This is a genomic window from Aliihoeflea sp. PC F10.4 (genome assembly GCF_054612275.1).
Genome location: NZ_JBTSWH010000001.1, coordinates 2,203,782 through 2,255,625, shown reverse-complemented (window position 1 = coordinate 2,255,625; position 51,844 = coordinate 2,203,782). Strand labels below are relative to the sequence as shown.

The following is a 51,844-nucleotide window of genomic DNA, read 5'->3' as shown; positions in this document are numbered from 1 at the left end:
CTCTTGTTGCTGTGTGATGCTTCGAGAATGCCGGGGAGGCTTGAATCTGCCGTAAAAAGGCGTGCTTAACGAGCTTCAAACAAAGCTCAAATTTTCCGTAAACGCCACGTTTCGTTAAGCATGGAAACCCCGCGATCGCGCGGTCGTTCAGACAATTTCAAGACAATTGCCACATTTCATTTTTACCCCGCGCTAACCACGCGAAACGGTCGCAAATGAACTGCGCGCCAAAAATCGTCCCTGAAAGCAAATTTTCGTCGGATCACGCGAACGCGATGACCCCACTTTCCACCGCCTGAAAACTCCATTACGTTTACGTCTGCGTAAGCTTTTGGGCACGACGCTTTTTGGGAGGAAGCAATGAAAGTTCAACTCTGGGCGGCGCTTGCCGCCTGTGTACTCGTCACGGCCCCTGCATTCGCGGCCGAGCCGATCGTCGGCATGTGGAAGCGCGGCAACGGCACCTTGATCGAGTTCGCGCCCTGCTCGGCCGGCTTTTGCGGCACCGTACGCTCGGGCGAATATAACGGCCAGGCGATCGGCACGATGGCTGGAGCGGGCAGCGATTATCAGGGCACGGTGAATGTGCTCGACGAAGGCAAGACCTATAAGGGCAAGGCGAGCGTCAACGGCAACACGATGAAAATGAGCGGCTGCGTCATGGGCGGCCTGATCTGCCGCGGCGAGGATCTGGCGCGCCAGTAGAGTCCCGCCGGAAGACACACTAAGGCCCGGCGATCTTGTCGGGCCTTTTGCTTTGCGGGGAGCTGGCGTCGTCTTGATGTTTCGCCGGTTGACCGCTAGTGGCTCGGCAGCCAACAGAGACGCCTTCAATGAACCGACCACACCTCACGGCGCTTGCCGAAAGCCTTCCCGCCACCGTGCCCTTCGTCGGCCCCGAGGCGCAGGAGCGCCAGCGCGGCCGCCCGTTTCGCGCGCGCCTTGGCGCAAATGAAAGCGGGTTCGGGCCGTCGCCGTCGGTAAAGGCTGCGATTGCAGCCGCGTCTGGGGACGTGTGGATGTATGGCGATCCCGAAAGCGCTGAATTGCGCGCCAAGCTGGCCGCAAAGCACGGGGTGTCGGCGACGAATATCGTGATCGGGGAGGGGATCGACGCGCTTTTGGGCCTCGTCGTGCGCCTGTGGGCGGATCGCGGCGCTGCGGTCGTCACCTCGCTGGGCGCTTATCCGACCTTCAATTACCATGTCGCCGGGTTCGGCGCGCGGCTCGTGACCGTTCCTTATGAGGACGATCGCGAAAGCCTTTTCGCACTCCTCGATGCCGTCAAACGCGAGAACGCACCGGTCGTCTATCTCGCCAATCCCGACAATCCGATGGGCACATGGTGGTCTGCCGAAAAGATCGAACGTTTCATCGAAGCGCTTCCCGAAACGACCATGCTCATCCTCGACGAGGCCTATGGCGAGACCGCGCCGGACGGCACTTTGCCGCCGATAGATATCGAGCGTGCGAATGTGCTGCGCATGCGCACCTTTTCCAAAGCCTATGGGCTGGCGGGCTTGCGTTGCGGCTATGCGATCGGCGAAGCGGCAACGATCAATGCGTTCGAGAAAGTGCGCAATCATTTCGGCATGACGCGCATGGCGCAGGCTGCCGCGCTCGCCGCCCTCGACGACGAAGCCTGGTTGCGAAAGGTGATAAGCGATGTCGCCGCCTGCCGCGACCGGCTTTACGACATAGCGGCGACGAACGGCCTGGCCGCGATCCCCTCGGCCACCAATTTTGTCGCGATCGATTGTGGTGAAGATGGTGCCTTCGCACTGAAAGTCATGCAGGAACTGATCGCTCGCGACGTGTTCGTGCGCAAGCCGATGGCTCCGGTTCTCGACCGCTGCATCCGCGTTTCGGTCGGCCCGGCCGCCGAGATCGATCTGTTCGAGGCCGAGCTTCCGAAAGCGCTTGCCGCCGCGCGCGGTTAGGCTTCGACCGTCACCGGCCCGAGCGGGCGCGAGCAGCATGCGAGGATATAGCCTTCCTCGATCTCGTGATCGAGGATGCCGCCATTGTGGCTCATCTCGACTTCGCCCGAAAGCTTCATCGTCTTGCATGTTCCGCAAAGACCGAACTCGCAAGCGGCCGGAATACGCACACCCGCCGCGCGCGCGGTTTGCAGGATGGTCTGGTCGGGCAGGCACATCGCCTCGACGTCGGACGAGGCAAAACGCACCGGCTGTGCGTCGGCCGGCGGTTCGGCGTTGACGATTTCCTCGAACGGCGCCTGAACGCGCTCGATCGTCGGCGCGCCGAAGCTTTCCTGATGATAATGCGCCATGTCGAAGCCTTCGGCTTCAAGGATCTGGCGCACTGCGCGCATGAATGGGTCCGGCCCGCAACAGAATATCTCCCGCTCGGCGAAGTCCGGCGCAAGGAGTTTCAGCCGCGTGCCGTCGATGCGCCCGACATGGCCGAAGCCGCCCTCGCGCCGCGCGCGTTCTTCCAGAAGAAAGTCGAGCGACAGGCCGTGCATGTAGTTGCCGACGAGTTCCAGTTCGCGGCGGAAGATCAAATCTTCGTAGCGACGCGAGCAGTTAATAAAGGCGACATCCGTTTGCGGCGCGAAATCGTTGAGCCACAAAAGCATCGACATCATCGGCGTGATGCCGGAACCGGCCGACAGGAAAAGATATTTGGCGGCAGGATGGTTATGCAGCGAAAAATCGCCCGACGGCCCGAAGGCCCTTACATGGTCGCCGGGCTTCAGATTGTCGAACATCCAGCGCGTGCCGATCGAATCGGCCTGCGCCTTTACCGTCACGGCGATGGAGAATGGGCGCGACGGGCTCGACGAGAGCGTATAGGTGCGCATCAGTGGTTCCGGCTCCGCCGGCAGTTCCAGCGTGATGAACTGGCCGGGCTGGTAGCGGAACCATGTCTGGCTATCCGAACGGAATGCGAAGCTCTTCACGTCCGGCGCTTCGTCCACGACGCGCAGGCATTCGAGCACCTGAAGGCGGTCGTCCCACGGCGCCATCTCGTCCAGATATTTGTAAAGGGACGTCGCGTTCATTTCGTTCTCCTCAGGCCACCGAGCGCAGCGCCGGCTTGGCGTCACCCGTCAGGCGGTCTTCGGCGAAATTGCTGTACCATTCGACGAACTGCATGACGCCGCCCTCGTGTTCCTCGGAATAGGGGCCGGGTCGATATGCGGGCGAGGTGATGCCGAACGCGTTTTCCTCGACGATCCGCCGATCCTGGTCGTTCGTCTCCGTCCACACATGGGTGAGTTCGGCAAGGTCGTAATCCACGCCCTCGACGGCATCCTTGTGAACGAGCCATTTGGTCGTCACCGCCGTTTCCGTGGCGCTGATGGGCAAGACGCGGAAGGTGACTGCATGGTCACCGAGAACATGGTTCCAGGTCGTCGGGTAGTGATAGAGAAGAAGCGCGCCGATGCGGTCCGTCGAAACGGAATCGGACAGGTTCTTCTTCACCGCGCGCTTGCCGCTCATCGTATAGCTGACCGCGTCTCGTACGAGCGGTACGCGCGTGACGCGATATTGTCCGTCTTCTGAAATCTCGAACGTGCTCGGCAATCCGGCCGCCTCGCACCGGTCCCAGTGTTCAACGATCTCAGGGTCGCTTTTCGACCCTTGAACGCCAACAGCGGTCGGCGCTTCGGGAAAGGTCTTGCATAGCTCGGGATGGTTGCCCGCGCAGTGATAGCACTCGCGATTGTTTTCCCAGACGAGCTTCCAGTTGCCCTTCTCGATGATGGTCGATTCGAACGCGACCTTCGTTTCGGTCAGACGATGCGGGGCGAGATAGGGCTCGAGCTTTGCCCGAACCGGCGCGAAGTCCGCCGGTTCGTCGGCAAGGCAGATGAAGAGGTAGCCGGCGACGCCCTCGCAGGCGATCGGCTTCAGGCCGAATTGCGAAGCGTCGAATTCCGCCCCCATCTGCCGCGCGAATACGAGACGGCCGTCAAGGTCGTACGTCCACTGATGGTAGGGGCAGACAAGCTTTGCGGCCGTTCCCTTGGCAGCAGTGCACACGCGCGAGCCGCGATGGCGGCACGTGTTGTGGAACGCGCGGATCGAACCTTTTGCGTCACGCACGACGACGACCGGATATTCACCGACCTGAACCGTCATGTAGCTGCCTGGCTTGGGCAGTTCGCAATCATGGCCGATGAACAGCCAGTCCCGATACCAGATCAGCTCCATGTCGAGCTTGAAGAAATCGGGGTCCGTATAGAAGGCGCGGTCGAGGCTATAGCCCGGCTGCCTTGCCTTTAGTCTTTCGAGCATTTCCTTGCGCGTATCCATGTCCTGTCCTGCCTTCAATGCGAAGACTGAACTGGTGGAGATGGCAAAGGAGAACGCGTGGGCGTTTCGCTGCCCACATGCATTCGCCTCTCGATCGCCCACCGCGATCAGTCGGTTTCAAACCTCTTCAGGCTGGTTTCCGGACTCTGGAGCGACCCTTCTGCAAGGCCCGCCGCAACACCTTCCCGGGCTGTTCGCCCAGTGGCTCCCGCTGCGACTTCATCTCCACCACCGTTGCGGGGGCAGCGCCGGCATCCGACCGGCTTCCCAATTCTCCTCGCCCGAAGTGATCGGACGCGGCACCTGAATGGCACGACTTAATCATCCGGCGCGTGATTCCAGTCGCATGATTGCGACATCGGATAAGCGTCCGGCGACGCAGTTCATATCAAAATGTCTCTCCGGGCGATTTGGGATGGCGGTGGCTTACGTAAAGACCGAGAGCGGGGACAGAAGCAATACGGCCCAATGCCGTCCCGATTGCCAATATTTGACCGGCAGCGGCGAGCGCTTCGCATCTGTCATTTGTGGACCATGCCCACCATGACTTGCCAGCCGGCAATCCAAATGCCATTAACATCCGGCTAAATATATGTTGGCAAATTTTATGACGCCCTAAAGAACGTCTGGATACTTGAAATGATGAAAGCACGCCTGCCTATCTACGCGCTCTTTGCGTTCATGTTAACGACTCGGGATTCTTTCGCCTATATCGATCCCGGAACGGGCAGTGTCGTCACGACTGCGATCATAGGATTCTTTGCGGCCGCGGCCTATACGCTGCGCAGATATTATTATCGGATCACGGATTTCTTCTCCGGGAAAAATGCGGACAAGGAAAAGGCGAAAAGCGCTGAAAAATCCTCAGGGTCGAGATAATGATGGGGAGCGTCGCAAAGGCACGTCCCCCGCTAGAAACCGATTTTGTTGCAGATTCCGGGTCTTTCCGAGACCGTAATAACCGCGTCTACGATAATGGAACGGCAATCGTCCGCGGAATAAGCGAGGACGCCGCCGCGAATTGGGAGTTGCTGTGTCAAGAGCCGTTTTATCAGGCTCTCGTCGACGCCGGAAAAATCATACAAACGGAGCATGCCGAGTCCGCGCTGGTGCGTCCGGGCCAATGGCCAAGGCATCTCAAGCACGCACGTATTCCATTCATCTCATATCCGTATGAATGGTCGTTCGGAATGCTGAAAGATGCTGCACTCCTTACGCTCGACATTCTTGAGAGCGCGCACGAAAGCGGATGGACGCTCAAGGACGCAACCGCCTACAACATTCAGTTTATCGCCGCGAAACCGGTCTTCATCGATATTCCGTCGTTCGTTCCTCATGCTGAAGGCGACCCGTGGGTCGGATACCGCCAGTTCTGCATGCAGTTTCTTTATCCGTTGATGTTTCAAGCTTACAAGGGCATCGATTTCCAGCCCTTCCTAAGGGGTAATATCGAAGGCATCGACCCGCTTGTCGCCAACAAGGTTATCGGCAATCTGGCGATATTCAAGAAAGGCGTTCTTTCGCACGTAAAGCTACATGCGAGCATGCAGGAACGGTCTTTTCGGGCGCAACTTTCCGAAGCGCAGCGCCTGACCGAAGATGCCAATCAGGTCCCGACAGAACATAAGAAGCTCCACCATTCGAAGGCGATGGTGGTTGGTACGCTTCAGGGTCTGCGTCGGACGATAAACGCTCTTTCATCGGGGGAAGAGCCGACCACCTGGAGTGCTTACGACACCACCCATAGCTATAGCGACTCATCCTTCGACGTGAAGCGGGATTTCGTAAGTCGGGTGTCGGCAAAAAAACACCGCCAACTGGTGTGGGATCTGGGATGCAATACTGGCACTTTTTCGAGAATTTGCTCCGACAATGCAGACTATGTCGTTGCGGTGGACGGCGACGTAAAGGCGATAGACCACCTGTACTATGGTCTTAAAAGCGCGGCCGCCGGAAACATACTCCCGCTGACGCTCAACTTGGCGAACCCGTCACCAGGACAGGGGTGGCTGAGCGGTGAAAGAAAGGCATTTGTAAATCGCGGAAAGCCGGACCTGATACTCTGTCTTGCGCTCATTCATCACATCGTCATCTCGGCGAACATTCCGCTGGCGGAGTTTCTTCAATGGCTGAGAAGCTTCAATAGCGAGATCGTGATCGAATTTGTCAGCGTCGAGGACGCCATGTCGAAGATGCTTTTGAGAGGGCGCGTCAATCAGTACGGGGAAATGACGGAAGCAGAATTCGAAACGATTGCTTCATCGATTTTCACGATTGAATCGTCCCAATCTCTAAAGGGAAGTCATCGCAAGCTGTATCATTTGACCCCGCAGTGAAATTTGCGTTCGCGGAGAGGGTAGCGGGGGCGAATGGAAATACTAGCTTTTATTTCGCAGCCTATCATCTATGGCATGCAAATTATCTTGGATGCTGTTCATCAAGCAACTGGTAGCTTCGGCCTCGCCATTATAAGCCTGAGCGTTGCGGCACGTTTGATCACGTGGCCGATCGCTCGTGCCGCAAGGAAAGCTCAAGCCAGAGAAAAACAAAAACAGGACGAAATGGCTGTCGATTTGGCGGACGCCAAATCGAGCTTGTCCGGCCGAGCGCGATTTGAAGCTATCGAGGCTATATATACCAGACACGGTTATCACCCGATACAGTCGCTCTCCGGCCTGGCCCCACTGGCGCTCCAAATTCCGTTTCTACTAAGTGCCTTTATTCTTCTCAGCAGCTATCCCGCTCTGCAAGGCGTTCCGTTTCTGGTTGTCGACAATCTTTTGGAGCCGGATCAACTCGTTCAAATTGCAGGAATTTCCATCAATCTCTTGCCGATCGGATTGACGCTATTGGGGATAGTGGACTCTTATGTAAATCCTTTAGCGACAGCATCTACACGCAGGCGGTTTCTCATAGTCGCTATTGTTTTGTTGGGGCTTATTTATTGGGCGCCTTCCGCGGTGTGCCTCTATTGGGCCTCAAGCAATTTCATTTCGCTCTTGTCTTCATTGCTTATGCGGTTTGCCGCTCGAACCAGCAGATAAAAAAAGGGGTCGGAAAATGACGCGAACCCGTCTATTTCATTTATTTGCAATTCTCAGCATTTCCATTGGGCTGATCTACTCTTCTCTGGCCGACAACCCGACGTTTTTTGTCGCTCACCAGACGCAGCCGGTAGACGTTTTTCTTATGATCGTCGCCGTGTCGATAATCGGCCCGTTGGCGCTTACGCTTCTTGTAGCTGCCATATGCTGGATCGCAGGACGCATTTCCGCTCGCCTTGGTAGTGTCATATTGGATGTAGCGCTGTTTATCGCGGCTTCGGTGTTGGCGCTCGTTGTCTGGAAAAGCGCTCTGAGTGTCGACCCTGCATGGATATGGGCTATCGCATTGGTGTCGGCAGTCATCTTCGTTGCTGCCTATATTCGATACCCTGCTGTCGGTTCGGTGGTTGGCTTCGCTTCGATCGGCATAGTCGTCCTGCCCGTCCAGTTTCTCCTGGATTCCAACATTCGCCAAATCTATTTGCCCGCTACAAATGTGGCAGATGATCAAATGCCGGTGGATGCCGCACAACCCATTGCCCCGGACACCCCTGTGATCTGGCTCACCTTCGATGAGTTTCCGCTTACGGCCATTTTGACCGAGGACCTGCAGATCGATGGCGCGCTCTTTCCAAATTTCAAAAGGCTTGCGGACACAAGTTACTGGTTTCGCAACGGAACAACCGCTTACATGTCGACGCTGGCGTCTATCCCGGCCTCTATGTCCGGCAGGAAGCCTACTGAGCTTATAAGAATAGCCGACACGAACAGCTATCCGGTCAACCTTTTCACCCTTTTCGGCCCGGGAAGGCGCGTGATTGCTCACGAGCCTTTGACGAAACTCTGCCCTGAACAGATGTGCGCTAACGAAACGCTTCCGACCATGCGACGCCTGTCAGGATTGTTCAGCGATATCCGGGTGCTGGCCAGCCACATGGTGCTCCCTGATCCCGCCGTTTTCGGTATATCTCCAATTGGCGACCAGTGGATGGGTTTTGGCGGCGAGGCTGGAAACGACACCTCCTCCGAAGGCTATTGGACTTTTGGACGGGTCGATCATTTCCGTCGGGCACTGGCTGAAATTTCCTCGAGCAAAGAGTCTCCCCTGTTCTTCCATCATCTGCTGCTTCCTCACTCGCCGTACATTTTCTTTCATAACGGAGACTACTATCTGAGCAAGAGCGTCGCGGTGCGGGGCGAGCGTGACGGGATATGGTCCGACAATGAGCTCTGGGCCCAGTTAGGTTATCTGCGTGGCATCCATCAGATCGGATTTGCCGACCGACTCCTGGGGGAGTTGTTCGACAAACTGAACGCGGAGGGGCTACTGGAACGTTCTTTGATAGTAGTGACGGCTGACCACGGAAGGGGATACAGAGCCGGTTCGGGCACCCGTGACTTTAGGGCGTCTGCTGCAGGCTCAGGTCATCACCTGGCAGACATCGCTTCGGTGCCATTATTTATTAAATTGCCTGATCAAATCGCAGGTCGAACCACAGATGTTCCTATGGAGACAATAGATCTTCTGCCTACTGTCCTACGGACATTGAACCAAACGCCGCCGGACGATATGCGCGCTGGACTGGATTTGAACATGGATTCGCTCGATTTTGATCGACCAATAGGACGTGGCCGGCAAATTCGTAATTTCGCTTTCGAGGAATTCGATATCCCAGAAGATGTCATGCCTTTTCTCCACGAGGCGGTGGATTACAGGACGTCGATCTTCGGAACCCCCTCTTCATGGGATGACGTGATGCTCACGGGAGCGGTGGATGCCGGTCTGTTGAACTCCAAAGTCGACAGTTTTGATATCGAAGCCGCCCGAGCCCTGTCGGTGCGCTTTTTGCAGACGACAATGGATTCATATCTGACCACGGCACCTGAAAAGCATGCTGACAAATTTTTTAGGTATTCATTTGCCGATGCGAGGCTTTGGCAGGGAAATAGCTATAGCGTTCGGGAGAGCGAGAAGGCTATAGCTATGAGCGTTGATGGGATAATCAGATACGTTTCTGAACTTAATAGAGTGAGTGATATGTCGTACGATTTTTCGTACCTTATACAAAGTAATTTCTTTAATGATATAGATCAGAAAGTGGAATTCTATCTTGTGGGAAATGAGGGTAACGGAAGATATTTGGTTCCGATAATCGATATTAATTATCAGTAGATGTTTGTAAATAAAAAATATTTTGGTTTATTTTTTATACTGCATGTTTCGTCGCGTCGCCACCAGCGCCGGCTACTTTGTAATCCGTACGAGACGATCATGACAGCCTTTTAGACCGGACTGGCGTTTCGGTGATTAGCCAGCCGAGGAATCTGGCGCGTCGTCGACCGATGGTGGAACCACGCGGTGATGGCGGCATTGTTGGAAGGCGCGGCTCGCGATGGAGACTGGAATTGAAAGATCGCGAGAACTGGCATCTTACCGAAGACATCGAATATGAGCATGGGCGCGGCGATCCCTTTGCAGCCGCCGTTCGCGCCACCCGTATGTCCATGATCGTTACCGATCCGGCGCAGCCCGACAATCCGATCGTCTTTGCGAACGAGGCGTTCCAGAAGCTGACCGGCTACGACCGTGATGAGATCATCGGCCGGAATTGCCGATTTCTGCAGGGACCGCAGACTGACCAGCAGTCGATCTCGAATGTGCGCGAGGCGATCAAGGCCGGAGAAGACATCGCGATCGATCTCCTGAACTACCGCAAGGATGGTTCGACCTTCTGGAACGCCCTTTATCTCAGCCCAGTCCGGTCGAAGGAAGGCGAGATCAAGTTCTTCTTCGCCTCGCAGATGAACGTAACGGACCGCGTGGACGCACAATCGCGCGTCGCCGAGCAGAAGCAGTCGGTTGAGCGTCAAGTCAAAAGACGCACGGCCGATCTCGAGGCCGCGATCGAAGCCCAGAACGTGCTCCTGCACGAAGTCGACCACCGCGTGAAGAACAATCTCACGATGATAGGTTCGATCCTGCGTCTCCAGCTTCGCGAGATCGATGACGAACGGACGGCCGGCAAGCTTCGCTCGATGATGGAGCGGATCGATGCGCTGGCCGTCGTTCACCGCAAGCTCTATCAGTCTAACGATGTGACGAAATTCGATATTGGCGCGTTCGCTGCCACCCTTGCGACCGATCTCGTCCATGCGTCCGGGCGAAAGAACATCCATTTGCGCACCGACATCCGGAAGGCCGAAGTGCCGGCCGGCTACGCGGCTGCCCTCGGGCTGGTGATCAACGAACTTCTGGCTAATGCGATCGGTCACGGCATGACCGGTAGCAACGGCACAATCGATATTTCGGCTGCCACGCACGGCGAGGACGTCATCATATCGATCAGCGATGATGGTCCAGGTTTCAACTCGCTCGATCGCGGGATCGATGGTCTTGGCCGCCGGATTGTCGAACGTCTGGCGAAACAGTCATCTGCTCATGTGGAATGGGAAAACCGTGCCCCCGGTACGAAAGTCTCCCTCATTGTATCGGTGCGTTCATGAAAAATCGTCCTACCCCTCCGTTGCGTGTCCTGATCGTCGAGGACGAGCCGCTTCTGGCCATGGATATCGAGTTCATGGTTGAAAACGAAGGGCACAAGGTCATAGCCGAAGCCGCGTCCCTTCACGATGTCGAAAGTCTGGAGGACAACGCATCGCCCAACGTGGCGTTCGTCGACATCCAGCTTGCGCAAGGCACCAGTGGTCTCGACGTCAATCAGCTCATCCAGAAGCGCTGGCCGGATACGATCATCGTGTTCGTCACCGCGAATCCGAAGAAAATACCGGATGATTTCGGCGGAGCGCATGGCGTAATGTAACGCGACACTTCATATGAGGATGGCGGGGTAAGGCGGGATTGGCCGGGAACAGCCGGGACAAACCGAGACAGCGCAAGGGATTGAGGGCAGCGGAGGCCTTCAGCGGCCTAAAACCGCCGCGTCATTTCATGTGCGGCAACTAGTCATCGATCAAGCGCCGGCTTACCTCGCCAGCTATAACGTTGAGGGCACGCTGCATGTTGTCGATGCAGTCCGTCCGGCTAGGTACATTTAGGGGGCGCTTGTTGATTGCCGCGCCCGCATCACGAAAGTCGGCTTGTGAGTATCCCTTGCCTTCAAGCTCGATCCAGGCAGCTCGTACCGCTCCCCTAAGATGGGCTTCATCGTCGAAGTGAGCTGCACAGTCGCGGGCAAGAGACACCATGGCCAGAGCCGGCTCGTCGTTGGCTGCTGCCTTGCCGGTATGCATAGAAACCGGCAGTGCGACGGTCAGGCAGGCAATCAATACGAATCCACGCATCGTCATCCTTCGCATGTCAAATCGATCTGCCATGCCACATGACACGGCCAGCGATATGCACTGCTGGCACTTCGTGAGGCTCAATCTCCTCATCGATGCCCGCAATCTTATTGTCACTGGATATGATCAAGCCACCATTACGCTTTAGAAACAAACGTTTAACGAGCAACACGCCGTTGTAGGTTAGGCAGTAGATTCCGTTGTCTACCGCTTGCTCGATAGCTGTCTCGACGATCAGCATGTCTCCATCACGGATGGTTGGCTCCATAGAGTCGCCTTTCGCGGTCAAAATCCGCGCCGATGAAGGGCGAATTTGCCTCGCACGAAGCCACTCTGCCGAGAAGGCGACGTACTCGTCGACCTGTTCGCTATGGACGATTGCACCAGCGCCTGCAGCTGCCTCGACACTGATCCGAGGTAGAAGGACTAACGCAGCATCTTGCTGATCCTCCCGCTTATCATTCGATACACGAAGCCGGCGCACAGCTGAGCTATGCCCGCGCTTCTCTCCCAATCCAGTTGCTAGCCAGTCCAACGTTACGCCTCCCGCGCGTGCCAGACCCACTACAACCGACACTGGGGGCTCATGTCCAGCGAAGTATCTGGACAGTGATTTCCAGCCCTTGCCTGACGCGCGCACTGATTCGTCCTGACCAATCGCTTTGACGACAGATCTTAGGCGATTTCCGCGTTCCTTGTCGAAAGTGGGAAGGTCGTTCCCACTTTCGTCCGAGCTCGCGTCAACATCAGAAGGTGTTGAAAGCATTTAGACAATTTCCTCTCAACAGCCCAAAGCAAGATGTTGGAAGTGGGAACCAACATATTGGTTGCCGTTACCTAACATTTGACCTATCTTCCGTTACACAATCCGTTGACCACACCCCGAAAGAAAGCCGGCCTGCCAGCCAGCGTCACCGAGGAGCCCAAATGAAGCGAAACGTCGCGACGCCACCAGCCGAATGGGACCGCCATTCGATTAAGGCGGAAATCCATCGGCGCGGCATGTCCCTCAGCGGAATTGCGCGCGACGCCGGGCTTTCTGATAGTGCCTGCCGCCTTGCCCTCATGGGACTTAATCGAAAGGGAGCCGACGCAATCGCTGTTGCGCTGGATATCCCCTTCGACACGCTGTTCCCGACCGACTGGTACGTTCGCTCGCGTTCGAGCCATGTGAAACCTACCCCGAAGAACGGGGAAGAGTCCCGGCAAAAGCGCGCTCAGCCCACAGACGAAAAACGTCGGTCGGTGGCGTGATGGCGGCAATGTTAACCATATTCGCCCCCGCGCTGTTCTTCGCGCCGATCGCGATCCTTGTCACCGCCGCCCTCTTCAACGCTCACCGCGAGCAGCGCCGGCCATGACCGACACCGTCGACGTGTTCCTCTCCCGCGCAACGACATGGGCCCGCACCTTTCCGGAGGCAACGCTCACCATGCCCGCGCCGGAACTGGCCGTCGACGACAAAGCCCGCATCCATCACGAACCCTCGACCTGCAAACTCGTCCGCGCACGCATGATCCAGACGGCAAGGCTCGCCCTGCGTGTGCCGGCCGCCAACACACCTGATCTTTTTCAGTCTACCGGGAGACCCGAATGCCATCCATGATTTCCATCGCCTCGATCGACGCTGGCAACCGCCTGCGTGCACTCGATCCAGCCTGGGTAAAGCTGCTCTCCGAGGAGATCGGCACAGAAGGTCTGCAGGAGCCAATCCGCGTCGTCGAGCGCGGCGATCGTCACCAGCTCGTTTCCGGTGCCCGGCGACTTGCAGCCGCCCAGACGCTTGGCTGGAAAGAGATCAGCGCGACGGTCATCCCGGCCGCCGAGCTTGCCGACGAAGCGTCGGTGCGTCTCGCCGAAATCAAGGCCGATATGTTGCGCGGCGATCTTACGGTGCTCGATCGAGCCCGTTATCTTGTTGCCTGGCGCGATGCCTACGAAACTCTTCATCCCGCAAAGCGCGGCCGGAAGGCCGTCGATCTGTCGCTCGACGAAAAGAGTGCACAATGTGCACTCATTTTCACGGACGCCGCTCAAGCCGCTCTCGACCTCAGCCGGCGCACCATTTTTCTGCTGCTGAAGATCGCCTCGATCGACGGGCAGGCCGCGACGAAAATTGCCCTCCACCCGTCTTCCGACAAGCGCGGCGAACTGCTGCTTTTGGCCGAGCAGTCCGCTGCGATGCAGATGGCCGTCGCGGATATGCTGACATCCGAGCCTGCTACGGCGCAGACGGTCGTCGATGCCTTGCTGCAGCTGGGCACAGTGCCACCAATCAAGCCGGAGCCGGTCTACGCGAAACTCTCGGAGCGCTTTTCCAGACTGCCAGAACGCGAACGCTCCGCCTTTCTGGAGATGAACGAGAGTGAAATCCGCCTCTGGATCGCCAAGCGCGATGAACGCGCGAGCAAGGCGGCCTGAGCATGACGCGCCACCGCGACCCCCACACCAAAGATTTGTTCGCATGGGAACCCGAGCGGGTGACCGTCGCCTATGCCGACGAGGTGAAGGGTCGCGGCGATCTCGATAGCCAGATTTCGCGTGTCATCGGACAGGCGCTGCGCGATGCGAAAGATGCGGGCATCACCCGCATGGACGTTGTCGGCCGCATGGCGAACTGGCTCGGCCGCAAAGTCTCCGACGATCAACTCGACAAATGGGCGAGCGAGGCCAGCGGTGACAGGCGCATCCCATTAGATGCCTTTCTCGCCCTCGTCCATGCAACAGGTCAAACGGAGCTACTCGGCTTCGTTGCCGGCCTCTTCCGCATGGCGGTCGTGCCCGACCGTTACGTTGATCTGTTCGAACTGCATCAGCTTGAAGAGCATAAACGCGAGGTTGAAGCTCGTGCCGCCGCCCTCCAGGCGAAGATCCGGAGGAAGTCATGAGAGAGTGGCTCACCCCGCAGGAAATCGCCGACGCTCGACTGCCGCAGCTGCCTCTCACGAAGCGTGGCGTCAATGACCTCGCCGAGCGTGAGGGTTGGAACGCCAACGAATTCCATGCTCGCAAGCGCGCCGGCCGTGGCGGCGGCATGGAGTACCATATCCGTCTTCTGCCGACGCTGGCGCGTGTTGAGTACCACTCCCGCCATATTGTCGTCGGCTCACCCGCAATGCCGGCCGCAGCGAATGACGAGCCGACCAAACTACCGCAAGTTCCATCCGGCGGCCGTGCCGGGCTTGAGCGTGATGCACGCCTCGCCATTGTCGCGCAGTTCGAGCGGTTCCGGAAAGGCACTAACCTGCGTGTCCGGCAGGCGATGGCCATTTTCAGCGCCGACTGGAACATGGGCCGCATCAAAGCCGATCCGTGGATCATGGACATCGTACCGAAGCTTTCGCGCGGCTCGCTGGAGCGCTGGGCATCGAAGAAGCGGTACGGCCAGTCGCTTGCGGTCGATCGTGGTGCGGCGCGCAAAGGAACCGGCATTCTCGACACCGCCGAAAATGGCAGCGTGCGGGCCTTTATCCTCGGCATCATTGCCCATCAGCCGCACCTGCAGGCCGACCAGATACGCGATCAGGTTCGAGCCGAGTTCGGCGATGCGTTGAAGGTCGTTTCAAAGGGCTGTGAAAAGCTCGTTTCGGTGCCGCCGATCCGCACTTTCCAACGCACCATCGCCGAGCTGAAGGACACGGAAAAGGTCGTTCTCCTGAAACTGACCAATCCGGACCATTTCCGCTCCACCATGAAGCTGGCCGGCGTCGGCACGTTGCGGCACATCACGACGCCGAACCATCACTGGCAGATTGACGCCTCGCCGGTCGACGCGCTTTGCACAGACGGTCGGCATTCGGTCTATGTCTGCATCGACATCGCCACGCGCCGCGTCATCATCCTCGTATCGAAGACGCCACGTGCCTCGGCCGTCGCCCTTCTTATTCGCAAGGCGATCATTGCCTGGGGCGCGCCGGTCGAGATCAAGACGGACAACGGTTCGGATTTCACGGCGCGATCCACCAAGCGCCTTCTGGAAGACGATCTGAAGATCGACGTACAGACGTCGGACGCCTTCTCGCCCGAGCAAAAGGGCTTCGTCGAACGCGTTATCGGATCGTTCCAGCGCTCGGCGGTCGGCCTCGTTCCAGGCTTCGTCGGACACAGCGTCTCCGACCGCAAGGCGATCGAGAGCCGCAAGTCCTTCGCCCAGCGCCTTGGCGAGGACGATGCCGACACTTTCGCAGTTCACTGCACCGCCGCCGAACTGCAGGAGCATTTCGATGCCTGGGCAGAGCATAAATATCAGCACGCCATCCATTCCGCGCTGAAGCGGACGCCCTTCGAGGTCGCCGCGTCAGCCGATTACACAATCCGCCGCGTCGACGAGCGAGCGCTCGATGTCCTGCTCGCGCCGATCGCCGGTGGCGATGGCACCCGCATCATGAAGAAGACCGGGTTCCGGGTGGACAATTACCATTATCTGACCGGCTCCGTTCTGCCGGGCACCCGCGCTCTCGTTCGCCACGATCCGGCCGACAAGGGACGTATCCGCCTCTTCAGCGTCGTCGACGAAAGCTATCTTGGCGAGGCTATTTGCGCGGAACTCGCTGGCATCAACCCGGCCGACTGGGTGAAGGCGCAGCGCGAAATCCAGTCCGAGATCATTCGCGAGAAGACGCGCGAGATCGAGAAAGTTCGTCGCGGCCTGCGCAGCGGCCCCGCCCTCATTGAGCGGGCGCGCGAAGTCTGGCTGCGCGACAAGCCGAACGTCGTGGCCCTGCCAAAGCGCGAAGAGCAGCACGTCACACCCGCCATCACAGCCGCACTGGACGTCGGTCGTCCGGACGTTGCGCCTCCTCCCAGCGATGAAACGCGCGCAGCCCAGCTTCGACTGATCGAGGAAATGAGCCGTGCTGACGACGCCGAGCTGGAACGTCGCACTAACGACCTCGTGAAGCGCCGCGAGCGCGAGATCGAGGCCGAGCGTACCGCCCACATCCCCGCCGAGACGAACATCGTCGCCATGCCTGAAACGCCAAAGCAGCGGTACCGCCGCGCCGTCGAGTGCCGGCGTCTTGCCGAAATCGGCCAGTTGGACGGCGTCGATGGCATCTGGCTCGGCCGGTACGAGCAAAGCGCAGAGTTCAAGGCGCAGAGCGCCATCCATGAAGATTTCGGGGACGCGTACCTGTCCTGAAACGACGATCGGCCCGGCGCTGGAACGCTGGGCCGACCAATAGAAACCGCTGCGTGGCGGGAAAGCACGAGGAGAATGATGACAGATTTCCTGAAAGTCAATCGGCCCGCACCGCTGAAGAACGTCGCTGCGTTCTCGACGCTGTTGCAGAAGATGGTCGACCGTGATGCCGATCTGCCCGGTCTCGCCTGTTTCCATAGTCCTTCGGGCTGGGGAAAGACGAAATCGGCGGTGTATGGCGCTAACCGCTATCGCGCGGCCTATGTCGAGTGTGGGCAGTTCACGACGGCGCGTTCGCTGCTGTCGTCGGTACTGCTGGAACTCGGTCAGCCGAAGCCGCGCGGCACGATCGAGGACATGAAGAACGAGGCGATTATGCTGATGGTCGCCGATAACCGCCGTCCGCTCATCGTCGACGAGGCGCATTTCGTTGCCTCGAAGCGGTTCGTCGACGTGCTTCGCGAACTCTCCGACAAGAGCGGTGCCCCGGTCATCCTGATCGGCGAAGAGACTTTGCCGTTCGCGCTCTCGAACTTCGAGCGCGTGCACAACCGCGTGCTCGAATGGCTGCCGGCGCAACCCTGCGATGCCGAGGACTTCGATCTCCTGGTTACGGCCAGGTGCCGAGGGATCAAAGTCGCTCCTGACCTTGCTGCCGAGATACTCGCGCAGACGAAGGGGAACACCCGCCGCATCGTCGTCAACCTCTCTCGCATCGTCCACCTCGCCCATGAGCGCGGCCTCGACACAGTCGACCTCGCGACCTTCGGCGGCCCGGCCGGTGTCAACGCGACCCGTATACCAACGCCGAGGAAGGGGTTCTGATGAGCTACGATCCCCTTTCAATCGACGTGTATCCACCGCGCGGCCGCGACGGGCTTTGGCGCATGCTGCTCGACCTCGACGCAAAAGGCCCATGGTCCAACGGCGAGGCCATGAATGCGACAAACCTTAATCGTGGCACCGTTGCAGAATGGCTCGCCCGATTGCGCAAGGCGGGCTTTGCGGAGCAAGTCGGCGAGCGTCCTCACCATCGCGGGGCACCGGCCATCGCGCTCTACCAGCTGACGCGCCGGCCGATCGAAGCTCCCAGGGTATCGCGTGACGGCACCATCTTGCCGGAACTGCAGATCGAGTTGCTCTGGCGCACGATCAAGATGCTCAAGTCATTCTCGATCGACGAGCTTGTCGCTGCCGCGAGCGCCGACGATCGCACGATCCACCGCAACTCGGCCGACAGCTATGTGCGTGAACTGGCCCGTGTCGGCATTTTGGCGAAATCCGGCCCTCTACGCGCACGCCAGTTCAGGCTGCTGCGTAATGTCGGTGCGCTCGCCCCCAAGCTGCTGACGTCCAAGGTGGTCTACGACCCCAACAGCCATGCCGTCATCGGCGAAGCAACCACGCGCGAGGTAGCGTCATGAACCCGCGCCAGCTTTTCATCGAGAAGGCCGAGGCCGCATGGTCGCCGGCTCCTGAGTGGGTTCGCCTGCTCGCGGGCGAAGCCGACCGCATCGGTCAGCCCGCAACGGCAAAGCTAATCGACTATTCGGCCGCCACCGTCAGCCAGGTCATTTCCAACAGCTACGGAGGCAACCTCGCAAAGGTCGAGGAAATGGTGCGCGGCGCGCTGATGGGGGCGGTCGTTGATTGTCCCGTCCTCGGCGAGATCGGCCGCAACCGCTGCCTCATCGAGCAGGACGAGCCGTTTAGGGCGACGTCCGCCTTCCGCGCCCAGCTCTACCACGCCTGCCGCTCAGGCTGCCCGCACTCGCGTCATGGGAGAAACTGACATGGCCGATATCGCAAACAAGAACCTTTCCGACGTTTCCGACGGCCTGCGTGAACTGCGTAGTCGCTTCGCCGACTTCGAGAGCAGTGGCGTTATGCTCGAAGGTCAGGCCGTCCGCACGATGTGCGCCCAGATGCGCGAGCTGCAGAAGAAGGCCCGTCTTATCGAGATGGAAATCTCACGCCGACGCTGGAATGAGCGGCAGGACGACAGCGATAAGCATGCCGCGCAAGACCTCATGACGGCCATTTCTCGGCCCGGCTCGAACGTCCATCTGTTCCCGGTGATCGCTCGGCCGTTCAGCGATGGTCGGCAGCCAGGCGGTGCAGCATGAGCGTCGAGAAGCTTATCGCCGCTGCTGATCGGGTCGACGTCATCGACGTTGCCGGCCGAGTCATCGCTGCCCCTCGCCGAAATGCAGTCTCAGTCACTGCCGCCGAAGCGCTGGCTCTCTGCCACGCGACAGAGCGTTTTTGGGCGGTTGCGCTCGAAGCGGATCTGCTCGTTCGGGCGCTCAAGATTCCGATCACCGGCAACGACGAAACCGATCACACACGTGACCACGCCATCCAGACGCAGATGGCGATGGTCTCCAGCCTCATGGCCGCGATACGCGGCGAACAGGAGAATGAACATGTCTGAAGCACTGACCGCCTGCATCCTCGAAGAACAGCCGGACGCCGGCACCACGCTGGTCAACGGCAAGCCCTATATGGCCGACGCCAAGGGCGCGCTCGTCCCGGCTGAGTTGGTGAAGGCACAGGACAAGCTGCAGGACGAGACCGTCCGCAAGATCATCGCGCATGCCAGAAACCTTTCCGCGCAGATTGCCCGCTTCCGTGGTCACACGATGACGGACCTCGGCGAGTTCGACGCGATCCTCGACCAGGAATATGGCGGCCGCTCGCGATCGAGCGTGAAGGGCAACCGGACCTATCAGTCTTTTGACGGGCTTTTGAAGGTGCAGGTGCAGACGTCCGACATGGTCGATTTCGGGCCGGAGCTGCAGGTCGCCAAGACCATCATCGACGAGTGCTTGAACGAATGGTCCGACGACAGCCGGCCAGAAATCCGCGCCGTCGTCACCCGCGCCTTCAACACTGACAAGGAGGGCCAGATCAACCGATCGGAGATTTTCACGCTCCTGCGGCTCGACATCGAGGACGAGCGCTGGAAGCGGGCGCAGGCCGCGATCCGTGACGCGATGCGCATCGTCGGCAGCCGGGAATATGTCCGGTTCTACGAGCGCGACCGGCCGGACGGCCAGTGGCGCGCCATCACCATCGATCTGGCCAAGGCATAGGTGGCGGCGATGCTTACCTATCACGTTTCTGCCGACCTTTTGGAGCGAGCGCTCGACGTTCTGCGCGATAGCCTCCAAAGCGAAGTCGAATGCATTTGCGAACTCGTCGCCGTGGCCGACGACTTTGAGCCCGTGCCGGAATCCGCCACGGCCGAGGAAGCAAAGAGCGCAACCGCGTTGCTTGCCCTTGTCCGGGATTTCGAAGCCGTCACTTCACGGCCGGCGGAACACACGCATTCCCAATGGCTGGACGATCTCATCGACGGAACATGGTTTCTGACTCCTGAGGAGAACCCGTTTCGATGCGATGATCCAGTGAACCTCCAGGGCTCCGGCCCCGGCCCGATCGAGCCGAGGGAGACTTGAGCAATGGGCGAAATCCTTCTCATCGGCGCGACCGGCGCTCTCGCCCTGGCGCTGCTTGTCCGGGCCTTCGCCCGATGGCGCGGCAGCGACATGCGCGGCGAAGAACGCTTCCTCGAAAACCCGGATCATTGGGGGCGGCAATGAGCGATCACGAAATCTATGACGCCAATTCCCGTCGCCGGCCTCTCGATGAGCTGGGCTGGACCGACTGCAAATGGCCGGTCAACCGCTACGAGGATGATGGCCGGCATCTGTTCTGCGGCGCGCCCAGCGCGATCGGATCGTCCTACTGCACCCACCATCGCATGCGCGCGAAGGGTTCGGGCACCGAAGGCGAAAAGTCGGCGGCGCGTGACCTTGTGAGAGCCGCATGAGCGCGGCGTGCTGCCCCAGCTGCGGCCAAAAGTTGCCGATCGATGACGCGCTGCGGATCGATGAGGCGGCCGGCATCATCGTCAACGCAGGCCAGTTCGCCGTCCTGACCCCGCAGGAAAAGACCCTCTTCCAGAAACTGCGTTCGGCTGGTGGCCGGTTGGTCACCAGGCAGTCCCTGCTCGAAGAGCTTTACCAGCTCGAAGCGCACGAGCCGGAGATCAAGATTGTCGACGTCTACGTCTGCAAAATCCGCAGGAAGCTGAAGCCGCTCGGTCTGACCATCCTGACCGAATGGGGCAAGGGCTACCGCTTCGTGCCTGTCACCGAGAGGAAATCAGCATGAACGAGATCAATCGCGAGATCGGCGAACGGCCGTCGCTCGAATGGGTGTCTGTCGAGGCGATCGACGTAGACGGCAACTACCAACGCGAACTTAAATCGAGACTGGTCGACAAGATTTTGCGCTCATTCAGCTGGGCGAAGTTCGGCTCGATTGTCCTGTCGCGTCAGGATGATGGCCGATACTCCGTCGTAGAGGGGCAGCATCGCTGGAAAGCCGCCTCCCTTCATCCGGACATCGATACCGTTCCGGCGGTCATCGTCAGCCATGACGATGTTGCCGGCGAGGCTGCAAGCTTTCTCGCAATCAACCGCGACCGGATGGCCGTAAGCTCGGTCGAGCAATATTGGGCAGGCTTGACTGCAGGCGATCCGAACATCCTCGTCATATCGAGTGTTTTGAAGTCGGCCGGCTGCGACGTTGTTCCCGAGCAGGGCCACTACCGGCCGAACCTCACAAACTCGATCAGTGCCATCGACCGCTGCATTAAGCGTTACGGCGATGCAGCCACAAAGCGCGCGCTGCTCGTCGTGCGGGGTGCCTGGCCGAAAGAGCCGAAGGCGCTTCGGGGAATTCTCATCACCGCTTTGGCTCGCATCATCAAGGCGAATGGCAAGGCCGTTGCCGATCAGGATCTGATCGCGGCAATCCGAAATGAAAGCATCGCAACGCTTACTGGCCATGCCGAGGCGTTTCGCAAGCTGTCCGGCGGTTCCTCGGAAACTGCCCTCTCGAAGACGATCGCCGAACTCTACAACAAGGGCAGACGCGTCAATACGATCTATTTCGGGGAGGCACGGTGATGCAAGACCATCCCTGTTTTTCATGCACGTTGCCGGACTGCGACGAGACCAGCCCGCGCTGCCGCGTTCGTCAGCTGTCCAATCGCGCTAGGGGCAAAGGGGGCCGCCAGCGCCAGACAGAAGCCGAGGTCATCGCAAAAAATCTAATCCACGATATTTGGTGCATCGATCGCGCGGCAGAAGCGAGCGAAGGCGGTCGGCCGTTCGTCCGGCATGGCAAGACTTATGGGGAGGCTGCCTGATGAACCCGCTTCTCTTCTCCCCAGATTACGCGGCGAACCGTCTAGATTTCCTCGATCCGCGTCAGCCGTATGCGCTGTTGTTCGGCGGCTCCAGAAGGCGTGGTGGAGAAATAACGCGTCAAGTTGAACGACCGGCTTCAACCTATGAATGCGTCGTCTTCATATTTGGCTCCGAGGTCCTCCACGCTCCATGCCAGTTCGCGTGCGTGATCTGCCGTGATGCGAAGCAGGTGGAGGTAATCCTCCACTATGTTGGCGGGAGGTGCGAGCCCCTGTATCTGTACGCCATAGGCTCTTTTGACCACTTTGTTCAACCGATCCAGCCACTCACCGAAACGGTATCGCCAGTCGGCGGTGTGGACGTCATAGAGGTCGACCGCGCCGGCTTCGTCGAAGATCAGCAGCAGCTTCGTGACCCGAGTTGCTGCATGATCGAAATTGGCATGCCAGTCCGGTTGGAAGCCTTCTTTTTCAGCCTTTTGTTCTTCAACCTGCTTCAAAAGCTGAGCAGCACTCTCGGACCACGATTTCAGGCTATGGCCAGCCGCCACTGCGCGCCGAACGCGGGCTCGATCTCCACGCAATGTAAGCTGGAGCAGTTGTTGGTGGCGGATCTGTTGTCGTTCGTCCGAGCGCTGCATCTGAAAGATAGTCATTCGCGCTGCGAGAACCGCAAGCACACCAGTTGCGAGCGTCTGCCAGCTTTGCAGATCAAAGCCGGCCGAAAACTGGTCAGACAGAAACCCCATCGCGAACGCGCCGACCAGAAACGCGGTGATTACGCCCATTGCGCCCATTCGATGCTCCAACACGTGAGCGCCGACGCTAGCATAGATCAACGATCGGCCGGTGGCTTATTCGTCTTCCCAGATCACTCGGCGCACCGTCCTGATTTCCTTGATGCGCGTCATTCGTATGCTCTGTCGATCGGCGGCAGACAGTATCTTGATGTCCGAGCGCATCATGTCGCCTGTGCCGCAACGCTGGCAGCGCAATCGCCGCTCAATGCGATGGCACTCGACCGGGCCGAACAGACGGATGAAGTCTCTTGGATCGTAGTAGCGCTTGCGCCGGCAACCGACGCACCATGTGACGATCGTCTGCCCGAGCTTTTCGGCATCATCGAGTGTGAAGACCTCTCTACCCATGGGAACGAATTAGGAACGAATTCTTGTTCCGGTCTACCAATCGGAGGTTGTGCGTGATGAGCATGCTTTCACACACAATGCCCATTCATCTTCGCGTAGCAGTCTTGGAGGATGCGCTTGCACGAGTCTGCGGTGCACGTGGAGGAAATGATCTTCGGCGCAACGATGAGGGCGACCGAATTCTCTCGGTCTACGACTACAGCACGCCTAGCACCCACGGAGGGGTTGTCAGTGTTTCACTGAACCTTTCTGCTATCGCTCGCGATCTGGAGCGCGAATTATCATGAGTGCTCTAGCTGCCATGCACGTCGCGAAGAAACAGCTCGGCCTGGACGAGGAGACATATCGCGCCGTCCTCGTCCGCGTGACCGGCAAAGAGTCGGCCAAGACGATGTCGGAAGCCGAGCGCAACCGTGTCGTTGAGGAGTTTCGCAAACAGGGCTTTAAAAAGGCTTCGAAAGCCGCTTCACGCGCATTTGACGGCCCCTTTGCGAAGAAGCTTCAGGCACTCTGGATCGGCGCATGGAACCTCGGCCTCGTCCGCGATCGGGGCGACCAGGCGCTGACGACATTCATCAAGCGGCAGACGGGTATCGATGCCGCTCGATTCCTGCGCAACGCTCACGATGCAGCTCATGTCATTGAACCGCTGAAGGCGTGGATGGCGCGCGATGCCGGCGTCGACTGGACGGTCGACCGGCTCATGCCGACGTTCACGCAGATCGACGGTTACCGGATCGCCCGCGCCCAGTTCAAGATTTTGCGCCGACAGCATCCGGACTTCGCCCGCTTCAACGAGCTGCAGAGCTGGATGGTCGAAGCTCTCGGCCAGGGCCGCTTCGCGTCTTCGACCTCGGCCGAGGATTGGATCGGCATCATGAACACGCTCGGCAAGCATGTGCGCGAGGTGAAGGCATGAAGCCCATTCACATCACCGATCACGCCATGCTGCGTTATCTGGAACGGGCGCACGGCCTCGATATCGAAGCGGTACGTCTTCACTTGGAAAAGCGCGCGGTGAACGCGGTTCGCCTCGGCGCAGTCGCTGTGACGGTCGAGAACGTCAAGCTTGTCATCGAGCATCACAAGGATGAATCGGCGACGGTCACGACGGCCCTGCGCTCGAAATGGCACTCCGCCAGAAAGATGAAGCCATGAGCCGCCGTCGCCGCGTCGGCCGCGTGAAGATCGATTTCAGCGAAATCGAGAAGATGGCGGCAAAGGTTCTGCCGGAGGTGGTGCTCGGCAGGGATCGCGAACTTGGATGGGTGTTGTCGCGAAAGTCGTCGCTGCATCGTCGGAAGGACGGGACTTATACCCTATCGCTGATCTGGAAGTCCGGCCCATGCATGTCGCTGCACTCGACAGTGCGCGGTATTCGGTTCGGGGCCGCCTGATGGACTGGCCATTTGATCCTCTTGTCCCCCTGAAATATGGCGCGATCCTCGCCGATCCGCCGTGGTCGTACGCAATGCGATCGAAAAAGGGTTACGAGAAGAGCCCGGAAGCGCATTACACGACCATGTCCGAGGCGGAGCTTTGTGCTCTTCCGGTCGGTCATCTGGCTCATCCCGATTGCTTCTTGTTCATGTGGTCGACGTGGCCACATCTGCCGCAGGCGATGCGCGTCATGTCAGCCTGGGGATTCACTTATAAGACCGGTGGCTCCTGGACGAAGACGACGCCCAGCGGCAAGCGCGCATTCGGCACCGGCTACGTGCTTCGCTCGTCGACGGAGCCGTTCCTGATCGGCACGATCGGTGAGCCCAGGACACGCTCGAAATCCGTTCGCAATCTCATCGAGAGCCCGCGCCGCGAGCATTCCCGCAAACCGCCGGAAGCCCGCGCCATCATCGACCAGCTGTTTCCTGATCAATTCGCATGCGAGCTGTTCGCCCGCGAGCCGTGGCCCGGCCGTGACGTCTGGGGCAACGAACTGCAAAAATTCGGGACGGCCGCATGAGCGACGATCTCGACCGGGCGTGGCTGTCGCCGCTTTTGAACCGCATTGCCGATATCGCCGGCATGCGCGCGGCGCTGCTCATCGGTCAGGAGAAAGCCTGTCAGGAAATTTACATCCCTCGGCGTTTCGGTGCTCGCCATTGGTTGCCGAAGCTGATCGGACAAGAAGCAGCTGAAAAGCTTGCCGCCGAGATGGGCGGTTCGAAGCTTGTCGTTCCGCCTGCTCTTGTCGGCCAGAAACGGCAGCGCGCACGTGCCATTGCCGAAATGAACGCAAAAGGCTACTCAATCAGCCGGATCGCCGCCGGCGTTGGTGTGGCAAGATCGACCGTCTCGCTTCATCGCAGCCGCACGCGCGATGAAGAGGACACCCAGGGCAAGCTGCTCTGACGAGCTTGGCTATCTGATTTAGGATAGCATACAGCAGGTGGGACGTAGTCCAAAACCGGACCCTAACCGGGTTCGCGCTATGCTTCGCAAGAAAACCACCCTTCTCGTTGGTCATGTCACTGCCACGCCTCCGTCCATGGACATCGGCGTGAGGGAAGTGCGAGCCATGCACTTGGCCTTGGGCTGGCGTGATACCGGCTATCAGACGATCATCCGGCGCAACGGCATTATCGAATTCGGCCGTCCGATGGACGAGGTCGGCGCACATGTCGCCGGGTTCAACTCGATCGCGGTGGGCGTTGCTCTGGTTGGCGGCGTCGATGCGCGTGGCCGCGCGGAGAACAACGCCACCGATGCGCAGATGTATGCGCTGGAAGCGCACCTGTTCGAACTGTCTGACCGCTTTCCGGACGCGAAGGTTTGCGGCCACCGCGACCTGTCTCCTGACGCCGATCTGAACGGCATCATCACCCGGTCCGAATGGGTGAAAGAGTGCCCGTGCTTCGACATCATTCCATGGGCCGCGTCCAAGGGGCTTCGGCCGGCAGATATTCGCGGCGAGTGGACCATTGCCGCACCGCTGCCGAACATGAAGCCCGTCCCGATCGGCCCTGACACGCGCGATGCCTACCTGCAGCGCCTGCTTTTGCGTGCCGGATACCAGTTCGGTCCGGTCGACGGGATCGTCGGTCCTCGCACCCGCGCCGCAATCCGCGCCTTCCAAATCTGGGCCGGTCTCACCGTCGACGGCAACTTCGACGTTCCCACGGTCGCCCGCTTGCGCGGCCTTTTCGAGTAGGACCTCCGATGCTCATCAGACATTTCGCTTCCCTCATCACGCTGGCGCTCGGCGTCGGCCTCATCTTCCTGGCGATCATCTTGCCGGCGGCGGCGCAGACGATCATCGACGCCGGACCGGCAGCCTTCGCCATCTGGGACTTTGTCACGCCGATCGTCGCGCTCGTCCTTCTCGGTATTGGTCTGTGGCTGGCCTTGAAACTCGCCAGTCTGATCGGGCTGAAGATGGACGCGTTTCACCGCGCTGCAGTTGAAAGCGTCCTCAACCGTGCCATCGGGTTCGCGATCGTGAAAGTCGGCGATCGGGCGCGGGCCGGCATTCCGATCGCAGTCAAAAATCAGGCGTTGGCTGTCGCGGCCGACTATGCGTTGCGCAGCATTCCCGGTGCGTTGAAGTATTTCGGGAAGTCGCGCGACGATGTCATCGAAATGATCGAGGCGCGCATCGAGGACGCCCTGGTAGACGATGACAGCCAGGTCTCGGCCCCCGTAACCGCTACGGGTCAGTAGGGAGGCCATGGTGCAGGAAGACTTTCGCGCGCGGGCGGCCCGCATCCTTGCTGACGTTTTACACCACGATGCGGCTCGGCCCATCGAGTGGCTCAGCCTTCTGGCGCTGCTCGGTTGGCTGCAGTTCCTCTTGACGCAGCCGGAAGAATTCTCGCTGCCGAGATACGCAGCGTTTTCCGCTCTTCCGCCGAATGGCTGGGCTTGGATCATCGGCGGGATCGTGACCGTACAGCTGCTCGCATTCTGGCCGTCGCGCCTCGCTGGCACGCTGCGTTTCATTGCAATGGCGCTCGCGGCCGGCATCTGGACAACAATCGCAATATCGTTTTGGTCTTCGGTCTCGACGGCGCCGATCTCGGCACGAACCAACACCGTCATCGCCATGGCAGTCTTTGTGACGGCCATTCATCTCGGCCTGCGGCGGCAGGAGTAAGAGATGGACCAGTTAATGCGCTTTGCGATGGAGCAAGCGCCGGCGGTGAGCGCCGGCGTCATCCTGACCGTGTTCGTGATGACGTTCATCCTGAAGGCGACTGGCTTCTCGCTTATCGGAGACAAGGCCAAAGTGGTCGATGGTGCGAAGATGACGAATGTCTCGGCCGGCGTCGACGTCGTTCGCCAGCAACTAAGCGATATCGACAAACGTCTGGTCGCCGTAGAGCAGGATCTTCAGAACCGGCCGACGAAAGAAGACCATCATCGTCTGGAGCTGTCATTCACGCGTCTCGAAGGTGAGGTGCGCTCGACCAACATCACCGTCCAGGCGACGGCGAACGGCGTCTCACGCATCGAAGAATTCATGTACAGCGCAGCCCAGCGCCAGCGTGGAGGCGTGGCCTAGTGTTCTCCGGTTTCGACGATGTTTACGACCAGTCGGCACGCCTCGCCACTCTTCGGCTGCTCGCCGAACAGAACGACTATCGCCTGTCGGATTCGATGATCGATGATCTTTTGGCATCGCGCTTCGCGATCAACCGTGGCCGTGGATATGTGCGAACGCAGTTGGCCTGGTTGGAGAATTCAGCCGGCGCGATCAAGTGTCATCAGGAGGCCGGCGTCGTCATCTGCCAACTGACGCAAGGCGGCGTCGACCACGTCCTACGCCGCCATGTCATTCCGGGGATCAAACGTCCCGGTGCCGGACCCTACTGAGACGAGGAGAAAACGATGAACGACCCATTCGTGACCGAGGCGCGCCTTGCGATCCTCGGCGAACTTAACAAGCAACCGGATGGCCGCCTCAACGAGGTCATCCTCGACAATGCGCTGACGTCGCTCGGCTTTGGCCGGAGCCGTGAGTGGCTGCGAACGCAACTGCGCAAAATGGAGGAGCTGGGAGCCGTGCGCCTGACCGAAGCCGGTCCGGTCCTTGTCGTCGCCATCACCAGCACCGGCCTCGAACATTTCGAGCGCCGCTCCAACATCGACGGCATTGCCGCACGGTCGCGGGGCAACTGACATGAAGGCCCGCGAGCGCCGCGTCCTCGATTCGCTCGACCTCCTGCCAGAGGATTGCCAGGACGATGTCGTGTGGGCGCTCGCCCAGCTGAACGGGCGCGAGCGCACGCAGGCTGATATCCTGTTCGAGCTGAATGACCGGCTCGCGGTCAAGGGGCAAGGTCCGGTCTCGAAAAGCGCATTCAGCCGGCGATCCGTTCGCCTGAAGCGCCGTGCCGACCGCATCGCCGAGCGCAACGCCATCTATGCCGGCATCGTCGACAAGATCACGCCGGAGACCATGGCCGAGCAGGACATCGTTCTTGGCGAACTCCTGAAGACACTGATTGACGAGCTGATTGACGAGGCGCGATCGCCCGAGGACGTGAAGGAGCTGGCATCCGCCTACAAGCAGACGGTCGCCGCACAGCACCTGTCGGCGAGCCTGAAGGAAAAGGCGATGAAGGCGGCTGAAAAGAAGCTGGAAGAGGCCGTGAAAAGTGCAACCGACGAAGCCGGCAAGGCCGGACACGTTGTCGATTTGGAATCGGTCCTCGGTCTCATCCGCAAAGCGTATCGGGGTGAATGATGGCATCGCCGATCCTCTACCCCTATCAGCGCCGCTGGCTCGAAGATCAGTCGCGATTTAAACTCGGCAAGTTCGCCCGCCAGACCGGCAAGACCTTCACCACGACGCTGGAGAGCGTCGACGATTGTTTCGAACACGTCGTCAAACAGGCGCGAACCCGATGGGTGATCCTGTCGCGTGGTGAACGCCAAGCAAAAGAGGCTATGGACGAGGGCGTCAAGATCCACGCCAAGGCTTACGGCCTGCCGTTTCAGGAACTCCCGGTCGAATACAGCATCGGCGCGGTCACGTACAACGCGCTCGAACTGGTCTTTCCGCATGGCTCCCGTGTGACGGCGCTGCCGGCAAATCCGGACACGGCACGCGGCTTTTCCGGCAACGTCTTTCTCGACGAGTTCGCCTTCCATCGCGATTCCGCTGCAATCTGGAAAGCGCTCTTTCCGGTCATCTCGGCCGGATGGAAGCTGCGCGTCACGTCGACTCCCAATGGCAAGTCCGGCAAGTTCTATGAGCTGGACACGGCCGATGACGATACCTGGTCGCGCCATTCGGTCGATATCTATCAGGCGGTGGACGATGGCCTGCCGCGCGACATCGAGGAGTTGCGCGCCGGCCTCGCAGACGAGGATGCCTGGGCGCAGGAATACGAGCTTAAGTATCTCGACGAGGCGAGCGCCTGGCTGTCCTATGACCTCATCACCTCATGCGAGGAGCCCAGTGCCGGCGATCCGGACGGCTACCAGGGCAACGTCTGCTTCGTGGGCGTCGATATCGGCCGGCGCGAGGATCTGTTCGTCATTCAAGTGCTGGAGCAGATCGGCGATGTGTTGTGGGATCGCGAGCGTATCGAGCTGAAGCGCGCTACGTTCGCCTCACAGGACGCGGAACTGGATGCGGTCATGGTGAAATATCGCGTCGGCCGTGTCTGCATGGATCAGACGGGAATGGGCGAAAAGCCGGTGGAAGATGCCCAGCGCCGCTACGGCGCGAGCCGCGTCGAGGGCGTGCTGTTCACCGGCCCGAACAAGCTCGTCATGGCGACTGCCGGCAAGGAGCGGTTCGAGGACCGCACGATCCGCATCCGCGAAGGCGACGTGAAGCTTCGCTCGGATCTGCACAAGCTGCGCAAAGTCGCCTCGGCGACAGGCGCGCCGCGGTTCGTCGCCGAACGCGACGATGACCATGCCGATCGGACCTGGGCGATGTTCCTCGCCGTCAACGCCGCCGGCGGCGCGCAGCACGAATATACGTACAAGCGCGCGCCGTCGCGCCGCGATCCCTATGCGGAAAACGACCGTGAAGATCGCCGGCCCGGTCGGCGCGAGCGGAGGATCTTCTGATGGCGCTTCTCGACCAGTATGGCCGCCCGATCGACACGTCGGCGCTGAAGCGCGAGCAGGCGGCACCGACGACGGCCGGCATCCGTCGTCATGATGCGCTCCATCCAGCCGCCGGCCTGACGCCAGGGCGGCTCGCCCGTCTCTTGCGTGCGTCGATCGAGAACGATCCGGAGCAGTATCTCGCCCTTGCCGAGGACATCGAGGAGCGCGATCAGCACTATGCGAGCGTGCTCGCCACGCGGAAGCTGCAGGTCGCGGGCCTGGAGATATCGGTCGAGGCCGCCGATGATGACAAAAAATCGATCGAACAGGCCGACCTGATCCGCGAAGTCATCGGCCGTGACGCCTTCCAGGCGGAACTGCGCGATATTCTTGACGCCCTCGGCAAGGGCTTCTCCGCGACTGAAATCCTCTGGGACACGTCGGAAGGGCAGTGGCGACCGGCGCAGCTCAAATGGCGCGATCCGCGCTGGTTCAATTTCGACCGGATCGACGGCGAAACGCTTCTCCTGCGTGAAGGTGGCGAGGACGTACCGCTGAAGCCGTTCGGCTGGATCGTCCACTACGCCAAGGCGAAGTCCGGACTTCCCATCCGTGGCGGTCTGGCCCGCGGCGCGGCCTGGGCGTTCCTGTTCAAGGCCTTCACCGTCAAGGACTGGGCGATCTTCTGCGAGGCCTATGGCCAGCCGCTGCGCCTCGGCAAATACGATTCGGGCGCAAGCGAGCAGGACAAGGAAATTCTGCTTGAGGCGGTAACGAATATCGGCACGGACTATGCGGCGATCGTGCCGCAATCCATGACGATCGATTTCGTCGGCGCGCAGCTTGCCGGCAATCATGAGCTTTACGAAAAGCGGGCCGACTGGCTCGATCGCCAGATCTCCAAGCTCGTCCTCGGCCAGACCGCGACGACGGACGCGATCGCCGGCGGCCACGCGGTCGGGAAGACGCATGACAGGGTGCGCGAGGATATCGAAAAGGCGGATGCGATCCAGCTGGCGGCCACGATCAACCGCGATCTCGTCCGCCCGCTCATTGACCTGAACCACGGCAGGCAGAAGGCCTATCCGCGTATCCGGATCGGCAGGCCCGAGGACGTCGACCTCGACAAGTTCATGAGCCGGGTCGACAAGTTCGTCCGGCTCGGCGGCGAGGTCGGCATGTCGACGGTCCGCGACAAGCTCGGCCTGCCCGATCCGGGCAGGGATGAAAAACTGCTCGGCCGACCGGCTGCGTCCGGCGCGGAACCGGAGAAGCCTGAGCCGGGATCACAAGCAGCGCTTTCGACCAGGCTGAAGGAAGAGGATGCCGTCGACGATGCGGCGGCCGAGGCCGCCTCGGACTGGGAGCCGCTGATCGCGCCGATCGTCGAAGGCCTGTCCGAAAGGCTCGCCGAGGCCACCACGATCGAGGAGGCGCGCGAAATCCTCGCCGCGCAGCTCGGCACGATGGACATATCGGTTCTCGCCGAGCAGCTCGCCCGCGCCACCTTCGCCGCGCGGCTTGCCGGCGAGGTCGACGACACGCTGACGGATTAGGCCATGGCCGTCGACCTCATTCCGCTGCCGCCGGCCGACGCGATCCGTGCGCTTGAACGTCGAGGCCGCGCGCTGCATCCGTCGTTCTCCTGGCAGGATGCGTGGGAGGAGGAACATGCGGCGATGTTCACCGTCGCCCGCTCGGCCGGTTTCGACGTGCTGAAGGATATTCACGACGCGCTTGAAAAGGCTTTGAAGGAAGGCCGCACCTTCCGGGACTTTTCGAAAGAGCTGACGCCGGTCCTTCAGGATAAGGGGTGGTGGGGCAAGAAGCTGGTCGAAGATCCGGCGACGGGCGTCCCGGTACCGGCGCAGCTCGGCAGCCCGCGACGGCTGGAAACGATCTTCAACACCAACATGCGCGTCTCTTATGCCGCCGGCCACTGGTCAAGCTTCGAGCGGAACAAGGCGCTACGGCCTTTCCTGCGCTACGTGCACATCGATCCGAACCTCCTCAATCCGAACAGCCGCGCCCATCATGCGCGCCAGCACAATGTCGTTCTGCCGGTCGATCATCCCTATTGGAACACATGGGCAACGCCGAATGGATGGGGATGCCGATGTACTCTGCAGAGCCTGTCGCAACGCGACGTCGACCGGCTGCAGCGATCCGGCGAGAAGCTCCAGTTCGAGCCGCCGGAAGACACGTTCCGCAGCTTCGTCAACCGACGCACCGGCGAGATCAGCCGTGTCCCGGACGGGATCGATGCCGGCTGGGCGTACAATCCAGGAAAGGCGGGGCACCGCGCCTCGGCGCTCATGGACCGGCTGGCCGATGCGCCGCCCGAACTGGCGACTGGATATGGCGGCGACAAGCTCGCCCGTGCGATCGACCCTGAATTCACTGACTGGATCGGACGCATATCGCGCGGCGAGCGGGTGGATCGCGCAGTCCAGGTCGCTGGTGTCCTCGACAAGCATGTGCTCGATGAGCTGGGAAAACGCGGTATCCAGCCGCAATCCTCTGCGATCACGGTTTCCGAGCGTGCGGTTCGTCACGCGCTGCGCGATGTGAAGAAGCGCCGTGGAGCTGCAGCGCCGGCCGATATTCTCGCACGCATGCCGGATATCTTCGCAGCGCCGAAGGCCATCCTGCGAGATACGCGTGACGGCAAGCTGCTCTACGTCTTCGACCTGCCTGGTGAAAGCGGCCGTGCGGGCAAGCTCGTCGTCGAGGTGGATTTCGTCCAGAAGATCCGTGAGCAGGGTTCGAAAGCTCAACGCGTCTCGACCAACGCCTTCCGCACCGCTGGAATCCTGACGCGAAAGGCTCTGAAAAACTCAGTCTACGAAGTCATTTCCGGTGCATTGTGAAGAACTGGTCGCCGAGGGGGTACGTCACCTTCCCCGTAGCAGTTTCGCCGCTGACGCGACCAACCGAACCGGACCGACGATTTCCCGGTTGTCACGGCGACCACATCCAATATAGCTCTTGCAGGCAGAAATGGGAATAGAAGGCCGTGAAGCCGCATTGCAGGCTCCAGCGGCCCGATGTAGCATCAAAACCGTTCGTGGCGTTTCTACCCCCTTTGAAGGTACTTTGACGCCCGACTTATTCTCCCGCGTAATGAAGGCATCCGACCCGGCAGTGATCTGAGCACCGGGTGACTGATCGGGCGTCCGAATTCGGACTGCCGACGCTGACCGCCGATCGCGGCTAGATCGGCGCATGTCGAAAACCACAACCACCGTCGCAGCACTGGCCGCTTCCCTCGTTCCGCTTTCCGCAGATATCGCGGCGGGTGGCGCGTGGGTGCAGCTTTGCCCAGCCGGCACGTTCCGTGCCCGCGACGGCCGCGGTCCTTTCGACGCCGGTCACGCCGAGGCGCTGCAGGCGATCGTCGACCGCACGCTGCAGATCGCCGGCACGACGGAACTGGTCGTCGATTACGATCATCAGTCGGTCTTTGGCGCGAAAGACGGCGTCGGCGGTACCGCCAAGGCGGCCGGGTGGATCAAAGAGCTTCAGGTTCGTGCTGACGGTATCTGGGGCCGGGTCGAATGGACCGCTGCCGCCGCCGAGGCGATCCGTGCTCAGGAGTACCGTTACCTCAGCCCGGTTCTGATCCAAGCGAAGAGCACCGGCAAGGTGCTCGCCATCCGCATGGCCGCCATCACCAATACACCCGCGCTCGACATCGCCCAGGTTGCGGCGAGCGCGGAAGATTTCTCGATCGACGACGCGTCCGAACAGGGAGAACCCATGGACAAGATCTTGAGTGCCCTCGGCCTTGCCGCGGGCAGCGGGGAGGATGCGGCTTTGTCCGCCATCCAGGACCTGCACAAAAAGGCCTCGACGGTGGCGCTCGCCGCCGGCGTCGCCGAGACTGCCTCGGCCGATGAGGTCGTCGCCGCCTTCAACGCGAAGGCGACTGCGAAGCCAGACCCGGCGCAGTACGTGCCACTGGCTGCAGTCACCGAACTACAGGGTCAGGTGAAGACGCTCCAGCAGGCGCTGTCGGCCGACAAAGCCACCGCAGCCGTCGAGAAGGCAATCTCGGACGGCAAGCTGACGCCCGGCCTTCGCGCGTGGGGCATGGAGCTTGCGAGCAACGATCTGCAGAAGTTCGAGGCGTTCACGGCAGGCGCGCCGGTCCTGACCGCTTCGCAGGTCACGCCGAAACCTACCCCGAAAGCTGGCGAGCCGACCCCGCTCGACGGCGGTCAGGCGGAGGTCGCCCGCGCGCTTGGCATCGATCCGGCCGAGTACGCCAAGACACTGACGGCCGAGGCCGCGAACCAGGAGACCCTCTGACATGGCTGCGCTCACCAAGGGACGCAACACGACGGCGCGCTCCGGCGACATGACCGAACTGCCGGCAAAGGCCGGCGTCCGGGTCTTCGCTGGCGCGATGGTGGCGGTCGACGCCACCGGCCATGCGGTGCCGATGGCAACCGCCGACAATCTGCGCGGCCTCGGCCGCTCGGAAAACGAGTTCGACAATCGTGAAGGCGCTGACGGCGACATCCTCGTTCGCACGGGCCGCGGCATCTTCAATTTCGACAACTCGGCCGCCGCCGACGAAATCACCGCAGCCGATATCGGCTCCGATTGCTACGGCGTCGACGACCAGACGGTCGCCCTCACCGATGGCGGCGGCACGCGGTCTTTCGCCGGCAAGATTCATGACGTGGACGCCGCCGGCGTCTGGGTCGATTTTCGCTAGGGCTTTGCCATGAAGATCACTTCTCCCAACCTCAACGCCCTGCGCGTCGGATTCAAGACCAACTTCCAAGGCGGTCTTTCGCAGGCGGTATCTCAGTATGCGTTGATCGCAACCGTCGTTTCCTCGTCGACCCGTGAGGAGCGCTACGGCTGGCTCAACAAGATGCCGGGCGTGCGCGAGTGGATCGGTGACCGCGTCGTCCAGAACGTCTCCGAGAGCGATTACGCGATCAAGAATCGCTCCTTCGAGTTGACGATCGGCGTCGATCGCGACGACATCGAGGACGATACGCTCGGCACCTACGGTCCGCTCTTCACCGAGATGGGCATGTCGGTCGCCGCCTTTCCCGAGCAGCTCTGCTTCGATCTCCTGAAGAACGGCTTTTCCGAGCGCTGCTACGATGGCCAGTATTTCTTCGACACCGATCACCCGGTTCTCGATGCGGAGGGCAAGACCGTATCGGTCTCGAATACCGGCGGCGGCTCTGGAACGCCGTGGTTTCTCTTGTGCACCGGTCGCGCGATCAAGCCGATCATCTATCAGGTGCGCAAGCCGTTCGACTTCGTCTCGCTCGACAGCCCCGACGATCCGAACGTCTTCCGCAAGAAGGAATTCCAGTACGGCGTCGATGGCCGCGCAAACGCCGGCTATGGCTTCTGGCAATTCGCTTACGGTTCGAGGCAACCGCTCACGCCGGAAACCTACGAGGCCGCTCGCCTCGCCATCACGAGCATGAAGGGCGACCACGGGCGTCCGCTCGGCCTCGTGCCCGACACGCTTGTCGTTCCGCCGGCGCTGGAAGGCTCGGCGAAGGGCATCCTCCAGTCACAGCTCGTGAATGGCGGCGAGAGCAACAAGTGGGCTGGCACAGCAAAGTTGCTGATGTCGCCCTGGCTTGGCTGACGCGCACCTCCTCCCGCGCGTCAGCAAAACCCGCCGGCGTTCCTCGTCTCGCCGGCGGGTCTTTCGCAAACGGTCACCGACCGCTTCCGCAAGACCCGAAGGAACCCGCCAAATGGACGATCTTACCCGCATCAACGGTATAGGCGCGGCCACGACCAAGCGCCTCAACGCTGCCGGCATCACAACGTTCGAGCAGCTGGGTAGCGCTGCCGTTGGGCAGCACGGCGTCAAAGCCGAGTGGATCTACGAGGCGGCCAAGTTCATTGCAGCCAAGGATACCACCGCGAGAGAGGGCGACGGAGACGTGCCGGATACGGGCGTCTCCGTCGTGCCGCCCCAGCCCGAGATAATCCCCCCGAGTGAAACCGTGAGCGGGGCTGGCAATCCGGTCAGCCCCGCCGCGAGTATCGACCTCGGCGACATCAGCGATGCCGATCTGGCTGCGATCGATGCGGTTATCACCACGGCCGAGGACGATTTTCAGCGCCTCTATCCACGCGTCTGGGCTGCCGTCTCGGCCTTCCAGGCGCAGAACGGTGACGCCACGCCCGTCATCGCCCGCATCGTTTCTTCGCGCCCTGGCTTCCGGCGTGCCGGTATCGCCCATTCCGATCGGCCGACCGACCACCGCGTCGACGTGATCGGCGTCGATGCGCTCGAACTCATCCTTGGCGAGCCGATGCTGAAAGTGGAGTTCCTCTGATGGCCGCAGACGAGGATTCGAAAACGCACGAGATTGCGGCAGGCCAGCTCCGTTCATTCATCGAGCGCATCGAGCGCCTGGAGCAAGAGCGCGTTGCCCTCGGCGATGACATCAAGGAGGTCTACGCCGAGCTTAAGGGCACTGGCTTCGACACCGGTGCCGTGCGGCAGATCATTCGGCTGCGCAAACAGGACCCTTCGGAGCGGCAGGAAGCCGAGGCGATCATCGATCTCTACCTCAATGCTTTGGGGATGGCGTGATGATGCGCTACGTCACGACAGAAGGGCTCATCAAGCGTTACGGCCGTGACGAACTCGTCCAGCTCACCGATCGCGAAAACATTCCGCCGATGGAAATCAACGAGGAAGTCGTCGAGCGCGCGATCATAGACGCCGGCGGGCGCATCGATGGGTATCTCGGCAAGGTCTACAAGCTGCCGCTGACCGTCGTTCCGGACATCCTCTCGAAAGTCGCTGCAGATCTCGCACGCTATTACCTGCACGGTGACGCGGCCGAGAAGGACACCGTCGTCGCGATCAACTATCGCGGCTCGATCGACTGGCTGCGCGACGTCTCGCGCGGCCTCGTCGATCTCGACATCGAGGGCGTGAAGCCGGCGCAGTCCGGCACCGGCGCGATCAAGGCCAAGCGCTCCGATCGCGTCTTCACCCGTGACAGTCTGAAGGGCGCGTGATGGCTGTCCCAGGCATCCAGATACGCGTTGGCGAGGACACGACCGGCCCGGCGCTGGAAAGGCTGATCCGCGTTGCGGGCGATCCGTCCGCCATCATGTCGGCGATCGCCGGTTTCATGGTCACGGCCTCACAACAGCACATCGAGCGCGAGACAGGTCCGGGCGGCAAGTGGCCGCGCCTGTCGCCGCGCACCGCTAACAAGCGCCTCGGCCGCTCCAACCGCCGGCGCGGCTACGATCACATGCTGCGCGTTACCGGCCGGCTCTATTCATCGATCACTGGTGACAGCGGTCCGGACTTCGCGGTCGTCGGCACGAACCTCGACTATGCCGCTGCCCAGCAGCTCGGCGCGAAAATTCAGATGCCCGATCGTCGGCAAGACATTCACTTGTCGACCGGCAAGGGCCGTCGCCGGTTCGTTCGCAAAGCGGCAAAGCGCAAGGAAACCCGCAACGTCGCGGTCGGCGCGCACACCATCACGATCCCGGCGCGGCCGTTCCTCTACCTGACCGAAACGGAGATGACCGAAATCCTCGCCATCGCCGCCGAAGGCCTCGAACTGGAGGGTGCGCAGTGAGCATCGATCGCTTCTTCCAGGATCAGATCAACGGCATTTCGCCCGCCGTCTTCCGCATGGTCGGCAGCGCAGCCGACTTCTCGCTGATCAGTGACGCGCCGAAGGCCTTTCCGGCCGCATACGTACTGATCGAGGAGGAGGCCAGTTCGGCCAACGAGCGGGCGACCGGCGGTCCGGTCATGCAGATCTGCGAGGTCGACGTGGCCGTCGTCATCGTGACGAAAGCCATTGCCGACACGACAGGTGCGGCCGCCGCTGTCCAGATCGGTGCGCTTAAGAGCGCCGTTCGCAAAGCACTCATCGGCAAGGTGATCGACGCGGATACCGGAATTCCGATCGAACACGTCTCGGGCGAGTTGCTGCGCGCACGCTCCGGCTGGGTCTGGCACCGCGAAGTCTTCTCCACCGCCATCATCATCGAGGAAGTCGAATGACCGACAAGCCCTACGAAGGCCGCAGCGGCGGTCGCTACACCAAGTCCGGCAAGAGCCAGAAGGCGAAGCTCGTCGAGCGCACCCAGCCGTCCGATGGGCCGGAAATAGCCGCCGCGCCCCAGCCGGAAGCCGTGCCGCCCGCACCCGCGAAGAAGGAAGACTGACCATGTCGAAGATGTACTGGCGCAAGCTTGCGCTTCTGGCGAAGGTCGAGGCCACCTACGGCATCGATGCCGCTCCGACGGGTTCGGCCGACGCGATCCTCGCCGTCGACGTCAATTTCACGCCGCTGGAAGGCGGCGAGGAAAACCGCGATCTCCTGTTGCCGTATCTCGGCAACCAGGGCGTCATCCTGACCGGGCTTTACGGCCGGCTCGAATTCTCGGTCGAGGTCGCAGGTGCCGGCGCGGCCGGCGACGTTCCCGGCTACGGCTCGCTCCTGCGCGGTTGCGGCCTTGCCGAGACCGTCACGGCCGGCACGGAAGTCGAATACGCGCCGGTCTCGAACGATTTCGAGGCCGTCACTCTCTATTATAACCGCGACGGTGTCCGCCACGTCCTGCTCGGCTGCCGCGGCAACGTCTCGGTCGAGTTCACGCCGCAGCGCATCGCCCGCTACCGTTTCAACTTTATCGGGTTCTCGGGCACCGTCACCGATCAGGCTCTGCCGGCCGTCGACGTGACGAAGTTCCAGACGCCCGTCGTCGTCACCCGTGCGAACACGACGTTCTCGCTTCACGGCTATGCCGGCCCGACAGAGCGCATCTCGATCGACCTCGGCAACCAGGTCGAGCCGCGCCTCCTGATCGGTTCGGAAAGCGCCGAGACCGTCGATCGTCAGGCCAGCGGTTCGGCCGTCCTCGAAGCGCGACGTCTGGCGACCATCAACTGGGATCAGATCGCGCGTGGTCACGAGACCGGTTCGATGGCGCTCGTTCACGGTACCGCCGCCGGAAACATCGTCTCGTTCACCGCGCCGCGCGTCCAGATCGGCCGCTACACCGAAGGTCAGACGCAGGGGATCAAGAACAACACTTTGCCTCTGATGTTCATGCCCGACGCCGGTGATGACGAGCTGATCATCACGGTGCGCTGAACACGCCTTCGAAGGCGCTTTGAAACGAGTTCGACGAGGAGACCTGCAAAATGAAGTTCAAGCTTGCCGATACGCACACCTACTGGTGGCCGATCAAGGTGAAGATGCCTGATCCGGATCAGGCCGGTAAGGTTCTGGAATTCGAATTCTCGATGCAGTTCGAATCCGTGCCGCTCGATCAGGCGCGCGCCGAGGACAAGGCGATCGCTGAGTTAGCGCCTGCAGAGCAGACCGGCATGCGGCTCGACCAGATGATGAAGCGCTGCCGCGGCTGGCGCGACGTCGTCGGCGATGACGGTGGGGACATACCGTTCAACGAGACGAACCTTTCCCGCGCGATGCAATCGTCGTGGTTCCGGATGGGCGTGTTCCGCGCGTTCGACGAGTCGCTGGTACCGGGCGAGGCCCGAAGGGGAAACTGAGAGAGGCCGCGCGCCTTTGGGCGTTCGGCCGTTCCGGTCGCGATGATCCGCAACAGCCCGTCCAGATCGACGCGCAAGTGGCAGCCGACTTCGCCGGTTTCGGCGTCCGGGTCGAGGTGAATGAAGAAGCGCAAGACGATTTCCCGGTGTGGCCGGAAAACTGGCAAAGCCTCCTCGCCTTCCTCGATTGCTCGACGCAGTGGCGCATCGTCGCCGGGTTCGGTTTCGCCGAAGAATCTGGGCTCGATTATGCCGGCGTCAACGCGCTCCTCGATCGCCGGTTCGGCAACCGGCCGGCTGGGCGGCGGCAAGCCTCTCGGATCTTCGAAGACATCCGGACGATGGAAGAAGCGGCGCTGAAGGCGCTGATTGAAGTGAGGAACGGGCCGGCATGAACCGACAGCTCAAACTCTCGATGCTACTGACCGCCGAGGCCTCGTCGGTCAAACAGGAGGCGGCCGAAACCCGCGCTGCCCTCGATGGCATCGGCGAGAGCGCGGAAGCGGCCGGCCGCCGCTCCACTGCCGCCAGCACTGGGGCGGCAGCGGCCTCCCGCGAGGCCGCAGCTGCCAATGACGCGGTCTCCGTTTCGGCCCGCCGGGCCGTCGAGGCGCAGCATGCGCAGGTTGCGGCCGAGGAGCGCCTGGTCGCCACGATCAACCGTCGCCTCAACGTCGGCCGTGTCGAGCCGGTCGGCACGCCCTTTGCCGGCGATGCGAGTCGCGGTCGGGATGTCGCTGCCTATGGCGCGGAACTTGACCGGCTGCGCGCGCGCTACAACCCGCTCTACGCTGAAATCCGCCGCTACCAGACGGCGCAGGCCGAAATCCGCAACGCGCATGCTGTCGGGGCGATATCGACGGCGGAGATGACCGCAGCGATTGGCCGGGAGCGTTCGGCATCGCTCGAAAGCATCGCGGCGCTGAAGGGTCGCAGCGCCGCACTGATCGAGGCGGCCGCTGCGCAGCGCACGGCCAGCCAGCAGGCCCAGCTTATCCCAGGCGGCAACAACAGCTTTGCCACCGCGAACGTCGCAGCTCAGTTTCAGGATATCGGCGTCACGACGGCCATGGGCATGTCGCCGCTACAGATCGCGCTTCAGCAGGGTACCCAGCTTTCAGCCGTCCTCAATACGATGGAGCGGCCGGTGCACGGGCTCGCCTCTGCTTTCCTGTCTGTCATCAATCCGGTCTCGCTGGTGACGATCGGCGTGATCGCCGCCGGCAGCGCGGCCGTGCAGTATTTCATGGAGGCGTCGGAAGGCGCGGAGACAGCCGACGCGGCGCTCGAAGCGCATCGCGACAACATCGGCTCGATCCGGGAGAAATGGGGCGAGGCAGGTAGCGGCGTCGAGACTTACGTTCAGAAGAGCCGACTCGTCCTTCAGGGTGAAAACCGCCGTATCGGACAGACCCTGGAACAGGAACTTGGCCGCCTTACGGAAGGGCTTCTGGGCAACACCGATATCATCCGGACCGACTATGAGCGGATCGCGGCCGAGATCGAACAGGTCACCACGCGCATGGTCACCGCTGTAGGTGATGACGCGCTCTACGCGGAACTCTCTGCCCAGTTGGAAAAGCTTTGGGTCGATCTCGAAAATGCTGCTGAAGGTGCTCGTGTTGCGACTGAGCGATTTGCTCCTCTTCGAAAGGAGATCGAGGACTTTATAGCTGGTGCCGCGCGCGGTGAGCCGAACTTCATCGCGCTCGAAAATGCAATCAACCGCGCATTCTTCGATAACGAGGCCGACGAGGGTATCGGAGAACTCGTCGACTCGATTTCCAGCCTGATCGAGGAAGGTGCCGAACTGCAGCGCAATATGCTGGCCAGCAAGAACGCCCTGTCGGGTCTCGGTGAGACGGCACAACAGCAGGTCAAAGGTCTGAACGAAGCTGCAGCGGCTCTCGGCCGGCTACAGCAAATGGGCACACCAGAACTGACAGGTGTTGCCCGGCAGCGTGCGGAAGCGAGAGCCGAGTTCATGAAGGCGCTTGGCTCCGAAGATCGGATCATTCGAGAGAATGCTAGACCAGCGTATGAGGCACTTCTCGATCGCATCCGCGTCTCCCAGATGCCGATCCCGACCACGCGGCCGAACATCGAGATGGAGCCACTGCCGCGCAGCGGCCGCGGAGGAGGCGGTGCCGATAAGGTCAGCGATTTCGACCGGCAGATCGAGCAGATCAGCGCACGCACCCGCGCCATGGAGATCGAGGCCTCGGCGATCGGCATGTCCGTCTATGAGCGCGAAAAGCTGATCGCCACCGAAAGGCTTCTTCAGGCCGCGCAGTCGGATTCGGAGGGTGTGTCGGCCAAGCGGCTCGCGGCGATCGAGGCCGAGACCTCGGCCTATGCGCAGCAAGTTGCCGCGATGGAGGAAATCCGCGAGACCGATCGGCGCATCCAGGAGGGCGTGAGGTTTCGCAATGACATTCTCGCCGGGACCATGGATTCGATCCGCCGCGCGGGCCGGGATGGCAAGCTGGAGCTGGAAGACCTTGGCGATATCGCCATCAACATCCTCGACCGGATCGCTCAGCGCATCCAGGACGTGATGCTGGATCAGAACTTCAACGGCGGTGGCGGTGGCAGCATCTGGGGCATTCTTGCACAGGCGCTCGGCTTCGGCGGCGGTGCAACCTTCGCTTCCATGAACGCCATCTCGCCGGGTGCTGCGCGCGTCATCGCTGCCGGCGGCGGTGGATTGTTCGCCAAGGGCGGCATTTCCGATCGGCCGGCGATCTTCGGCGAGGCCGGTCCGGAAGCGGCGGTGCCGCTACCGGATGGCCGCTCGATCCCCGTCTCGCTGCGCATGCAGGGAAATGGCGCGCCGTCGCCGGTTTCGATCAAATTCGAAGTCGTCGATCGCGCCGGCGTGCAAGTGGAAGCCGGCCAGCCCCAGCAGGGCGCGAATGGCGAGATGATGATGCCGCTTATCATCAAGCAGATCGAGGACGCGATGGTGTCGTCGATGAATAGCGGCCGCCTTGGTAATGCGACCCGCTCGACCTTCGGTCTCGGCAGGAGGCTGCGATGAGCCTTGCCGTCTGGCCGAACAATCTCCAGTTTCGCCCGCGCCGCGATGCCTTCCGGCTTCTCGAACCGCATGTTCCACCGCAAGAAACGGAATATGAGGGCGGCGCGCGCCGGCGTCGACAGGCTGCCACGGTCTCGCGCCAGCTCTACGCCTTCGCCTGGGACTGGTCGGACGCGGAGTATCAAGCGTTCCGCACCTTCTATCACCGCACGCTTGTGTCTGGCGCAAAGCGCTTCCAGATGCCGGCCGCACCGGACTATGCCGTCCGCACCTGCCTCTTCAAAGGCATGTACGCGTCGACAAAGCCCGGTCGTGACTGGCGCGTCACCGCAGAACTGTTCGTGTTCGGGGTGACGCCATGAGCATCTGGGACGCCGCAATCGCGGAAGCGCGCGCCTCGGCCGCAATGGATCAGATTGAGCTGGAGGCGATCGAGCTTCTGCATCCGATGTTTGTCAGCGATCAGAACCTGCCCGATTCGATCCGCCTCGTTCTCGACGAGCGCGCGTGGGATCTGCAGCTCGAACCGGATGCACCGCTGAAGGGCGGTCAGGTGACCGCGTTCGAACCGGCCGCCATGCGCATCGTGCGGCCTGACCAGGCCGAGGGGCAGATCGGCGAAGTCCGCCTTGCCTTCGACTTCGTCGGCCGCGAGGTGCTGCCATGGATCGACGAGGCGCTCTCGATTCGCGCCGACGGTCGGCTGATCCTGCGCTCTTGGCTTGCCAATCACAATGCGGATACGGGCGCGTGGTCGGTGCACGGCGGGCCGCTCGAAGTCCTGCGCGGTCTCACAGTTCGCGAAATCTATGCCACCGCGAGCACGATCGAGCTGACGGCTGCCTTCAAGGACCTGATCAATGTCGGCTTCCCGCGCCGACGCTTCATCCAAGACGACTTTCCGGGGCTGTTCTGATGATGATCACGGAACGGGCCGCCCGCGTATCCTATCTGAACGGCCTCATCGGCAAACCATACGTTGCCGGCGAGATGGGGCCGACACGCTTCGATTGCTACGGCCTTGCCCGTCAGTTGCAGCGCGACTTTTGGGGCCGTGCGCTTCCGCGCTTCCAGCTTCCCGGCGAGACCGGCCGCTTTGCCGTCGCCTCGGCGATTGCCGCGCATCCCGAGCGTGAGCGCTGGGCGGAAACGGCCGATCCGGTCGACGGCGCGATCGTCGTCATGGCGCGTCAGGACTGCGGGTTTCACATGGGGTGCTGGGTCGACCTCGATGGCGGCCTCGTCGTTCACACGATCGAGCAGACCGGCGTCGTTGCAAATTCGCGCTTCCAGCTGATCAGTCCGGCCCAGCGCTGGCGCTTGTCGTTCTTCGTGCCGGAGGTCGGCAAATGAGCTCCGCCGAGATCGCGCTCTTCCTGATCACCATCGCTGCAATCGTGGCAGTGACGAAAGTGAGCCTCGAATGCCTTCGTCAACGCACGGAAATCGCGCGTTTGCGAGCGGAGAATGCTGATTTGCGCCGCCGGGGTGCGCTATGATCGGCCCGCGCGTCCTCATCCTGTCGTCGGCACTCGACCAGTCACCGCGTTCGCTCGTTCTCGATCGGCCGCGCACGGTCGGCGAGATCGTCGCCATGGAAAAGGTGCCGCTCGGCCTGCCGACGATCGCCGTCATGACCAATCCCGCCGGCCAGCCCGAGCCTGTCATGCGTGGCGCATGGCACGTCCGTCAGGTCACAAACGGTCACCAGCTCGCCTTCGTGCCGGTTCCAGGCAAAGGCGCATTGTCGGGCGTCCTCGCCGCCGTCGCCTCGATCGCGCTGTCGATCTTCGCGCCGTGGGCCGCCGGCGCGCTCGCGGGCATGATGGGCTTCACGGCCGGAACGACGGCGTTCTCGATCGCCGCCGGCGTCATCGGTGCAGGCATCATGATCGCCGGGCAGTTCATCCTGTCGCGGCTGATGCCGAACCAGCAATCGCCCTCGGCCGAGACGGTCTACACTGCTCGGGCTTCCGGCAACCGGGCGATGCCGCTCGAACCGATCCCGGTGCTCTACGGTCGCCTGCGCTATCCGCCGCCCTATGCCGCGCGCCCGTATGGCGAATTCATCGACAACGACCAGTATCTCTACCAGCTCCACTGCATGGGCATCGGCGATATCGACGTCCAGCGCTGGGAGATCGGCGACACGCTCGTCTGGTCGAAGGATGGCGGCTTCACGACCGGCTGGATGGGCGGCGATACCCAAATCCAGATCATTCGGCCGGGTGGCGCGGTCACACTGTTTCCGGCCAACGTCGTCAGCGCCGCAACGGTCGACGGCCAGCAGGTGCCGGACGCGCCGAACTGGCTCGGCCCGTTCGCGGTCAGTGCGCCCGGAACGCAGGTCACGCGCATTGCTTGCGATTACGTGTTCCCGCTCGGGCTGGTTTCCATCAACAAGAAGGGCGGCGGCGACACGCTGTCCCGTCAGGTCTTTGCCGAGTACCGTCCGATCGACTACGCCGGCAACGCGCTCGATGCATTCCGTCCGCTCTTCTCACGCAACCACTCGGCGAAGACGCGCACGCCGCAGCGCTTTTCGAGCGCGGCCAATGTTCCGGCCGGCCGCTATGAGGTCCGCCTCGGCGCATCGGGTGCCGACGAGGCTGACGCTGCCGGCGGACCGCCGACCAGGCTTAACCGTGTCGTCTGGGGCGGCCTGCGCGGCTATGTGCCGGGCTTCCAGACGCCGGCCGACGTGACGCTCATCGCGACCCGCATCCGGGCCAACGAGCAAATCTCACGCGAGGCATCGGGACAATATCTCTTCACCGGGCAGCGCCTCCTGCCGGTTCGGCGCAACGGCGTGTGGACGGCTCCCGAGGCGACCCGCAATCCGGCATGGGCCGTCGCCGATCTGATGAAGCGGCTCGGCCTCCTCGAACACGAATATGATCTCGGCTGGCTGACGTCCTACGCCAACCTCTGGGAGGATCGTGGCGACGAATTCGACGGGCTGTTCGATCGGCGCTGGCAGGCGTCTGAGGCGATCGACGCGATCCTGCGCGTCGGCCGCGCCTACCATGTCCGGCTCGGCTCCATCATCGGCTTCGTGCGCGACGAACCAAAACAGGTCCGTCGCATGGCGTTCACGCCCGACACCATCGTTGCCGGCTCGATCCAGCGCCACGACGTCTGGTTCTCCGAGGACGCTCCCGACCACCTGGAAGTCAACTTTCTCGACGGCGACACGTGGCGCGATCGTTCCGTCCTCGCCGCGATCGGCGCGGTCGGCCAGGACAAGCCGCAGGAGCTTTCTCTTTTCGGTATCACCGATCACGATCATGCGTGGCGTGAAGGCATCTTCCAAGCCGGTGAAAACGCCTTTCGAAGATCCTTCAGAACGTTCCAATGCGAGCGCGAAGGCCGCATGCTCGTTCGCGGCGATCCGGTCGTGCTGCACGATCCGCTGCATGAGCTGGTCGGCTTCGGCCGCATCGAGGCGCGATCGGCGAACGTCCTCACGCTCGACCGCGAACTCGACCATCCCGGTGGGCAGGCGATCGTTGCCATCCGATCGAAGGTCGGAACCGAATGGGGACCATGCCGGGTCGATTCTGTTGTCGGCAACAAGATCACGCTCAACCAGGCGGACCGCATCACGGTCGAGGGTCGCCACGGAACGCTGACCGCCGCGCTGGCGGACGCCACCCGTCAGGAGCCGGCGCACGCGACCGTCCTGCGCATCGAGGAGCGCCTGTTCGATGGCCTCGTCGTCGAGGCGCGGGCGATCGGTTCGGAACTGTGGGACGTGACGCTGGTCAATGACGATCAGCGCTGCCACGCCGTCGACCGGACCGAAGTCATCCCGTCGCCCTGGACGCCGCCGGACCTGCTCGCACCCGTTCCCGATCGGCCGGTCCTGAGCGACCTGTACGCGGCCGCGATTCGTGGCACCATGTCGGTCGAGCTTCAGGCCGGCTGGCGCGCGGCCGCCGGCGCGGACCGCTACGTCGCGGAAATCTCCTACGACGACGGCGCGATCGACGATCCGGCCGAGGCGAACTGGACGCCGGTGCACGATTCGGCCGCCACGCGCCTCAACGTCGCGATCGCGCCGCAGCCCGTTACGGTACGTGTCGCGCCGATCGGCCGCCTGCGCGGCGCGTGGGTCTATCGCCACGTCGCCGATATCCCGAACCTTCAGCTGCCCGACGAGATCGAGGACGAAATCCAGCGCCGCGCCCGCGAGTGGATCGCGGAGATGATCGACTGGCTGGACAGTGAAAGTCCGCTGTTCGGCCTCGGCGAGCTGGTCACGCGCAATGCCGAGGACATCGCGGCCGAGCGTGCCGACCGTCTTGTCGACATCGAGCAGCTCGGCGCTCTCGTCTATGGCGAGAGCGAGACGCGAGCGGCGGCCGACGCGGCACTGGGGCAGCTGATCGATGGCGTGGCCGCGCGCCTCGATGATCCGGCAACCGGCATCGACGCGCTGGCGCAGGCCCAGTCGACCCTGCTCGGCCGCGTCGATTTTCTCGACGAGGGCGTCAGCGCCAATGCCCGCAATATAGATGACGCCGTCGCCAGCATCGCCGGCAAGGCCGACGTCGCGGTGACCGATTCGCTCGCGGCCGAGATTGCCGCGCTGGACAATGGCGATCAGCTTTCCATGCTCGGCCAGGCCATCCGCGCCATCCGACTGACCACCGACCGGCTGGCCCTTGCCAACGCGGGCACGTGGCTTGCCGGCGAGAAGAACAAGAAAGACCTTTCCGGCATCGTCGCCGATGTCAGCCAGACGGTCACCAGCCGCATCGACATCACCGAAAACAGTGTGACGCTGATCGGTGCGATCGTCGACCGCATCGAACTCGACCTCGGCGGCAAGGCGAGCGTCAGCGCGGTAGACGCGGTGGTCGCGCGTGTCGAGGCGACCGAAAGCGGCATTACGGCGATGGCGCAGGGTTTCCAGCAGCTGACCGCGCAGGTCGGCGCGGTCGCCGCAAGCATCACGGTCAAGAGCGAAGTGATGGCTTCGCCCGGCGGCGGCCGGGCACGGTGGGCGCTGACGCTCGACGATGGCGTCGACGCTGCGTTTCCGACGGGCCTTTTGGTCGAACGCGAAGGCGGTATCGGCACCATCGGCGCGCTCGCCAACAGCTTCTATTTCTATGACGCCGCAAACCGCTTCCGGCCGGTCATCATCCAGAATGGCACGCTGATCGCCGAGGATTTGCATGTCTATTTTGCGCGCGTGCTCGGAACGCTGGAAGGCAACCGGATCAACGCCCGCACCATGGCTGCGAACAGGCTGATCCTCAACGGCATTGAGTATACGGAACTCGCCAACGGTGCGGTCACTGCGGTTGCCGCCTACGACCAGCCGGCCCCTTTGCAAATCAATTCAGATGGTCCGAGTACGATCATCGCGCAGACGACGATTTCCGGCGTTGCCGGACGCCTACGCATCATCGAGGTCGATTGCAATGCGGCCAGCCGGTACACGGCTGACATCGCGAATGACACGAAGAGTTGGGTGTTCGAGATTCGCAGGGGAACGACTGTCATCAAGACGTTCACCGAAACCTTCTTTGGCTCCGTTCGGGAAAGTACGTCGGGTACGAGCCAGTCGGGTGGATATGGCGGGCACGTTCGGTTTCGGGCTCTCGATTATGGCGGTGCAGCCAACCAGCAATACACGGTTTACGCTGGCACTGCGCAGCAAGGTCTGAACAGCAGGTCGAACGTCTGCAGCGATCGGTACATGACTATTCAGGAGGTGCGCGCATGAGACGCTACGTCCTGCTCTTCGACGATGGTTCCTTTTCGGGCTTCGCCACGCGCAACGATGTCGAGCACTACGTTGCAGACGACAATTGCTTTCGCGCCCGCCGCGCGAAAATCCCGGCCAACAACGTGCCGATCTCAGAGGCCGACTATCAGGATTTCATCGAAAACCAGACATCGCGTCGATGGGACGTCGATGCGCAACGCTTCGTGCCGATCGAGGAAGAAGAGACATGACCAAACAGGCTGAAACCCCCGTCGACGAGATCGAACTCTACAAGCAGCTCTGTCGCCGCCAGCGTGACCACAACCAGAGGCTCGAACTGGAACTGGCGGCGCTCACCGTCGCGTACGAGCGCGAATGCAAGGAAAAGGCCGCGCTCGCCGAGGCCCTGACCGCCGTGACGACCGAGGCCGCCGGCGCAGGAGCGAAGCCCAGGGGGAAGGCCAATGGCTGATTGGAGCCCGATCTATTCGACCGGCACAGCCAGCGTCGTCGCGTCCGGAACCGATGCGCAGCGCAAGACGGTCACCGGTAACGGCACGAACTGGCTGTCGGCCGGCCTGCGTACGGGCGATCAATTCAAGATTGCCGGCCGGACCGTGTCGATCGCATCCGTCGTCTCGAACACTTCGCTCTTGCTGACCGAGCAGTGGCCCGACACTGCCCGCGCGAACGTTTACTACGAGATTTTGCGCGTGTCTGACGCCGATCGGCTGATTGCAGCCCACGCCGACCTCATGGCCGCCCTCGTGCCGAACCTGACCGCATTCGGCGACCTGGAAGGTGCGGCGAACAAGCTGCCATATTTTGCTGCTGCCGGCATGGCGCTCACGGACCTGACTGCTAAGGGCAGGGATATTATCGCCAAGGCCAACAACGCGGAGGTTCAAGAGGCCATTGGCGGAGGTGCGGCCGGTCGCTCAGTATTCACAGCCGGTACACAGGCGGCTGCGCAAGAGGCGTTAGGTGGTGGTGCGGGGGGAAGGTCACTTTTTGGGGCGGTCGACATCTTCGCCGCACTAGCGATGATCACGGCGGGAACTCGGCTTGGCACTACAAGTATTTCGCCTCCCGACAATGACCTGAACAAGGCCGTCGACGCCGGCTTCTATCATATTGTCCCGGCCACGCTGAACACTCCCCCAGGGATGTCATATGGCACCGTACTCGTGATCCGGGTCGGGCAGATCGTGACGCAGATCGTCACTCTCGGGGTCAACGGGCAGCCTAACCTTATTGTCGTGCGCGGTTCCAACACGACAGGTGCCACGTGGTCGTCCTTCTCGCCACTGCTTCCGGAGATAATCCAGAACCCCAATGGCGTCGCCGTTCGCCTTGGCGGCGTCGTGCAACTGTGCTGGCGTGCGAACTTTCAACTCAGTTACTTGAGCAACGCCATCTACCAAAACCAGTGGACATTCCCGGCCAGCTTCGCGTCGGAGCCTGCCAAACTCGGGGTAGTCTCGGAGTGGAACCCATGGCCTACCGGAGCGCCCGGGTTCATAGCGATGCGCGCAAGCAGTGGCGTTAGCTGTCAGGTTCAAATGTGGTCGAGTGGCATGGCCTCTGGCGCTGCCCTGGCCGGGGTTACCTGCTTTGCGATGGGGCTTTTATAATGCGGATCACGTTTTCACCCGCTTGGAATGATACGGCGCTGACACTCGAAAAGACATCGGGCGACCGGCTGCGTATCAACGGCGAACTGCTCAACTTTAACGGCCTGAACGACGGGGATGTCATTCCCTACGAGCATGCCAGCGCTCACCTTCACGACTGGCTTGTCGGCCCTATCGAAAAGGTCGACGGAGAAGTTCGGCTCACTGTTCTGCTGCCGCACGGATCGTCACCAGAGCCATGGCAGCTTGAGCCTGAACCAATCGTCGTGACGGAAGACGGCACCGTCGACGTACCGACGAACACGACTGTCGAGGTTGAGCACGTCGACGTGGATGGTGGCACCAACGTCGTCACGACAACTCGGCGCTGGCGGCAGGAGTCCGAGGTTTCGACTGAGTTTGTGCCGGCAGCAAGGGAGGCCGAAGATGAAGACGCCTGAGCCGTGGATGATCAGCACGGCCGCACAGCGCGCGGCAGAGGCGAAGGCCGCGCAGCTCGTGCCGCTGACCCCGCGACAGCTTCGCCTTGTGATGCTCAATATCGGTCTGACCGATGCGGACGTCGAAGCGCAGATCGCGGCAATCGCGAATATCGGAGATCGTGGCGCGGCCGAGGTCGAATGGCGTTGGGCGACGAAGTACGAGCGGAATCACTGGCTGGTCGAGCACCTTCGCACTGCCATGGAGTTTAGCTCGTCAGAGTTTGACGATCTGTGGATTTGGGCGGCATCCCTGTAGCGGATGCTGGTGCCTCGATAGTTGCTGTCTGCCGCTTGCGAAAAGATGGCCATTTTCCTCGACGAATAGGGTCTTCAAAAAAGTGATAAGACATCATCGCGATCGGGACCGTCAGCGCGACTCCAAGGTAGACGTTCAACGGAAAGCTTTCGTAGCCGGGATATCTGTACGAACCATTGCCAGTCAGAACCCCTTGCCACATGTAAAGGCCGTAGCTGATCAAGCCGAAATAGCCGATCGGACCCCAATCGAGCTTTTTCACCCATGCGCGATGCTGGTTGAGGAATATCCATGCGATCAGCAGTGCTATGCCAGTGGTGCCGGCGATCTCTAGACTGGACGACCAGGTCGTCCAAAGGGGAATGCTGATCAGACCAATCGCGATGACCAACGCCGGCACGCTCTTCATGACGGTTCGCAGGCAGTCTGTCACGAGTGCGAAGATGCAGCCGATCATGATCGGGTAGATGGCCGGGATGGTCCAGAACCAAGGCGAGTGCGTGTCAGCGGCCCCTTCGTAGCCGGTGGCCAATCGCCACCAGCACAAAAGAACGATCAGCCCTGCAAAGATGACGAGGACGGGCTTACGGGTGAAGAGTAGTGCGAAGACGAAGGGCCAGACGAGGTAGAATTGCTCTTCAACGGCGAGGGACCACATGTGCGACATGTAGTTGACCGCCTCTGCGCGCGGCACGAAGTTATAGGCGAAGAACGTGGCATAGATGACAGCTGTCAGTTTGTCCTGGGCGATTCCTTGGTTGATCAGGACCAGCACGATCGCGACGATCAGGAAGTAAAGGGGCAGGATGCGCAACGCTCGCCGTTTCATGAAAGCGAAGATGTTGATCCTGCCACTCGCGTCGTGCTCTCGGATCAGCAGCGTTGTGATCAGGAAGCCGGACAGCACGAAGAATGTCTTCACGCCGTAGCTCGCATTGAAGACGCTGAAAAAGTTCTTCCAGGCCGGATGCTGTGCGGCACCCATGATCCCGATGTGAGAAAGGATTACGA

The 51,844-nt window shown here is 61.4% G+C and carries 69 protein-coding genes and 1 riboswitch (1 of these 70 running past the window's edge); of the genes, 62 read left to right on the top strand and 7 right to left on the bottom strand.

The annotated features are described in order from the left end of the window. Positions 1 to 360: 360 nt before the first annotated feature. A complete protein-coding gene (locus ACX82Z_RS11550) occupies positions 361 to 705 on the top strand; it encodes a DUF2147 domain-containing protein (protein ID WP_459588890.1) in 345 nt (114 codons plus the stop codon). Positions 706 to 833: 128 nt separating this feature from the next. Beyond that, positions 834 to 1,940: a pyridoxal phosphate-dependent aminotransferase gene (locus ACX82Z_RS11545; RefSeq protein WP_459588889.1), complete on the top strand. Its 1,107-nt coding sequence runs from the start codon at positions 834 to 836 to the stop codon at positions 1,938 to 1,940. Here the strand turns inward: ACX82Z_RS11545 and ACX82Z_RS11540 are convergent. Both ACX82Z_RS11540 and ACX82Z_RS11535 read right to left on the bottom strand, forming a co-directional pair. Beyond that, positions 1,937 to 3,028 carry an FAD-binding oxidoreductase gene (locus ACX82Z_RS11540; protein WP_459588887.1) on the bottom strand — a complete coding sequence of 364 codons (1,092 nt, stop codon included), beginning with the start codon at positions 3,026 to 3,028 and terminating at the stop codon, positions 1,937 to 1,939. The genes ACX82Z_RS11545 and ACX82Z_RS11540 overlap by 4 nt on opposite strands. Positions 3,029 to 3,038: 10 nt before the next feature. Further along, positions 3,039 to 4,286, bottom strand: coding sequence for an aromatic ring-hydroxylating oxygenase subunit alpha (locus tag ACX82Z_RS11535; protein WP_459588885.1), 1,248 nt, complete (start codon positions 4,284 to 4,286; stop codon positions 3,039 to 3,041). A 113-nt stretch (positions 4,287 to 4,399) separates the two neighbouring features. Then, positions 4,400 to 4,608: riboswitch (cobalamin riboswitch) on the bottom strand. A gap of 317 nt (positions 4,609 to 4,925) precedes the next feature. On the opposite strand from ACX82Z_RS11535, the gene ACX82Z_RS11530 reads away from it, so the two are divergent. From ACX82Z_RS11530 to ACX82Z_RS11505, 6 genes are all read left to right on the top strand, one after another. Beyond that, positions 4,926 to 5,165, top strand: coding sequence for a hypothetical protein (locus ACX82Z_RS11530; protein ID WP_459588883.1), 240 nt, complete (start codon positions 4,926 to 4,928; stop codon positions 5,163 to 5,165). Then, the gene (locus ACX82Z_RS11525) at positions 5,165 to 6,622 is read left to right on the top strand and encodes a methyltransferase domain-containing protein (protein WP_459588881.1); all 1,458 of its coding nucleotides are present in this window, start codon (positions 5,165 to 5,167) and stop codon (positions 6,620 to 6,622) included. Before ACX82Z_RS11530 ends, ACX82Z_RS11525 begins: the two co-directional genes overlap by 1 nt. Before the next feature lie 33 nt (positions 6,623 to 6,655). Further along, a complete protein-coding gene (locus ACX82Z_RS11520; RefSeq protein WP_459588880.1) occupies positions 6,656 to 7,330 on the top strand; it encodes a YidC/Oxa1 family membrane protein insertase in 675 nt (224 codons plus the stop codon). 16 nt (positions 7,331 to 7,346) lie between these two features. Next, positions 7,347 to 9,503 carry a sulfatase-like hydrolase/transferase gene (locus ACX82Z_RS11515; RefSeq protein WP_459588878.1) on the top strand — a complete coding sequence of 719 codons (2,157 nt, stop codon included), beginning with the start codon at positions 7,347 to 7,349 and terminating at the stop codon, positions 9,501 to 9,503. A gap of 233 nt (positions 9,504 to 9,736) precedes the next feature. Further along, complete coding sequence (locus ACX82Z_RS11510; protein ID WP_459588876.1) at positions 9,737 to 10,834, top strand: PAS domain-containing protein; 1,098 nt, start codon at positions 9,737 to 9,739, stop codon at positions 10,832 to 10,834. Beyond that, on the top strand, positions 10,831 to 11,151 hold the full coding sequence (locus ACX82Z_RS11505) for a response regulator (protein WP_459588875.1): 321 nt from the start codon (positions 10,831 to 10,833) through the stop codon (positions 11,149 to 11,151). Before ACX82Z_RS11510 ends, ACX82Z_RS11505 begins: the two co-directional genes overlap by 4 nt. Positions 11,152 to 11,290: 139 nt before the next feature. Here ACX82Z_RS11505 and ACX82Z_RS11500 read toward each other — a convergent pair whose 3' ends face one another. Further along, positions 11,291 to 11,632 (bottom strand): hypothetical protein, encoded by a 342-nt coding sequence (locus ACX82Z_RS11500; RefSeq protein WP_459588873.1) that lies wholly within the window; start codon positions 11,630 to 11,632, stop codon positions 11,291 to 11,293. Positions 11,633 to 11,648: 16 nt separating this feature from the next. Continuing rightward, a complete protein-coding gene (locus tag ACX82Z_RS11495) occupies positions 11,649 to 12,398 on the bottom strand; it encodes a S24 family peptidase (RefSeq protein ID WP_459588871.1) in 750 nt (249 codons plus the stop codon). A 161-nt stretch (positions 12,399 to 12,559) separates the two neighbouring features. Here ACX82Z_RS11495 and ACX82Z_RS11490 point away from each other — a divergent pair, with 161 nt between their 5' ends. The 16 genes from ACX82Z_RS11490 to ACX82Z_RS11415 all read left to right on the top strand — a co-directional run bounded on the left by ACX82Z_RS11490 (position 12,560) and on the right by ACX82Z_RS11415 (position 21,751). Next, positions 12,560 to 12,886: a helix-turn-helix domain-containing protein gene (locus tag ACX82Z_RS11490; RefSeq protein WP_459588869.1), complete on the top strand. Its 327-nt coding sequence runs from the start codon at positions 12,560 to 12,562 to the stop codon at positions 12,884 to 12,886. Positions 12,887 to 12,989: 103 nt separating this feature from the next. Next, entirely contained in the window at positions 12,990 to 13,238 is a 249-nt protein-coding gene (locus ACX82Z_RS11485) for a hypothetical protein (RefSeq protein ID WP_459588868.1), read from the top strand. Further along, a complete protein-coding gene (locus ACX82Z_RS11480; protein WP_459588867.1) occupies positions 13,226 to 14,053 on the top strand; it encodes a ParB N-terminal domain-containing protein in 828 nt (275 codons plus the stop codon). Before ACX82Z_RS11485 ends, ACX82Z_RS11480 begins: the two co-directional genes overlap by 13 nt. A gap of 2 nt (positions 14,054 to 14,055) precedes the next feature. Beyond that, positions 14,056 to 14,520, top strand: coding sequence for a hypothetical protein (locus tag ACX82Z_RS11475; RefSeq protein WP_459588865.1), 465 nt, complete (start codon positions 14,056 to 14,058; stop codon positions 14,518 to 14,520). Continuing rightward, on the top strand, positions 14,517 to 16,772 hold the full coding sequence (locus ACX82Z_RS11470; RefSeq protein WP_459588864.1) for a transposase: 2,256 nt from the start codon (positions 14,517 to 14,519) through the stop codon (positions 16,770 to 16,772). Before ACX82Z_RS11475 ends, ACX82Z_RS11470 begins: the two co-directional genes overlap by 4 nt. Positions 16,773 to 16,847: 75 nt before the next feature. Beyond that, positions 16,848 to 17,597, top strand: coding sequence for an AAA family ATPase (locus ACX82Z_RS11465; protein WP_459588863.1), 750 nt, complete (start codon positions 16,848 to 16,850; stop codon positions 17,595 to 17,597). Then, entirely contained in the window at positions 17,597 to 18,196 is a 600-nt protein-coding gene (locus tag ACX82Z_RS11460) for a hypothetical protein (RefSeq protein WP_459588861.1), read from the top strand. Before ACX82Z_RS11465 ends, ACX82Z_RS11460 begins: the two co-directional genes overlap by 1 nt. After that, on the top strand, positions 18,193 to 18,564 hold the full coding sequence (locus tag ACX82Z_RS11455) for a transcriptional regulator (RefSeq protein ID WP_459588859.1): 372 nt from the start codon (positions 18,193 to 18,195) through the stop codon (positions 18,562 to 18,564). The genes ACX82Z_RS11460 and ACX82Z_RS11455 overlap by 4 nt, the downstream gene beginning before the upstream one ends. Before the next feature lies 1 nt (position 18,565). Then, positions 18,566 to 18,898, top strand: a complete 333-nt coding sequence (locus ACX82Z_RS11450; RefSeq protein WP_459588857.1) for a hypothetical protein — start codon at positions 18,566 to 18,568, stop codon at positions 18,896 to 18,898. Continuing rightward, on the top strand, positions 18,895 to 19,206 hold the full coding sequence (locus ACX82Z_RS11445; RefSeq protein WP_459588856.1) for a hypothetical protein: 312 nt from the start codon (positions 18,895 to 18,897) through the stop codon (positions 19,204 to 19,206). The genes ACX82Z_RS11450 and ACX82Z_RS11445 overlap by 4 nt, the downstream gene beginning before the upstream one ends. After that, entirely contained in the window at positions 19,199 to 19,867 is a 669-nt protein-coding gene (locus tag ACX82Z_RS11440) for a DUF3164 family protein (protein WP_459588854.1), read from the top strand. Before ACX82Z_RS11445 ends, ACX82Z_RS11440 begins: the two co-directional genes overlap by 8 nt. Positions 19,868 to 19,876: 9 nt before the next feature. Next, entirely contained in the window at positions 19,877 to 20,233 is a 357-nt protein-coding gene (locus ACX82Z_RS11435; RefSeq protein WP_459588853.1) for a hypothetical protein, read from the top strand. A 3-nt stretch (positions 20,234 to 20,236) separates the two neighbouring features. Then, entirely contained in the window at positions 20,237 to 20,377 is a 141-nt protein-coding gene (locus ACX82Z_RS11430; RefSeq protein WP_459911948.1) for a hypothetical protein, read from the top strand. Then, positions 20,308 to 20,607: a GcrA family cell cycle regulator gene (locus tag ACX82Z_RS11425; protein ID WP_459588851.1), complete on the top strand. Its 300-nt coding sequence runs from the start codon at positions 20,308 to 20,310 to the stop codon at positions 20,605 to 20,607. Before ACX82Z_RS11430 ends, ACX82Z_RS11425 begins: the two co-directional genes overlap by 70 nt. 32 nt (positions 20,608 to 20,639) lie before the next feature. Next, entirely contained in the window at positions 20,640 to 20,951 is a 312-nt protein-coding gene (locus ACX82Z_RS11420) for a winged helix-turn-helix domain-containing protein (RefSeq protein ID WP_459588849.1), read from the top strand. Then, positions 20,948 to 21,751, top strand: a complete 804-nt coding sequence (locus tag ACX82Z_RS11415) for a DUF6551 family protein (RefSeq protein ID WP_459588847.1) — start codon at positions 20,948 to 20,950, stop codon at positions 21,749 to 21,751. Before ACX82Z_RS11420 ends, ACX82Z_RS11415 begins: the two co-directional genes overlap by 4 nt. Before the next feature lie 379 nt (positions 21,752 to 22,130). On the opposite strand, the gene ACX82Z_RS11410 is transcribed toward ACX82Z_RS11415, so the two are convergent. After that, the gene (locus ACX82Z_RS11410; protein WP_459588846.1) at positions 22,131 to 22,790 is read right to left on the bottom strand and encodes a hypothetical protein; all 660 of its coding nucleotides are present in this window, start codon (positions 22,788 to 22,790) and stop codon (positions 22,131 to 22,133) included. Positions 22,791 to 22,847: 57 nt separating this feature from the next. After that, on the bottom strand, positions 22,848 to 23,141 hold the full coding sequence (locus ACX82Z_RS11405; protein ID WP_459588845.1) for a hypothetical protein: 294 nt from the start codon (positions 23,139 to 23,141) through the stop codon (positions 22,848 to 22,850). A 283-nt stretch (positions 23,142 to 23,424) separates the two neighbouring features. On the opposite strand from ACX82Z_RS11405, the gene ACX82Z_RS11400 reads away from it, so the two are divergent. The 38 genes from ACX82Z_RS11400 to ACX82Z_RS11215 all read left to right on the top strand — a co-directional run bounded on the left by ACX82Z_RS11400 (position 23,425) and on the right by ACX82Z_RS11215 (position 50,833). Then, positions 23,425 to 24,060: a regulatory protein GemA gene (locus ACX82Z_RS11400; RefSeq protein ID WP_459588843.1), complete on the top strand. Its 636-nt coding sequence runs from the start codon at positions 23,425 to 23,427 to the stop codon at positions 24,058 to 24,060. Continuing rightward, positions 24,057 to 24,299, top strand: a complete 243-nt coding sequence (locus ACX82Z_RS11395; RefSeq protein ID WP_459588841.1) for a hypothetical protein — start codon at positions 24,057 to 24,059, stop codon at positions 24,297 to 24,299. Before ACX82Z_RS11400 ends, ACX82Z_RS11395 begins: the two co-directional genes overlap by 4 nt. Beyond that, a complete protein-coding gene (locus tag ACX82Z_RS11390; protein ID WP_459588840.1) occupies positions 24,296 to 24,538 on the top strand; it encodes a hypothetical protein in 243 nt (80 codons plus the stop codon). Before ACX82Z_RS11395 ends, ACX82Z_RS11390 begins: the two co-directional genes overlap by 4 nt. After that, positions 24,538 to 25,104 (top strand): MT-A70 family methyltransferase, encoded by a 567-nt coding sequence (locus tag ACX82Z_RS11385; protein WP_459588838.1) that lies wholly within the window; start codon positions 24,538 to 24,540, stop codon positions 25,102 to 25,104. Before ACX82Z_RS11390 ends, ACX82Z_RS11385 begins: the two co-directional genes overlap by 1 nt. Further along, positions 25,101 to 25,493, top strand: coding sequence for a hypothetical protein (locus tag ACX82Z_RS11380; RefSeq protein WP_459588836.1), 393 nt, complete (start codon positions 25,101 to 25,103; stop codon positions 25,491 to 25,493). Before ACX82Z_RS11385 ends, ACX82Z_RS11380 begins: the two co-directional genes overlap by 4 nt. 79 nt (positions 25,494 to 25,572) lie before the next feature. Then, complete coding sequence (locus ACX82Z_RS11375) at positions 25,573 to 26,292, top strand: peptidoglycan recognition protein family protein (RefSeq protein WP_459588834.1); 720 nt, start codon at positions 25,573 to 25,575, stop codon at positions 26,290 to 26,292. A gap of 8 nt (positions 26,293 to 26,300) precedes the next feature. Next, positions 26,301 to 26,801: a hypothetical protein gene (locus tag ACX82Z_RS11370; RefSeq protein ID WP_459588832.1), complete on the top strand. Its 501-nt coding sequence runs from the start codon at positions 26,301 to 26,303 to the stop codon at positions 26,799 to 26,801. Between the two features lie 7 nt (positions 26,802 to 26,808). After that, positions 26,809 to 27,234: a hypothetical protein gene (locus ACX82Z_RS11365; protein WP_459588831.1), complete on the top strand. Its 426-nt coding sequence runs from the start codon at positions 26,809 to 26,811 to the stop codon at positions 27,232 to 27,234. 3 nt (positions 27,235 to 27,237) lie between these two features. Continuing rightward, positions 27,238 to 27,642, top strand: a complete 405-nt coding sequence (locus ACX82Z_RS11360) for a DUF2730 family protein (RefSeq protein WP_459588829.1) — start codon at positions 27,238 to 27,240, stop codon at positions 27,640 to 27,642. Next, positions 27,642 to 27,953 carry a VpaChn25_0724 family phage protein gene (locus ACX82Z_RS11355; protein ID WP_459588828.1) on the top strand — a complete coding sequence of 104 codons (312 nt, stop codon included), beginning with the start codon at positions 27,642 to 27,644 and terminating at the stop codon, positions 27,951 to 27,953. The genes ACX82Z_RS11360 and ACX82Z_RS11355 overlap by 1 nt, the downstream gene beginning before the upstream one ends. 15 nt (positions 27,954 to 27,968) lie before the next feature. Further along, entirely contained in the window at positions 27,969 to 28,259 is a 291-nt protein-coding gene (locus ACX82Z_RS11350) for a VpaChn25_0724 family phage protein (RefSeq protein WP_459588826.1), read from the top strand. Position 28,260: 1 nt separating this feature from the next. Continuing rightward, a complete protein-coding gene (locus tag ACX82Z_RS11345; RefSeq protein ID WP_459588824.1) occupies positions 28,261 to 28,827 on the top strand; it encodes a phage protein Gp27 family protein in 567 nt (188 codons plus the stop codon). Continuing rightward, positions 28,827 to 30,167, top strand: a complete 1,341-nt coding sequence (locus tag ACX82Z_RS11340) for a terminase large subunit domain-containing protein (RefSeq protein ID WP_459588822.1) — start codon at positions 28,827 to 28,829, stop codon at positions 30,165 to 30,167. Before ACX82Z_RS11345 ends, ACX82Z_RS11340 begins: the two co-directional genes overlap by 1 nt. Then, positions 30,167 to 31,705, top strand: a complete 1,539-nt coding sequence (locus tag ACX82Z_RS11335) for a DUF935 domain-containing protein (protein ID WP_459588820.1) — start codon at positions 30,167 to 30,169, stop codon at positions 31,703 to 31,705. The genes ACX82Z_RS11340 and ACX82Z_RS11335 overlap by 1 nt, the downstream gene beginning before the upstream one ends. A gap of 3 nt (positions 31,706 to 31,708) precedes the next feature. Then, the gene (locus ACX82Z_RS11330; protein WP_459588819.1) at positions 31,709 to 33,019 is read left to right on the top strand and encodes a phage head morphogenesis protein; all 1,311 of its coding nucleotides are present in this window, start codon (positions 31,709 to 31,711) and stop codon (positions 33,017 to 33,019) included. A 355-nt stretch (positions 33,020 to 33,374) separates the two neighbouring features. Then, complete coding sequence (locus tag ACX82Z_RS11325) at positions 33,375 to 34,460, top strand: phage protease (RefSeq protein WP_459588817.1); 1,086 nt, start codon at positions 33,375 to 33,377, stop codon at positions 34,458 to 34,460. Position 34,461: 1 nt separating this feature from the next. Further along, positions 34,462 to 34,872, top strand: coding sequence for a hypothetical protein (locus tag ACX82Z_RS11320; protein WP_459588816.1), 411 nt, complete (start codon positions 34,462 to 34,464; stop codon positions 34,870 to 34,872). Positions 34,873 to 34,881: 9 nt separating this feature from the next. Continuing rightward, positions 34,882 to 35,775 (top strand): Mu-like prophage major head subunit gpT family protein, encoded by an 894-nt coding sequence (locus ACX82Z_RS11315; protein ID WP_459588814.1) that lies wholly within the window; start codon positions 34,882 to 34,884, stop codon positions 35,773 to 35,775. Positions 35,776 to 35,887: 112 nt separating this feature from the next. Then, positions 35,888 to 36,478 carry a hypothetical protein gene (locus tag ACX82Z_RS11310; RefSeq protein ID WP_459588813.1) on the top strand — a complete coding sequence of 197 codons (591 nt, stop codon included), beginning with the start codon at positions 35,888 to 35,890 and terminating at the stop codon, positions 36,476 to 36,478. Beyond that, positions 36,478 to 36,738 (top strand): DUF2312 domain-containing protein, encoded by a 261-nt coding sequence (locus ACX82Z_RS11305; RefSeq protein ID WP_459588811.1) that lies wholly within the window; start codon positions 36,478 to 36,480, stop codon positions 36,736 to 36,738. Before ACX82Z_RS11310 ends, ACX82Z_RS11305 begins: the two co-directional genes overlap by 1 nt. Beyond that, a complete protein-coding gene (locus ACX82Z_RS11300) occupies positions 36,738 to 37,172 on the top strand; it encodes a gp436 family protein (RefSeq protein ID WP_459588809.1) in 435 nt (144 codons plus the stop codon). Before ACX82Z_RS11305 ends, ACX82Z_RS11300 begins: the two co-directional genes overlap by 1 nt. Further along, positions 37,172 to 37,750, top strand: a complete 579-nt coding sequence (locus tag ACX82Z_RS11295; protein WP_459588808.1) for a phage virion morphogenesis protein — start codon at positions 37,172 to 37,174, stop codon at positions 37,748 to 37,750. The genes ACX82Z_RS11300 and ACX82Z_RS11295 overlap by 1 nt, the downstream gene beginning before the upstream one ends. After that, positions 37,747 to 38,184 (top strand): phage tail terminator protein, encoded by a 438-nt coding sequence (locus ACX82Z_RS11290; RefSeq protein ID WP_459588806.1) that lies wholly within the window; start codon positions 37,747 to 37,749, stop codon positions 38,182 to 38,184. The genes ACX82Z_RS11295 and ACX82Z_RS11290 overlap by 4 nt, the downstream gene beginning before the upstream one ends. Beyond that, positions 38,181 to 38,348 carry a hypothetical protein gene (locus ACX82Z_RS11285; protein ID WP_459588804.1) on the top strand — a complete coding sequence of 56 codons (168 nt, stop codon included), beginning with the start codon at positions 38,181 to 38,183 and terminating at the stop codon, positions 38,346 to 38,348. The genes ACX82Z_RS11290 and ACX82Z_RS11285 overlap by 4 nt, the downstream gene beginning before the upstream one ends. A gap of 2 nt (positions 38,349 to 38,350) precedes the next feature. Beyond that, on the top strand, positions 38,351 to 39,280 hold the full coding sequence (locus ACX82Z_RS11280) for a phage tail tube protein (RefSeq protein ID WP_459588803.1): 930 nt from the start codon (positions 38,351 to 38,353) through the stop codon (positions 39,278 to 39,280). 50 nt (positions 39,281 to 39,330) lie between these two features. Continuing rightward, positions 39,331 to 39,702 carry a hypothetical protein gene (locus tag ACX82Z_RS11275; protein WP_459588801.1) on the top strand — a complete coding sequence of 124 codons (372 nt, stop codon included), beginning with the start codon at positions 39,331 to 39,333 and terminating at the stop codon, positions 39,700 to 39,702. 77 nt (positions 39,703 to 39,779) lie between these two features. Beyond that, complete coding sequence (locus tag ACX82Z_RS11270) at positions 39,780 to 40,097, top strand: DUF1799 domain-containing protein (RefSeq protein ID WP_459588799.1); 318 nt, start codon at positions 39,780 to 39,782, stop codon at positions 40,095 to 40,097. Continuing rightward, positions 40,094 to 42,742 (top strand): phage tail length tape measure family protein, encoded by a 2,649-nt coding sequence (locus ACX82Z_RS11265; protein ID WP_459588798.1) that lies wholly within the window; start codon positions 40,094 to 40,096, stop codon positions 42,740 to 42,742. The genes ACX82Z_RS11270 and ACX82Z_RS11265 overlap by 4 nt, the downstream gene beginning before the upstream one ends. Then, on the top strand, positions 42,739 to 43,104 hold the full coding sequence (locus tag ACX82Z_RS11260) for a hypothetical protein (protein ID WP_459588796.1): 366 nt from the start codon (positions 42,739 to 42,741) through the stop codon (positions 43,102 to 43,104). Before ACX82Z_RS11265 ends, ACX82Z_RS11260 begins: the two co-directional genes overlap by 4 nt. Beyond that, entirely contained in the window at positions 43,101 to 43,658 is a 558-nt protein-coding gene (locus ACX82Z_RS11255; RefSeq protein ID WP_459588795.1) for a DUF1833 family protein, read from the top strand. The genes ACX82Z_RS11260 and ACX82Z_RS11255 overlap by 4 nt, the downstream gene beginning before the upstream one ends. Next, positions 43,658 to 44,095 (top strand): NlpC/P60 family protein, encoded by a 438-nt coding sequence (locus ACX82Z_RS11250; RefSeq protein ID WP_459588794.1) that lies wholly within the window; start codon positions 43,658 to 43,660, stop codon positions 44,093 to 44,095. Before ACX82Z_RS11255 ends, ACX82Z_RS11250 begins: the two co-directional genes overlap by 1 nt. Then, positions 44,092 to 44,241 carry a hypothetical protein gene (locus tag ACX82Z_RS11245; protein WP_459588792.1) on the top strand — a complete coding sequence of 50 codons (150 nt, stop codon included), beginning with the start codon at positions 44,092 to 44,094 and terminating at the stop codon, positions 44,239 to 44,241. The genes ACX82Z_RS11250 and ACX82Z_RS11245 overlap by 4 nt, the downstream gene beginning before the upstream one ends. Next, positions 44,238 to 48,479, top strand: coding sequence for a host specificity factor TipJ family phage tail protein (locus ACX82Z_RS11240; protein ID WP_459588791.1), 4,242 nt, complete (start codon positions 44,238 to 44,240; stop codon positions 48,477 to 48,479). The genes ACX82Z_RS11245 and ACX82Z_RS11240 overlap by 4 nt, the downstream gene beginning before the upstream one ends. Beyond that, positions 48,476 to 48,712 (top strand): hypothetical protein, encoded by a 237-nt coding sequence (locus ACX82Z_RS11235; protein WP_459588790.1) that lies wholly within the window; start codon positions 48,476 to 48,478, stop codon positions 48,710 to 48,712. Before ACX82Z_RS11240 ends, ACX82Z_RS11235 begins: the two co-directional genes overlap by 4 nt. Continuing rightward, positions 48,709 to 48,933 carry a hypothetical protein gene (locus ACX82Z_RS11230; protein ID WP_459588788.1) on the top strand — a complete coding sequence of 75 codons (225 nt, stop codon included), beginning with the start codon at positions 48,709 to 48,711 and terminating at the stop codon, positions 48,931 to 48,933. The genes ACX82Z_RS11235 and ACX82Z_RS11230 overlap by 4 nt, the downstream gene beginning before the upstream one ends. Further along, positions 48,926 to 50,095: a hypothetical protein gene (locus ACX82Z_RS11225; RefSeq protein WP_459588786.1), complete on the top strand. Its 1,170-nt coding sequence runs from the start codon at positions 48,926 to 48,928 to the stop codon at positions 50,093 to 50,095. The genes ACX82Z_RS11230 and ACX82Z_RS11225 overlap by 8 nt, the downstream gene beginning before the upstream one ends. Then, on the top strand, positions 50,095 to 50,535 hold the full coding sequence (locus tag ACX82Z_RS11220; RefSeq protein WP_459588785.1) for a hypothetical protein: 441 nt from the start codon (positions 50,095 to 50,097) through the stop codon (positions 50,533 to 50,535). Before ACX82Z_RS11225 ends, ACX82Z_RS11220 begins: the two co-directional genes overlap by 1 nt. Then, positions 50,522 to 50,833, top strand: coding sequence for a hypothetical protein (locus ACX82Z_RS11215; RefSeq protein WP_459588783.1), 312 nt, complete (start codon positions 50,522 to 50,524; stop codon positions 50,831 to 50,833). Before ACX82Z_RS11220 ends, ACX82Z_RS11215 begins: the two co-directional genes overlap by 14 nt. Here ACX82Z_RS11215 and ACX82Z_RS11210 read toward each other — a convergent pair. Further along, positions 50,784 to 51,844 carry the 3' portion of an acyltransferase family protein gene (locus ACX82Z_RS11210; protein ID WP_459588781.1) on the bottom strand. The gene runs 49 nt beyond the window's last position, so 1,061 of the gene's 1,110 nt are visible here — the last part of the coding sequence; its start codon lies off the right edge, out of view — the gene reads right to left on this strand; the stop codon is at positions 50,784 to 50,786. The two genes, ACX82Z_RS11215 and ACX82Z_RS11210, sit on opposite strands and share 50 nt — an antisense overlap.

Excerpts from the sequence above, each read along its gene's own strand:
- ACX82Z_RS11235 (WP_459588790.1), top strand. The coding sequence starts at position 48,476 with ATGAGACGCTACGTCCTGCTCTTCGACGATGGTTCCTTTTCGGGCTTC.
- ACX82Z_RS11215 (WP_459588783.1), top strand. The coding sequence starts at position 50,522 with ATGAAGACGCCTGAGCCGTGGATGATCAGCACGGCCGCACAGCGCGCG.
- ACX82Z_RS11535 (WP_459588885.1), bottom strand. The coding sequence starts at position 4,286 with ATGGATACGCGCAAGGAAATGCTCGAAAGACTAAAGGCAAGGCAGCCG.
- ACX82Z_RS11430 (WP_459911948.1), top strand. The coding sequence starts at position 20,237 with ATGGGCGAAATCCTTCTCATCGGCGCGACCGGCGCTCTCGCCCTGGCG.
- ACX82Z_RS11265 (WP_459588798.1), top strand. The coding sequence starts at position 40,094 with ATGAACCGACAGCTCAAACTCTCGATGCTACTGACCGCCGAGGCCTCG.
- ACX82Z_RS11315 (WP_459588814.1), top strand. The coding sequence starts at position 34,882 with ATGAAGATCACTTCTCCCAACCTCAACGCCCTGCGCGTCGGATTCAAG.
- ACX82Z_RS11395 (WP_459588841.1), top strand. The coding sequence starts at position 24,057 with ATGAAGCCCATTCACATCACCGATCACGCCATGCTGCGTTATCTGGAA.
- ACX82Z_RS11300 (WP_459588809.1), top strand. The coding sequence starts at position 36,738 with ATGATGCGCTACGTCACGACAGAAGGGCTCATCAAGCGTTACGGCCGT.
- ACX82Z_RS11495 (WP_459588871.1), bottom strand. The coding sequence starts at position 12,398 with ATGCTTTCAACACCTTCTGATGTTGACGCGAGCTCGGACGAAAGTGGG.
- ACX82Z_RS11365 (WP_459588831.1), top strand. The coding sequence starts at position 26,809 with ATGGTGCAGGAAGACTTTCGCGCGCGGGCGGCCCGCATCCTTGCTGAC.
- ACX82Z_RS11390 (WP_459588840.1), top strand. The coding sequence starts at position 24,296 with ATGAGCCGCCGTCGCCGCGTCGGCCGCGTGAAGATCGATTTCAGCGAA.
- ACX82Z_RS11245 (WP_459588792.1), top strand. The coding sequence starts at position 44,092 with ATGAGCTCCGCCGAGATCGCGCTCTTCCTGATCACCATCGCTGCAATC.
- ACX82Z_RS11490 (WP_459588869.1), top strand. The coding sequence starts at position 12,560 with ATGAAGCGAAACGTCGCGACGCCACCAGCCGAATGGGACCGCCATTCG.
- ACX82Z_RS11525 (WP_459588881.1), top strand. The coding sequence starts at position 5,165 with ATGATGGGGAGCGTCGCAAAGGCACGTCCCCCGCTAGAAACCGATTTT.
- ACX82Z_RS11280 (WP_459588803.1), top strand. The coding sequence starts at position 38,351 with ATGTCGAAGATGTACTGGCGCAAGCTTGCGCTTCTGGCGAAGGTCGAG.
- ACX82Z_RS11440 (WP_459588854.1), top strand. The coding sequence starts at position 19,199 with ATGTCTGAAGCACTGACCGCCTGCATCCTCGAAGAACAGCCGGACGCC.
- ACX82Z_RS11465 (WP_459588863.1), top strand. The coding sequence starts at position 16,848 with ATGATGACAGATTTCCTGAAAGTCAATCGGCCCGCACCGCTGAAGAAC.
- ACX82Z_RS11400 (WP_459588843.1), top strand. The coding sequence starts at position 23,425 with ATGAGTGCTCTAGCTGCCATGCACGTCGCGAAGAAACAGCTCGGCCTG.
- ACX82Z_RS11330 (WP_459588819.1), top strand. The coding sequence starts at position 31,709 with ATGGCCGTCGACCTCATTCCGCTGCCGCCGGCCGACGCGATCCGTGCG.
- ACX82Z_RS11275 (WP_459588801.1), top strand. The coding sequence starts at position 39,331 with ATGAAGTTCAAGCTTGCCGATACGCACACCTACTGGTGGCCGATCAAG.
- ACX82Z_RS11230 (WP_459588788.1), top strand. The coding sequence starts at position 48,709 with ATGACCAAACAGGCTGAAACCCCCGTCGACGAGATCGAACTCTACAAG.
- ACX82Z_RS11335 (WP_459588820.1), top strand. The coding sequence starts at position 30,167 with ATGGCGCTTCTCGACCAGTATGGCCGCCCGATCGACACGTCGGCGCTG.
- ACX82Z_RS11320 (WP_459588816.1), top strand. The coding sequence starts at position 34,462 with ATGGCTGCGCTCACCAAGGGACGCAACACGACGGCGCGCTCCGGCGAC.
- ACX82Z_RS11240 (WP_459588791.1), top strand. The coding sequence starts at position 44,238 with ATGATCGGCCCGCGCGTCCTCATCCTGTCGTCGGCACTCGACCAGTCA.
- ACX82Z_RS11250 (WP_459588794.1), top strand. The coding sequence starts at position 43,658 with ATGATGATCACGGAACGGGCCGCCCGCGTATCCTATCTGAACGGCCTC.
- ACX82Z_RS11255 (WP_459588795.1), top strand. The coding sequence starts at position 43,101 with ATGAGCATCTGGGACGCCGCAATCGCGGAAGCGCGCGCCTCGGCCGCA.
- ACX82Z_RS11435 (WP_459588853.1), top strand. The coding sequence starts at position 19,877 with ATGCTTACCTATCACGTTTCTGCCGACCTTTTGGAGCGAGCGCTCGAC.
- ACX82Z_RS11310 (WP_459588813.1), top strand. The coding sequence starts at position 35,888 with ATGGACGATCTTACCCGCATCAACGGTATAGGCGCGGCCACGACCAAG.
- ACX82Z_RS11475 (WP_459588865.1), top strand. The coding sequence starts at position 14,056 with ATGACGCGCCACCGCGACCCCCACACCAAAGATTTGTTCGCATGGGAA.
- ACX82Z_RS11295 (WP_459588808.1), top strand. The coding sequence starts at position 37,172 with ATGGCTGTCCCAGGCATCCAGATACGCGTTGGCGAGGACACGACCGGC.
- ACX82Z_RS11305 (WP_459588811.1), top strand. The coding sequence starts at position 36,478 with ATGGCCGCAGACGAGGATTCGAAAACGCACGAGATTGCGGCAGGCCAG.
- ACX82Z_RS11470 (WP_459588864.1), top strand. The coding sequence starts at position 14,517 with ATGAGAGAGTGGCTCACCCCGCAGGAAATCGCCGACGCTCGACTGCCG.
- ACX82Z_RS11285 (WP_459588804.1), top strand. The coding sequence starts at position 38,181 with ATGACCGACAAGCCCTACGAAGGCCGCAGCGGCGGTCGCTACACCAAG.
- ACX82Z_RS11340 (WP_459588822.1), top strand. The coding sequence starts at position 28,827 with ATGGCATCGCCGATCCTCTACCCCTATCAGCGCCGCTGGCTCGAAGAT.
- ACX82Z_RS11415 (WP_459588847.1), top strand. The coding sequence starts at position 20,948 with ATGAACGAGATCAATCGCGAGATCGGCGAACGGCCGTCGCTCGAATGG.
- ACX82Z_RS11540 (WP_459588887.1), bottom strand. The coding sequence starts at position 3,028 with ATGAACGCGACGTCCCTTTACAAATATCTGGACGAGATGGCGCCGTGG.
- ACX82Z_RS11505 (WP_459588875.1), top strand. The coding sequence starts at position 10,831 with ATGAAAAATCGTCCTACCCCTCCGTTGCGTGTCCTGATCGTCGAGGAC.
- ACX82Z_RS11380 (WP_459588836.1), top strand. The coding sequence starts at position 25,101 with ATGAGCGACGATCTCGACCGGGCGTGGCTGTCGCCGCTTTTGAACCGC.
- ACX82Z_RS11410 (WP_459588846.1), bottom strand. The coding sequence starts at position 22,790 with ATGGGCGCAATGGGCGTAATCACCGCGTTTCTGGTCGGCGCGTTCGCG.
- ACX82Z_RS11445 (WP_459588856.1), top strand. The coding sequence starts at position 18,895 with ATGAGCGTCGAGAAGCTTATCGCCGCTGCTGATCGGGTCGACGTCATC.
- ACX82Z_RS11515 (WP_459588878.1), top strand. The coding sequence starts at position 7,347 with ATGACGCGAACCCGTCTATTTCATTTATTTGCAATTCTCAGCATTTCC.
- ACX82Z_RS11450 (WP_459588857.1), top strand. The coding sequence starts at position 18,566 with ATGGCCGATATCGCAAACAAGAACCTTTCCGACGTTTCCGACGGCCTG.
- ACX82Z_RS11385 (WP_459588838.1), top strand. The coding sequence starts at position 24,538 with ATGGACTGGCCATTTGATCCTCTTGTCCCCCTGAAATATGGCGCGATC.
- ACX82Z_RS11550 (WP_459588890.1), top strand. The coding sequence starts at position 361 with ATGAAAGTTCAACTCTGGGCGGCGCTTGCCGCCTGTGTACTCGTCACG.
- ACX82Z_RS11360 (WP_459588829.1), top strand. The coding sequence starts at position 27,238 with ATGGACCAGTTAATGCGCTTTGCGATGGAGCAAGCGCCGGCGGTGAGC.
- ACX82Z_RS11345 (WP_459588824.1), top strand. The coding sequence starts at position 28,261 with ATGAAGGCCCGCGAGCGCCGCGTCCTCGATTCGCTCGACCTCCTGCCA.
- ACX82Z_RS11225 (WP_459588786.1), top strand. The coding sequence starts at position 48,926 with ATGGCTGATTGGAGCCCGATCTATTCGACCGGCACAGCCAGCGTCGTC.
- ACX82Z_RS11530 (WP_459588883.1), top strand. The coding sequence starts at position 4,926 with ATGATGAAAGCACGCCTGCCTATCTACGCGCTCTTTGCGTTCATGTTA.
- ACX82Z_RS11405 (WP_459588845.1), bottom strand. The coding sequence starts at position 23,141 with ATGGGTAGAGAGGTCTTCACACTCGATGATGCCGAAAAGCTCGGGCAG.
- ACX82Z_RS11500 (WP_459588873.1), bottom strand. The coding sequence starts at position 11,632 with ATGCGTGGATTCGTATTGATTGCCTGCCTGACCGTCGCACTGCCGGTT.
- ACX82Z_RS11325 (WP_459588817.1), top strand. The coding sequence starts at position 33,375 with ATGTCGAAAACCACAACCACCGTCGCAGCACTGGCCGCTTCCCTCGTT.
- ACX82Z_RS11480 (WP_459588867.1), top strand. The coding sequence starts at position 13,226 with ATGCCATCCATGATTTCCATCGCCTCGATCGACGCTGGCAACCGCCTG.
- ACX82Z_RS11370 (WP_459588832.1), top strand. The coding sequence starts at position 26,301 with ATGCTCATCAGACATTTCGCTTCCCTCATCACGCTGGCGCTCGGCGTC.
- ACX82Z_RS11520 (WP_459588880.1), top strand. The coding sequence starts at position 6,656 with ATGGAAATACTAGCTTTTATTTCGCAGCCTATCATCTATGGCATGCAA.
- ACX82Z_RS11455 (WP_459588859.1), top strand. The coding sequence starts at position 18,193 with ATGAACCCGCGCCAGCTTTTCATCGAGAAGGCCGAGGCCGCATGGTCG.
- ACX82Z_RS11220 (WP_459588785.1), top strand. The coding sequence starts at position 50,095 with ATGCGGATCACGTTTTCACCCGCTTGGAATGATACGGCGCTGACACTC.
- ACX82Z_RS11545 (WP_459588889.1), top strand. The coding sequence starts at position 834 with ATGAACCGACCACACCTCACGGCGCTTGCCGAAAGCCTTCCCGCCACC.
- ACX82Z_RS11350 (WP_459588826.1), top strand. The coding sequence starts at position 27,969 with ATGAACGACCCATTCGTGACCGAGGCGCGCCTTGCGATCCTCGGCGAA.
- ACX82Z_RS11260 (WP_459588796.1), top strand. The coding sequence starts at position 42,739 with ATGAGCCTTGCCGTCTGGCCGAACAATCTCCAGTTTCGCCCGCGCCGC.
- ACX82Z_RS11425 (WP_459588851.1), top strand. The coding sequence starts at position 20,308 with ATGGCGCGGCAGCGACATGCGCGGCGAAGAACGCTTCCTCGAAAACCC.
- ACX82Z_RS11375 (WP_459588834.1), top strand. The coding sequence starts at position 25,573 with ATGCTTCGCAAGAAAACCACCCTTCTCGTTGGTCATGTCACTGCCACG.
- ACX82Z_RS11460 (WP_459588861.1), top strand. The coding sequence starts at position 17,597 with ATGAGCTACGATCCCCTTTCAATCGACGTGTATCCACCGCGCGGCCGC.
- ACX82Z_RS11485 (WP_459588868.1), top strand. The coding sequence starts at position 12,990 with ATGACCGACACCGTCGACGTGTTCCTCTCCCGCGCAACGACATGGGCC.